This window comes from Lentibacillus songyuanensis, from assembly GCF_039548255.1.
Taxonomy (GTDB): domain Bacteria; phylum Bacillota; class Bacilli; order Bacillales; family Amphibacillaceae; genus Lentibacillus_C; species Lentibacillus_C songyuanensis.
This window is the reverse complement of sequence record NZ_JBCLVH010000002.1, coordinates 115,343-173,013: the sequence shown is the minus strand read 5'-3', so window position 1 is coordinate 173,013 and position 57,671 is coordinate 115,343. Positions and strand designations below refer to the sequence as shown.

At 40.6% G+C, this 57,671-nt stretch carries 56 protein-coding genes and 1 other annotated feature; of the genes, 51 read left to right on the top strand and 5 right to left on the bottom strand.

The window, feature by feature from the left end:
- Positions 1-153 precede the first annotated feature (153 nt).
- Entirely contained in the window at positions 154-1,062 is a 909-nt protein-coding gene (gene ctaG / locus WMZ97_RS02855; protein WP_343270791.1) for a cytochrome c oxidase assembly factor CtaG, read from the top strand.
- A 100-nt stretch (positions 1,063-1,162) separates the two neighbouring features.
- Entirely contained in the window at positions 1,163-1,618 is a 456-nt protein-coding gene (locus WMZ97_RS02850; protein WP_343270546.1) for a DUF420 domain-containing protein, read from the top strand.
- A 25-nt stretch (positions 1,619-1,643) separates the two neighbouring features.
- On the opposite strand, the gene ytvI is transcribed toward WMZ97_RS02850, so the two are convergent.
- Positions 1,644-2,702: a sporulation integral membrane protein YtvI gene (gene ytvI / locus WMZ97_RS02845; protein ID WP_343270545.1), complete on the bottom strand. Its 1,059-nt coding sequence runs from the start codon at positions 2,700-2,702 to the stop codon at positions 1,644-1,646.
- A gap of 180 nt (positions 2,703-2,882) precedes the next feature.
- The gene (locus WMZ97_RS02840) at positions 2,883-3,248 is read right to left on the bottom strand and encodes a YugN family protein (protein ID WP_343270544.1); all 366 of its coding nucleotides are present in this window, start codon (positions 3,246-3,248) and stop codon (positions 2,883-2,885) included.
- 308 nt (positions 3,249-3,556) lie between these two features.
- Here WMZ97_RS02840 and WMZ97_RS02835 point away from each other — a divergent pair, with 308 nt between their 5' ends.
- The 7 genes from WMZ97_RS02835 to coaD all read left to right on the top strand — a co-directional run bounded on the left by WMZ97_RS02835 (position 3,557) and on the right by coaD (position 7,784).
- Positions 3,557-4,624, top strand: a complete 1,068-nt coding sequence (locus tag WMZ97_RS02835; RefSeq protein WP_343270543.1) for a CAP domain-containing protein — start codon at positions 3,557-3,559, stop codon at positions 4,622-4,624.
- 99 nt (positions 4,625-4,723) lie between these two features.
- On the top strand, positions 4,724-5,137 hold the full coding sequence (gene ylbD / locus WMZ97_RS02830) for a YlbD family protein (protein ID WP_343270542.1): 414 nt from the start codon (positions 4,724-4,726) through the stop codon (positions 5,135-5,137).
- Between the two features lie 13 nt (positions 5,138-5,150).
- Positions 5,151-5,384 (top strand): YlbE-like family protein, encoded by a 234-nt coding sequence (locus WMZ97_RS02825; RefSeq protein WP_343270541.1) that lies wholly within the window; start codon positions 5,151-5,153, stop codon positions 5,382-5,384.
- Between the two features lie 54 nt (positions 5,385-5,438).
- A complete protein-coding gene (locus WMZ97_RS02820; protein WP_343270540.1) occupies positions 5,439-5,873 on the top strand; it encodes a YlbF family regulator in 435 nt (144 codons plus the stop codon).
- Positions 5,874-5,911: 38 nt separating this feature from the next.
- Positions 5,912-6,187: a YlbG family protein gene (locus WMZ97_RS02815; RefSeq protein ID WP_343270539.1), complete on the top strand. Its 276-nt coding sequence runs from the start codon at positions 5,912-5,914 to the stop codon at positions 6,185-6,187.
- A gap of 471 nt (positions 6,188-6,658) precedes the next feature.
- Entirely contained in the window at positions 6,659-7,237 is a 579-nt protein-coding gene (gene rsmD / locus WMZ97_RS02810) for a 16S rRNA (guanine(966)-N(2))-methyltransferase RsmD (RefSeq protein WP_343270538.1), read from the top strand.
- A 64-nt stretch (positions 7,238-7,301) separates the two neighbouring features.
- On the top strand, positions 7,302-7,784 hold the full coding sequence (gene coaD, locus WMZ97_RS02805) for a pantetheine-phosphate adenylyltransferase (protein WP_343270537.1): 483 nt from the start codon (positions 7,302-7,304) through the stop codon (positions 7,782-7,784).
- A 55-nt stretch (positions 7,785-7,839) separates the two neighbouring features.
- Here coaD and ylbJ read toward each other — a convergent pair whose 3' ends face one another.
- On the bottom strand, positions 7,840-9,042 hold the full coding sequence (gene ylbJ / locus WMZ97_RS02800; protein ID WP_343270536.1) for a sporulation integral membrane protein YlbJ: 1,203 nt from the start codon (positions 9,040-9,042) through the stop codon (positions 7,840-7,842).
- Between the two features lie 526 nt (positions 9,043-9,568).
- Between ylbJ and WMZ97_RS02795 the strand changes: the two genes are divergently transcribed.
- Positions 9,569-10,585 (top strand): SepM family pheromone-processing serine protease, encoded by a 1,017-nt coding sequence (locus WMZ97_RS02795; protein WP_343270535.1) that lies wholly within the window; start codon positions 9,569-9,571, stop codon positions 10,583-10,585.
- A gap of 106 nt (positions 10,586-10,691) precedes the next feature.
- Here WMZ97_RS02795 and WMZ97_RS02790 read toward each other — a convergent pair whose 3' ends face one another.
- On the bottom strand, positions 10,692-11,903 hold the full coding sequence (locus WMZ97_RS02790; RefSeq protein WP_343270534.1) for a nucleotidyltransferase: 1,212 nt from the start codon (positions 11,901-11,903) through the stop codon (positions 10,692-10,694).
- Between the two features lie 194 nt (positions 11,904-12,097).
- Here WMZ97_RS02790 and WMZ97_RS02785 point away from each other — a divergent pair, with 194 nt between their 5' ends.
- The 3 genes from WMZ97_RS02785 to WMZ97_RS02775 all read left to right on the top strand — a co-directional run bounded on the left by WMZ97_RS02785 (position 12,098) and on the right by WMZ97_RS02775 (position 13,598).
- Complete coding sequence (locus tag WMZ97_RS02785; protein ID WP_343270533.1) at positions 12,098-12,628, top strand: YceD family protein; 531 nt, start codon at positions 12,098-12,100, stop codon at positions 12,626-12,628.
- Positions 12,629-12,673: 45 nt separating this feature from the next.
- Positions 12,674-12,850: a 50S ribosomal protein L32 gene (gene rpmF / locus WMZ97_RS02780; protein WP_343270532.1), complete on the top strand. Its 177-nt coding sequence runs from the start codon at positions 12,674-12,676 to the stop codon at positions 12,848-12,850.
- 262 nt (positions 12,851-13,112) lie between these two features.
- The gene (locus WMZ97_RS02775) at positions 13,113-13,598 is read left to right on the top strand and encodes an RsfA family transcriptional regulator (protein WP_343270531.1); all 486 of its coding nucleotides are present in this window, start codon (positions 13,113-13,115) and stop codon (positions 13,596-13,598) included.
- 110 nt (positions 13,599-13,708) lie between these two features.
- Here the strand turns inward: WMZ97_RS02775 and WMZ97_RS02770 are convergent, their stop codons facing one another.
- A complete protein-coding gene (locus WMZ97_RS02770; RefSeq protein ID WP_343270530.1) occupies positions 13,709-14,182 on the bottom strand; it encodes an N-acetyltransferase in 474 nt (157 codons plus the stop codon).
- Positions 14,183-14,361: 179 nt separating this feature from the next.
- Here WMZ97_RS02770 and WMZ97_RS02765 point away from each other — a divergent pair, with 179 nt between their 5' ends.
- The 38 genes from WMZ97_RS02765 to pyrE all read left to right on the top strand — a co-directional run bounded on the left by WMZ97_RS02765 (position 14,362) and on the right by pyrE (position 57,658).
- Entirely contained in the window at positions 14,362-15,237 is an 876-nt protein-coding gene (locus WMZ97_RS02765) for a 2-dehydropantoate 2-reductase (RefSeq protein ID WP_343270529.1), read from the top strand.
- Positions 15,238-15,239: 2 nt separating this feature from the next.
- Entirely contained in the window at positions 15,240-15,620 is a 381-nt protein-coding gene (locus WMZ97_RS02760; protein WP_343270528.1) for a DUF3397 domain-containing protein, read from the top strand.
- A gap of 109 nt (positions 15,621-15,729) precedes the next feature.
- Complete coding sequence (gene bshC / locus WMZ97_RS02755) at positions 15,730-17,355, top strand: bacillithiol biosynthesis cysteine-adding enzyme BshC (RefSeq protein ID WP_343270527.1); 1,626 nt, start codon at positions 15,730-15,732, stop codon at positions 17,353-17,355.
- Between the two features lie 319 nt (positions 17,356-17,674).
- Positions 17,675-18,106, top strand: a complete 432-nt coding sequence (mraZ, locus tag WMZ97_RS02750) for a division/cell wall cluster transcriptional repressor MraZ (RefSeq protein ID WP_343270526.1) — start codon at positions 17,675-17,677, stop codon at positions 18,104-18,106.
- 82 nt (positions 18,107-18,188) lie between these two features.
- Positions 18,189-19,169 (top strand): 16S rRNA (cytosine(1402)-N(4))-methyltransferase RsmH, encoded by a 981-nt coding sequence (rsmH, locus tag WMZ97_RS02745; protein WP_343270525.1) that lies wholly within the window; start codon positions 18,189-18,191, stop codon positions 19,167-19,169.
- Positions 19,166-19,534, top strand: coding sequence for a cell division protein FtsL (gene ftsL, locus WMZ97_RS02740; protein ID WP_343270524.1), 369 nt, complete (start codon positions 19,166-19,168; stop codon positions 19,532-19,534). Before rsmH ends, ftsL begins: the two co-directional genes overlap by 4 nt.
- A 15-nt stretch (positions 19,535-19,549) precedes the next feature.
- Entirely contained in the window at positions 19,550-21,733 is a 2,184-nt protein-coding gene (locus tag WMZ97_RS02735; protein WP_343270523.1) for a penicillin-binding protein, read from the top strand.
- Positions 21,734-21,816: 83 nt separating this feature from the next.
- Positions 21,817-23,760 (top strand): stage V sporulation protein D, encoded by a 1,944-nt coding sequence (locus tag WMZ97_RS02730; RefSeq protein WP_343270522.1) that lies wholly within the window; start codon positions 21,817-21,819, stop codon positions 23,758-23,760.
- A gap of 451 nt (positions 23,761-24,211) precedes the next feature.
- Entirely contained in the window at positions 24,212-25,681 is a 1,470-nt protein-coding gene (locus WMZ97_RS02725) for a UDP-N-acetylmuramoyl-L-alanyl-D-glutamate--2,6-diaminopimelate ligase (protein WP_343270790.1), read from the top strand.
- A gap of 1 nt (position 25,682) precedes the next feature.
- Complete coding sequence (locus WMZ97_RS02720) at positions 25,683-27,041, top strand: UDP-N-acetylmuramoyl-tripeptide--D-alanyl-D-alanine ligase (protein WP_343270521.1); 1,359 nt, start codon at positions 25,683-25,685, stop codon at positions 27,039-27,041.
- 55 nt (positions 27,042-27,096) lie between these two features.
- The gene (gene mraY / locus WMZ97_RS02715; protein WP_343270520.1) at positions 27,097-28,080 is read left to right on the top strand and encodes a phospho-N-acetylmuramoyl-pentapeptide-transferase; all 984 of its coding nucleotides are present in this window, start codon (positions 27,097-27,099) and stop codon (positions 28,078-28,080) included.
- Complete coding sequence (gene murD, locus WMZ97_RS02710; RefSeq protein WP_343270519.1) at positions 28,077-29,423, top strand: UDP-N-acetylmuramoyl-L-alanine--D-glutamate ligase; 1,347 nt, start codon at positions 28,077-28,079, stop codon at positions 29,421-29,423. The genes mraY and murD overlap by 4 nt, the downstream gene beginning before the upstream one ends.
- 119 nt (positions 29,424-29,542) lie before the next feature.
- Positions 29,543-30,655 (top strand): stage V sporulation protein E, encoded by a 1,113-nt coding sequence (gene spoVE / locus WMZ97_RS02705; protein WP_343270518.1) that lies wholly within the window; start codon positions 29,543-29,545, stop codon positions 30,653-30,655.
- A 176-nt stretch (positions 30,656-30,831) separates the two neighbouring features.
- Positions 30,832-31,620: a cell division protein FtsQ/DivIB gene (locus WMZ97_RS02700; RefSeq protein ID WP_343270517.1), complete on the top strand. Its 789-nt coding sequence runs from the start codon at positions 30,832-30,834 to the stop codon at positions 31,618-31,620.
- Positions 31,621-32,140: 520 nt separating this feature from the next.
- Entirely contained in the window at positions 32,141-33,421 is a 1,281-nt protein-coding gene (ftsA, locus tag WMZ97_RS02695; RefSeq protein WP_343270516.1) for a cell division protein FtsA, read from the top strand.
- A 133-nt stretch (positions 33,422-33,554) separates the two neighbouring features.
- Positions 33,555-34,697, top strand: a complete 1,143-nt coding sequence (ftsZ, locus tag WMZ97_RS02690) for a cell division protein FtsZ (protein WP_343270515.1) — start codon at positions 33,555-33,557, stop codon at positions 34,695-34,697.
- A gap of 456 nt (positions 34,698-35,153) precedes the next feature.
- Complete coding sequence (spoIIGA, locus tag WMZ97_RS02685) at positions 35,154-36,074, top strand: sigma-E processing peptidase SpoIIGA (RefSeq protein ID WP_343270514.1); 921 nt, start codon at positions 35,154-35,156, stop codon at positions 36,072-36,074.
- A gap of 94 nt (positions 36,075-36,168) precedes the next feature.
- Complete coding sequence (sigE, locus tag WMZ97_RS02680) at positions 36,169-36,888, top strand: RNA polymerase sporulation sigma factor SigE (protein WP_343270513.1); 720 nt, start codon at positions 36,169-36,171, stop codon at positions 36,886-36,888.
- A 122-nt stretch (positions 36,889-37,010) separates the two neighbouring features.
- On the top strand, positions 37,011-37,790 hold the full coding sequence (gene sigG, locus WMZ97_RS02675; RefSeq protein ID WP_343270512.1) for an RNA polymerase sporulation sigma factor SigG: 780 nt from the start codon (positions 37,011-37,013) through the stop codon (positions 37,788-37,790).
- A 955-nt stretch (positions 37,791-38,745) separates the two neighbouring features.
- Entirely contained in the window at positions 38,746-39,024 is a 279-nt protein-coding gene (locus tag WMZ97_RS02670; protein ID WP_343270511.1) for a YlmC/YmxH family sporulation protein, read from the top strand.
- 43 nt (positions 39,025-39,067) lie between these two features.
- A complete protein-coding gene (gene pgeF, locus WMZ97_RS02665; RefSeq protein ID WP_343270510.1) occupies positions 39,068-39,877 on the top strand; it encodes a peptidoglycan editing factor PgeF in 810 nt (269 codons plus the stop codon).
- A 26-nt stretch (positions 39,878-39,903) separates the two neighbouring features.
- Positions 39,904-40,575: a YggS family pyridoxal phosphate-dependent enzyme gene (locus tag WMZ97_RS02660; RefSeq protein WP_343270509.1), complete on the top strand. Its 672-nt coding sequence runs from the start codon at positions 39,904-39,906 to the stop codon at positions 40,573-40,575.
- An 18-nt stretch (positions 40,576-40,593) separates the two neighbouring features.
- Positions 40,594-41,022, top strand: coding sequence for a cell division protein SepF (locus WMZ97_RS02655; RefSeq protein ID WP_343270508.1), 429 nt, complete (start codon positions 40,594-40,596; stop codon positions 41,020-41,022).
- Positions 41,023-41,028: 6 nt separating this feature from the next.
- Positions 41,029-41,295 (top strand): YggT family protein, encoded by a 267-nt coding sequence (locus WMZ97_RS02650; protein ID WP_343270507.1) that lies wholly within the window; start codon positions 41,029-41,031, stop codon positions 41,293-41,295.
- Between the two features lie 8 nt (positions 41,296-41,303).
- A complete protein-coding gene (locus WMZ97_RS02645; RefSeq protein ID WP_343270506.1) occupies positions 41,304-42,083 on the top strand; it encodes a YlmH family RNA-binding protein in 780 nt (259 codons plus the stop codon).
- A gap of 94 nt (positions 42,084-42,177) precedes the next feature.
- Positions 42,178-42,681, top strand: coding sequence for a DivIVA domain-containing protein (locus tag WMZ97_RS02640; protein WP_343270505.1), 504 nt, complete (start codon positions 42,178-42,180; stop codon positions 42,679-42,681).
- A gap of 48 nt (positions 42,682-42,729) precedes the next feature.
- Positions 42,730-42,957 (top strand) — a binding site (T-box leader).
- 77 nt (positions 42,958-43,034) lie between these two features.
- Complete coding sequence (ileS, locus tag WMZ97_RS02635; RefSeq protein WP_343270504.1) at positions 43,035-45,788, top strand: isoleucine--tRNA ligase; 2,754 nt, start codon at positions 43,035-43,037, stop codon at positions 45,786-45,788.
- A gap of 135 nt (positions 45,789-45,923) precedes the next feature.
- The gene (lspA, locus tag WMZ97_RS02630) at positions 45,924-46,394 is read left to right on the top strand and encodes a signal peptidase II (protein WP_343270503.1); all 471 of its coding nucleotides are present in this window, start codon (positions 45,924-45,926) and stop codon (positions 46,392-46,394) included.
- Positions 46,391-47,302: an RluA family pseudouridine synthase gene (locus tag WMZ97_RS02625; RefSeq protein ID WP_343270502.1), complete on the top strand. Its 912-nt coding sequence runs from the start codon at positions 46,391-46,393 to the stop codon at positions 47,300-47,302. Before lspA ends, WMZ97_RS02625 begins: the two co-directional genes overlap by 4 nt.
- Before the next feature lie 167 nt (positions 47,303-47,469).
- Positions 47,470-48,012 (top strand): bifunctional pyr operon transcriptional regulator/uracil phosphoribosyltransferase PyrR, encoded by a 543-nt coding sequence (pyrR, locus tag WMZ97_RS02620; RefSeq protein WP_343270501.1) that lies wholly within the window; start codon positions 47,470-47,472, stop codon positions 48,010-48,012.
- Positions 48,013-48,226: 214 nt separating this feature from the next.
- Complete coding sequence (locus WMZ97_RS02615) at positions 48,227-49,156, top strand: aspartate carbamoyltransferase catalytic subunit (RefSeq protein WP_343270500.1); 930 nt, start codon at positions 48,227-48,229, stop codon at positions 49,154-49,156.
- On the top strand, positions 49,116-50,420 hold the full coding sequence (locus WMZ97_RS02610; protein ID WP_343270499.1) for a dihydroorotase: 1,305 nt from the start codon (positions 49,116-49,118) through the stop codon (positions 50,418-50,420). The genes WMZ97_RS02615 and WMZ97_RS02610 overlap by 41 nt, the downstream gene beginning before the upstream one ends.
- Complete coding sequence (locus WMZ97_RS02605) at positions 50,392-51,492, top strand: carbamoyl phosphate synthase small subunit (RefSeq protein WP_343270498.1); 1,101 nt, start codon at positions 50,392-50,394, stop codon at positions 51,490-51,492. Before WMZ97_RS02610 ends, WMZ97_RS02605 begins: the two co-directional genes overlap by 29 nt.
- On the top strand, positions 51,485-54,685 hold the full coding sequence (carB, locus tag WMZ97_RS02600) for a carbamoyl-phosphate synthase large subunit (RefSeq protein WP_343270497.1): 3,201 nt from the start codon (positions 51,485-51,487) through the stop codon (positions 54,683-54,685). The genes WMZ97_RS02605 and carB overlap by 8 nt, the downstream gene beginning before the upstream one ends.
- On the top strand, positions 54,682-55,437 hold the full coding sequence (locus tag WMZ97_RS02595; protein ID WP_343270496.1) for a dihydroorotate dehydrogenase electron transfer subunit: 756 nt from the start codon (positions 54,682-54,684) through the stop codon (positions 55,435-55,437). The genes carB and WMZ97_RS02595 overlap by 4 nt, the downstream gene beginning before the upstream one ends.
- Positions 55,434-56,351 carry a dihydroorotate dehydrogenase gene (locus tag WMZ97_RS02590; RefSeq protein ID WP_343270495.1) on the top strand — a complete coding sequence of 306 codons (918 nt, stop codon included), beginning with the start codon at positions 55,434-55,436 and terminating at the stop codon, positions 56,349-56,351. Before WMZ97_RS02595 ends, WMZ97_RS02590 begins: the two co-directional genes overlap by 4 nt.
- Complete coding sequence (pyrF, locus tag WMZ97_RS02585) at positions 56,344-57,060, top strand: orotidine-5'-phosphate decarboxylase (protein WP_343270494.1); 717 nt, start codon at positions 56,344-56,346, stop codon at positions 57,058-57,060. The genes WMZ97_RS02590 and pyrF overlap by 8 nt, the downstream gene beginning before the upstream one ends.
- On the top strand, positions 57,044-57,658 hold the full coding sequence (gene pyrE, locus WMZ97_RS02580) for an orotate phosphoribosyltransferase (RefSeq protein WP_343270493.1): 615 nt from the start codon (positions 57,044-57,046) through the stop codon (positions 57,656-57,658). Before pyrF ends, pyrE begins: the two co-directional genes overlap by 17 nt.
- Positions 57,659-57,671: the final 13 nt, after the last annotated feature.

Below are 57,671 nucleotides of genomic sequence, written 5' to 3'. Positions count from 1 at the left end.
AGGGGAAATTTCCGATTGTGGTAAAACTGAAGTGTAATTCGTGTTACGGTTATTATTTTTGTTGTATTTTTGTCACAATAAACGTTCGTACAATGAAATGAAATGCGTTATAATATAGAAGTAAAGAAGCCATTTTTAATGGAGTGAGTTATGATGTGGTTGGAGTTACAAATTTTTGGTTTCCGGGCGCTGTGGAGTCCCTATTATATGATCTTTATTATTGGGCTTTGCCTTGCCTATTATTTAATAACTGTCCGCTTTCGGCATCGTTTTGGTGTAGGGGAGAAACCAACAGGGAAACAGCAAATTATGTTCTATCTTGGTATGGTCCTGCTTTATGCTGTAAAAGGGTCGCCAATAGATCTGCTGTCGCATATTATGTTGACAGCGCACATGATTCAATTAGCTGTTTACTTCCTGCTATTTCCAATATTAATGATTAAGGGGATACCGGTTTGGATTTGGGAATGGTTTGCACATTTGCCAGTAATTAAACCTGTGCTCCGTTTGCTAACAAAACCAATTATTTCGTTGTTACTATTTAATTCATTGTTTTCGATTTATCATATACCGGTAATATTTGATTATTCAAAAGAGTCACCTATCGCCCATACATTGTTTACGTCCATTATTTTAGTCGCAGCGTTCATTGTGTGGTTTCCGATTATAACCCCTTTAAAAGAATTTAACAAAATGACACCTTTATTAAAGATTGGATATATTTTTCTAAATGGGGTTTTAATTACGCCTGCATGTGTTCTTATTATATTTGCGGATGTTCCATTATACGCAGCCTATTCCCAAAATGGGGCCTGGATGCAAGCGTTAGCGCTATGTGTGCCTGGTGATGTGTTACAAGGTTTAAGTTATTCCATCTCTGGGCCGGAAATGTTTTCGCCAATGAGTACGATGGAAGATCAGCAATTGGGCGGTATCATTATGAAACTAATGCAAGAAATAACCTATTTAACGGTAATGGGAAGAGTGTTCTTTTCATGGTTCACAAAAGAGAGTTTAAGGGTTGATCCGTTGCCAGATCCTGAGCCGGATGGAGCCAGGTAACAATGATTAAGATACTTCTGAGGCTGTAACGTAATCGTTCGGTGAGAAAGGTTACAGCTTCAGTTTTATTTCAATGTAATGTAAGAAAGGAATTAAATTGATGCCATTTTTACCAACAATTAGTACATTTTTCATCGCTTTGAGTGCCATTTTAGTAGCAATTGGATGGGCTTTAATTATCAAAGGAAAAGCGAAGGCGCATAAACGAACCATGATCTCGGCTGCAATCAGTGCATTGCTGTTTTTTATTATCTACGTTTCCAGAACGGCATTTATTGGGAATACCAGTTTTGGTGGACCGGAAAATATTAAAATATATTATACTATTTTCTTGATTTTCCATATCTTCCTTGCAACAGTGGGTGCCATTTTTGGTATTGTTACCATAACCCTGGCACTTAAACGTAAAATTAGTATACATAGGAAGATCGGTCCAATAACAAGTATTATCTGGTTCTTCTCAGCGATTACAGGTGTGGTCGTTTATTTTCTTCTATATATCATCTATGATGGCGGTCAGACGACAAGTATGCTTAAAGCAATATTGGGATTATAAAAAGTGTGAAAGCAATATATTGCTTTCACACTTTTATGTTTAGCTTAATGATTCCAGCTTCACTAGCTGATTTAAACATAATTAGTATTAACGGTCCGATAATAAACCCGAATAATCCAAGAAGTTTTATCCCCAAAAACATCGCAATCAGTGTGGCCAGCGGTGAAAGGCCAATATGTTTTCCCATTACTTTTGGCTCAACGGTCCGTCGTATGCCAAGCAAGATGATCGCCAGGATAGCCAGTTTAATTCCTGTTGCGGTATCGCCGGTGATAAACATAAACAAGGCCCATGGTCCAAGGATAACGATGGAACCAATTATTGGTATGAAGTCAATTATCCAAATAATTAGCGACATAATAATTGCGACGTCAGGAGCGATGATAAATAATCCTATTAATGAAGCAATGAAGATGATCACACTTACTAAAAATTGCGCCTTGAAAAATCCTAGAATCACATCTGCCAATCGTCTGTTCATGAACGAAACCTTTTCCGCCGTCTCGTCCCTCATTAGTTTATATGTACTGGCTTTGACGGCCGGCAGTTCGATCATAAATAAAAATAGTGCGATTAAATAGACAAGGAAGCTAATCAGGTATTGTGGAATCTTCGCAAATATTTGTGTGATGTTATCGATTGTGATTTCATTTTTCGCTGTTGTACTTAAGGACGACAAGTAATCTTCCACGCTGCTTGACACTTCCTGTACAAATTCCGGTGGCAGGTTTTGTGAATAATCACGGAAATTCTGCTCCCAATCCACGTAGACGGCATTTAGTTCATTAAAGTATTCTGGTACATTCTCTACGAAGTTAACTAATTGGGTTGTGGCCTTTGTGACAATGAATGTACCCGCAATCCCGATCAAGATCATGAATAACAAGAAAACAATAATAACAGAAGTTCTTCTGCTTGTTTTTGTCCTTTGTTGAAAAAACCGCACTGCTGGGTTTAGCATTAAGGCAGTGACCAGGGCAAAGATTAAAGGAAGAGAAATTGGTAATACAAAAATTAGCAACAAAAGTAAAACAATGGCTAATAAAATAAATGTCCATTGACGCTTAGTAATCGATCGAAACAATGTAATAGAATTTCTCCTCTCACTGATAATTTTGGAAATGCATATGAAAAAAATATAGCATGTTTAAGCTGCTTTTAACAGTTAGAGTTGTTATTTCATCATATAAATTGCAAACCTGTAGTTATGTTTGTGCTTCAAGGAAAAAAACTGCTCTAATATTAGTTTAGAGCAGTTGCGCGTTTATTTTTTATATTGTTCTACCTCTTGTTCCACTTTTGCTACAAGCCCATTGGCACGCTCGATCAAATTGTTCGGGAAGTTTTCCTCTTCACCGTATTCGACACCATGCGGGTAGTAATGCTTACCAAGCAACGGGGTCATTAATTTGATAACTGCATTTCCGCGATCCACATCACCTTCAAGTGCATAGCCTTGAATGCGAATATAATATGTAATATTTTTTTCCTTGGAATCAATCCGATAATCGTATGTGACGCGTTCATAATCCCATTGACCTGCACGAATGAATGCATGCTTTCCCATCAAGTGATCCAAGGGTTTCAAATCAACAACCGCATCTTCAATTCCTTTACTTTCTAATCTCATGTTTTCCACCTCACTCAAATTTCACTCACTAAAATAATAATAGTACGAAATGGGCTAAGTTGCAAATCAGATGGTGTTTTTTTCATGGAATGAACAGCGGTTAGCCCGAAAAGATATATGTTAAAATCGTCATTCCAAATGAAGTTTCCTTTCTTTTGTTATAATAATAGGTGACTGAAAACAAAGGAAGTTCTGCCGACCAAGTAGTTTCTATTGAATTTTATCGGGAATAATAGATAAAGTAGAATGGAATGAAAGGCTTGGACATATAATTAAATAATACGAAAATATCTAAAGGAGCAACTTAAATGCGTCTTATTCGAACGATCATTATTCTTTTTTTAATTGCTTTGGGTGGGTTTTATCTACTAGAGAAATACAACCTGTCCCCGGGTGAAGCAATCCAAGATATTGGAAAGGTATTAGATCAGAAGGAAAGTAAGTTGAAATCAAAATCGGTTCCAGAAAATAAATTGCCGAAAATAAACTTGAAGGGTGATTTATTCCAATGGGTTGGCAAAACATCCGACCAATTAACAAAAGCCCTTGGGGATCCAGTACGAATTGATAAAGGTGCATATGGATATGATTGGTGGGTTTATACCGATCAGCAGGATCAATATGTTCAATTTGGAGTGGAAGACGATAGTATCCAAACCATATATGCTACAGGAAAGGACCTCTCAACCGACCCAATTCATGTTGGACAATCGTATAAAGATTTGAACGAGCAATTTTCCTTTTCGAACGACATCACCTATAAGGATGGCATTTCTTCTTATAAATTTCATTTGAGTGAAGATGATTTAAAAATGAGGCCAATTGTTAAAATAGCAGAAAATCTTTTTGTACAATGTTATTTTGATACCTTTACCGATAAGTTATCCTCGGTACGGATTCTTACGGCAGAGACCCTGCTTAAACAGCGACCGTACAAAATTGAATACCGCGGTGACCTGCCGGATGTACCCGATCTCTCTGATGAGGAATGGAAGAAGGTTGAATCAGGCATGGAGCAGCAAATATTTGATATTACGAATGTGATGCGAAACCAATTCGATAAAACCGGTGTAGAATGGGATAAAACAGTGAGTCAGGTTGCTTTTCTTCATAGTGAGGACATGTCAGAAAACAATTATTTCTCCCATTACAGTAAGAATGGGGACGGGCTCAAAGAACGTTTAGCACAGAAAAAGGTATATTATGTATCTGCCGGAGAGAATATCGCCGCACAATATCCAGATGCCCCTGCGGCTATGGAAGGCTGGTTAAATAGCGAAGGGCACCGTGAAGCGCTTCTTAATGCTGATTATACCCATTTGGGCGTTGGCGTGTACCACTTTTATTACACACAAAATTTTATTGAAACACCATAAATGAACATTGCGTTCACATTTTCTTTGGCTTCTTCTCACACGATCTGGGGCATTGTCATAAACTAAGGTAACAGATAGCCTTGGTGAGGTGAAAAAACAATGCAAGACAATTTACATCCATCAGTCAAAGAATTTAAAGCGTTCCTGGCAAAGCATCCCGCATTAGTAAAAGAAATTAGAAAAAACGGTAAATCGTGGCAGGAGCCTTATGAAAAATGGGCGTTGCTTGGTGAAGATGATCCATATTGGGAGTCATATAAGAAAGCGGGGGAGGAAAAGGAAGAATCAAACGAGACCCCAAAGGACGAGGGGAAGTCAAAGCAAGCGGAACTGTTTGGCCAGTTAATGAAAATGACCGAGAAAATGGATATGAATAAAGTACAAAAACAGGTCGAGCAACTAAGTACGACCATTGGTACAGTTCAGGAGATGATTAGTCAGTTTCAGGAAAGCAAAAATACGACACCACAGCCTAAAAATCAACCCCAGCCATTTAACTGGTTTCGGGATTAAGAGGTGAAATAGGATGCAATCACGATTGTTTAACTATCTCCAATCACGTCCTGATTTATTGCATTTTATCCGTTATAACCCGAGTTGGTACCGATATCTGACAAGAGAACCGGATCAACTATCAGAGCTGGAAAAAGCGGCCAAACAATTTTATGGTAAAACATTGCCGCAGCGGTTTGAAAAGTTAAGTAATCAGGTGCAAATGGCAGGCATGCTGCTGCAATTTACTGATTTGATGAAAGATTAACCCGGCTTTAATAATCAACCTATCCGTGTTATGATATTGGTGGAGGTGAATCATATGATAGCAACGATGGAATATGTGGATATCCTTGATCGTTCTGAATTTCTTGGCCAGATGGTTATGCAATCAGATGTCATGGAAGCCTATCATTATTCCCGTGAGCAGCTAAATAATGATGATAAAGCACAGCAGTTAATTAAGGCTTTTATAGATATAAAATCCCACTATGAGGATGTTCAGCGGTTTGGCAGATACCATCCTGACTTTAACCAGATTATGAAACAGGTACGCGCAACGAAGCGGGAAATGGACATGAATGAGAAAGTAGCGGCCTTCAAGGTTGCCGAACGTAATCTGCAGCAGCTTTTAGATGAAATAAGTCAATTGGTTGCTCAAAGTGTTAGTGATGACATTAAGGCGCCAAAAGAGGGTGCAGCATTAAGTGACGGTGGTTGTGGCAGCGGTGGCAAATGTGGATGCAAAGCATCGTAACAAGTTGTTTCAATTGGTTAAAAGGGAGGCTTTGAAATTTGCGAACAAAACGTCAAGGAATCATTGTTTGGTTTCAGCACATGAAAAACTTGCGGCAAATTAAACGGTACGGACACATTGTGTATGCGTCCAAAAAACTGAAATATGCAGTTTTATATGTGGACCAAGAGGAAGTCGGAGATGTGGAAAAAAAGATTCTGAAGCTTTCCTTTGTATCAAAAATCGAACGGTCTCACAAGCCATTTATTCGGACAAACTATGAAAACGCCAAACCAGATAAGGCCAAGCAATATGATTATAAAATGGGGATTTAATATGTGATGATGATATTTACATAGAAAACCGGCACAGGATGTCACAATCTCGGGTCAATCCTCGGTGTTCTGGCGCATTAGCAATAGAGCGTTAACTTTTATCCCGCCTTGATGGGCAGTAAGACCCTCACTGAATGAAGTTTCACTTTATACTTTTAAAAAAAGAAAACCTGCAGAATAATTCTGCAGGTCTTTTTGTTTTCTGTTTGAAAACAAAAAGGCAAAGGGAGAGGAGAAACCGGAGGAAGAACTTATGGGGAAATGTAAGTCTTCTCCGTGTTTTGAAACAACCAAGCTAAGTATTAGCTGTCTCATTATTGTATTATGGACGAGGTGCGAAATTATATACATGGAAGTACAACATTTTTTATCCTATGGGCGTAGAGATCTTAACTAAGGTACAAAAAGAACGGTCGCTTGAATATGGCTTTTGTGGTAAAATGTCGATTAGTAGCAACTAGAGGTGATAATATGCGGGTGATAGCAGGTGATAAAAAAGGGCACCAACTGAAAGCGGTTCCTGGGACAACGTCCAGACCGACCACTGATAAGGTGAAAGAAGCTGTATTTCAAAGTATGGGTCCATTTTTCTCAGGAGGTTTATGCTTGGATTTGTTTGCTGGAAGCGGCTCATTGGGAATGGAAGCATTGAGCAGAGGAATGGAAAAGGCCGTATTCGTTGACAAAAGTCCAAAGGCGATACACACCATTCATGAAAATTTACGAACGCTTCAGTTGGAACCCAGGGCGGAGGTGTTTCGTACCGATGCATACCGGGCCCTTCAGGCTGCAGGGAAAAGAGGCCTGCAATTTGATTTAATTTTGTTTGATCCGCCATACAAAAAGGTTGATTATCGTAAATTTTTACATAAAATAGTGATGCAGCAACTAATTAATCCTAACGGTGTCATTTATTGTGAGCATGACGCAACCGAACGAATGCCGGATGTTCTTGAGCATTTATCCATTATAAAACAGGAAAACTATGGGGGTACTATTGGCATTACTGTTTATCATGCATTAACGGACTATAACCCCCTCACTGAATGAAGTTTGCTTTTATTATTATTTTGCAGCTAATTAATGAAAGAATGGGCAGAAGAGGAGTATACAAATGAGTAATTTAGCAATTTGTCCGGGAAGCTTTGACCCGGTTACACATGGACATTTAGACATCATCCAGCGCGGGGCAAAAATTTTTGATCAGGTAATTGTAGTGGTATTTAATAACCAGTCAAAGGATCCGTTATTCTCGGTTGAAGAACGGATGGATCTATTACGAGAAACGACAAAAGGCTTGCCAAATGTTAGTGTTGATTCAAGTGCGGGGTTGCTTATCGACTACGCTAGAAAGAAGCAAGCGAATGCTATTTTACGGGGGTTACGTGCCGTAAGTGATTTTGAATATGAATTACAAATCACATCCATGAATCGAAAATTGGATAATCATATTGAAACGTTTTTCATGATGACGAATAATCAATATTCATTTTTAAGCTCAAGTATTGTTAAAGAGGTAGCGAAATACAAAGCGGATGTATCCGATATTGTGCCTAAGATAGTAGAGAAAGCACTGATAGACAAATTTAAATCATAAGTTCGGGAAGCTGTGGTTTGTTCCAAACTACAGCTTCTTCCTAGTGATCGATGCTTCAATACGTTCTTCGCTTGTATAACAACAGTACGGCAATTGCCAGAAAGATAATCGTAATCACTGGTCCGATATGTTTGACTGTGTCTAATGTCTGTACCCAGAAACTCTGGGTAAGATCCGCGGATACTGGCGTGCTTTCGAGTTCAAACGCTTGGCGATTCACATATAAAGGTTTATACAAAACAATTGTTAACAAACCAGCGAAAATGGCATGTAAAAACCGTGCAAAAAAGTATGGGGCAAAACGAATGTCTGTTTTTGCGATAATACTGGATACCTGCGCTTGAACCGAAAGCCCATGAAATCCGAGAATAAAACTGACAATAATCATTTGTGCAAGCAGGTTATCAATTGATATTTGCGAGATCATTTGTGAACCTAGCGTAATTTCAAATAGCCCGGACAAAAATGGAAGCGCTAATTCAATCGGAAGCATTAACATCTTGAACAAAATATGAAATCCACTTGCAATAATAGGTGATATACCAAGAATAAATAAGAGCTTTGTAAAAACAGAGAATAAGATAATAAATCCACCAATCATGACTAGTGTTTTAACTGAATTCAGCACGGCATCACCCATAACTTGTCCAAACGGGCGCGGATCATTGAGACGGGTGCGATGCATTTCTTTAAGTGCACGTTTAACCGATACCTTTTTTCTTCCTGCTTTTTTGTCTTTTTCTTTAGATGTTCCATAAAATCGCATACAAATACCGACCAATGTATTGGCGATATAGTGGCAGGCGAGTAACAGGACGCCAAGTTTTAAATCATGAAACAACCCGCCTGCAATGACGCCAATGATGAATAGCGGACTAGAGGCGTTGGAGAATGAAACAAGCCGCTCTGCCTCAATTTGGGAAATTTGCTGTTCCTCCCTTAAATGTGCCGAAATTTTTGCACCCGTTGGGTACCCACTGACCATTCCCATCGTCCAAGCAAAGCTGCCAACTCCAGGTACATTAAAAATTGGTCGCATAATCGGTTCGAAGAGGACGCCGATAAAATTGACAACCCCAAAGCTCATAAGTAATTCAGCAATGATGAAGAATGGTAATAATGTTGGAAAGACGCTTTCCCACCATATATTTAATCCCCGTATACTTGCTTCCGAGGCTTGATCAGGAACCGTTAATATGGCGAATGCAATAAAACCTGTGATTCCGGCTAATATGAGCGTTTTTATTATTTGTTTCAATGGAAAGCCTCCTAGTGAAGTCCTAGCTCTGTACTTCTCTTTTTAATAGTAGTAGAATAATTTCTAGTCCTTTTGCATAATAGAATGCCGATGAACCTGTCAGGATTTAAGTATTGGAAGAAAAAAGTACTGCTTGTTTTTTGTACGAGTCTATATCAATATACGCGTATACCCCTGGCATTTATGCCATACACTTTTTACATAAAGTGAAACTTCATTAAGTGGGGTGTTCGACGCACTCAGACGCGCTAGTGCAGGCGAAGGCATAAGGATGTAGCGATTTTAGCTTGTCCTTTCTCCCCTACGGAGAAAGGAGAACAATGGCTAAGAACTCGGGCGTCTGAGTAGCAACGCCTTTGTGACCTGCATTGTGCAGACTGAAAACAGAATCGGACCTTAACGGGCACAGTTGACCCCCCACTATTTTTTCGTTCACCTCAAAAACTTCAAGTTGAGGTCTTACCGCCCGTTAAAGTGGGATAAAGAAAACCATATACATAAGCGTCAACATGGAAGGAGTTATATTGTGAAGTTTACCAAGCGCCATATAGTATATTTAATTATTGTGATTGCCATTGCCTTTTTTATCTCAGCCTATAAGCTGCCGTTTTATATTTATAAGCCTGGCGGTGCAGATGCCCTAGACCCAATTGTTTCCGTTGATGGTGGTTATAAGAGTGCTGGTGATATGCATTTAGTGACGGTACGTGGAGGGCAGGCAACGCCAATTCAATATGTATTTGCAAAGTTGTTGCCACATAATGAGATTATACCGTTAAAAGATGTACGGCCTGAGGGCATTTCCGAGGATGAATATTATCACGCACAGCTGCAAATGATGGAGAATTCCCAGGAAGCCTCTACTGTAGTGGCATATAAAGCGGCTAAAAAGGAAATTCATATTAACTATAAGGGTGTTTATGTAGCAGCAGTGATGAAGAACATGCCAGCTGATGGTAAACTGAAAATGGGCGATCGAATTACCGGTATCGATGGGAAAGATATTAAAAAGGCAGAGGATTTAACCTCCTACGTGGAAAATAAGCATGGAGGCGATACCATTTCGTTACAGGTGAACCGGGATGATAAGACTATGACCAAACAGATTACCCTTAAAGAACTGGATGAATTGGATGGTAAGCCGGGTATTGGCATCCAACTAGTCACAGATCGCAGTGTAACGGTAAATCCAAAGGTCAAGTTTTCCAGTGGCAGTATCGGCGGTCCAAGTGCCGGATTAATGTTTTCGTTGAAGATGTATGATGAATTAACGAAAGAAGATTTAACACATGGTTACCAAATCGCTGGCACGGGTGAAATTGATTACGATGGAAATGTTGGGCGAATCGGCGGCATCGATAAAAAAGTAATTGCTGCAGATAAGGAAGGCTGTAAAGTATTCTTTGCACCGAATGAAGACGGGGCGAAAGATTCAAACTATCAAGTAGCAAAAAAAACAGCAGAAGAAATTGGCACAAGCATGAAGGTAGTTCCGGTAGATACATTTGACGATGCGGTGGATTACCTGGAGAAATTGCAATAATGCACGGGGTGAATGAAGTTCATTTCTGTTGTAGTGCTAGGGATGGACAATTAAAAGATGGGCTGAATTGGTGGAATCCACTATTTAGCCCATCTTTTAAGATATCTTAGCCCATAATCGGCGGCTGTAATTCCTGGTTACGAATTAATTTCTGAATGGCAACAGGAAGAATACTGTAGTAAGCGGCACTTGCTTTTTCCTCCATATGAAGCAGTGGATGCATGTTACGGCGGATATTTGTATACACTGGAATGTCAATTTGCTTACGAATGGCATGCAAATGTTTTTTTCCCGTTGCAGTAAGTCCGAGCAGACGAATATAGGGTATGGAAGTAATGGATGACAACTTGTCTAAGTCTCGTTTTTTGGTATTTGTCAAAAGGTGCACGAACATACGCTGTAGCCTTGTCCAAGTGTACCGTTTTGTTTTGATGGCTTCCATCCAGGATTCAAAAGAGGTAGCAGTTTTTGCAGTTTTTTTAAGTCGGTGTTCGAGCCCCTCATCAACTCCCTGGATAGCAGCCAGCTCCTTCTCTGTCATGGTTAGCACGCGATAATGCAAATATGGAAAATAAGTTTCCCAACGGTGCCAGGTAGTTGTTTGCTTCTGGTAACGGTTCAGTTGTTCAATGGTCGCTTCTGGAATTGTTGCGGCAACATCTTTGGTAATGGTGCCGTTTGTGATCAGCTGGCTGCGAATACTTGTCGCACTAGCGATGGAACTGGTAATGGTTTGATCATGATATCCGCTTTTACTTCGTTTAATGGTGACTGCTTGGATCGGCAGGTTATTTTCCATTATTTGTTTTACATAACTAAACCCCAGAATGTTGTTTGGTTTGGTCAAATCAAACCCCGCTTGCTGCAATCCAATTTCCTGATAAGCGACCCGACTCGCTTCCGGATAAGAAAGTCCTTGTGCTAGTTGTTGTTTAACGGTCATATGGAAATGCTCTGATTGGCTGGTAAATGTTTGAAACCCATTGATAAAGTCAGAAACATTACCTGATTCACTTCCAAAGCAAATTGCATCAACCCCTAGCGCATTTAAGGTAAGTACCGATCCCTTGGCGAATAGATCACTGCTTTGCACCGCAAAAGCATAAGGAAGTTCGGCAACGATATCGATGCCACTGGCAATGGCTGCTTTTGTGCGATGAAATTTATCAATGATTGCCGGCTCCCCACGCTGCAGAAATGACCCGCTCATCACGGCAATCATACAATCGGCATTCGTGACTCGCTGCGCCTCTCGGAGATGGTGTACATGTCCATTGTGAAACGGATTATATTCAACGATTAATCCACATGCTTTCATCTATTCCACTCCTATGTAAAATATGCTACTATTAAGTTTAGCAGAAAATAACGAAAGGCGCACCTTGACAGGATGGATATGAAAGGAAAAGGGAAGACTATAAAGAGCTTTTAGTTGATCTGTAAAGAAAATATGTTGACAAAAGACCAATTTAATTTTAAAATTACTTTTGTTGCACTTTCGAGGTGATGACGATGAAATTCCCGGTTAGTCGAATAAAGCAAGGTACTTATAATGAGCCATTTGTGTTTGATGATGTTGTTGATGTTTCGGAATTGGAAACGATGAACAATGACATTCGCGAAATTGGCGAGGTACATGTTTTTGGCGAATGTATATTACAGGGGGAACAGCTTGTTTTTTCATTTACCATAGAAGGTACAATGATTCTTCCTTGTGCGCGGACATTGGTTGATGTTCCTTATCCATTTAATATTAAAACGGATGAAGTGTTTACCCTTTCCAGGTTTTATGGGGAGGAAGAAGCAGAAAACGAAATTCATCCAGTTGATGGAGAAATACTTGACTTAACACCATATATAAAGGAAAATATCTTATTAGAGGTTCCGTTTCGTGTGTTTTCTGATGATGCAAATGCTATAGAACATGCACCGGTTAAAGGTGAAGGATGGGATTTTATTTCGGAAGAGAACAAGGAGAACCCGGTTGATCCGCGTTTCAAAAAATTGGAGTCGTTATTAAATGATAATGAGAAAGAAAAATAAGAATGACTCGTTCATTTTTACGTTCATTTGAAGGAGGTGTAAGTCATGGCAGTACCTAAAAGAAGAACTTCTAAAAAAGTAAAGAATCAGCGTCGTACTCATAAAAAATTACACGTACCTGGCTTGATCGAATGCTCGAATTGTGGTGAATTAACTAAACCACATCATGTTTGCAAAGCATGTGGGCATTACGATGGAAAAGAAGTAGTAAGCAGCCTTTAAGAGATTAAGCAGATCACTAGGATTAGTGGTCTGCTTTTTTTCAATAAGACCCGGGAGACCTGTTCTAAATCACCGATAAATGTTGTGAAGCCGTCGATAATGGAAATCACGTCAAATTAGACGGTAATCCACTATACAATCACGCATGCAGGGTGTGCTTTAATAGTAGATCTGACTTGTTGTCCTTTTGTCCAAGTAAAAATAGTTATTCTATCACTCCTATTTATTGCATACATTTTATAGCAGTAGAAGGAGGGATGTTATGGAGGCAACTCGGCAAGATGCATGGACGAAAGATGAAGATATTATTTTAGCTGAAACCGTCATTCGCTATATTAGAGAAGGACAGACACAATTGGAAGCATTTAAAGATGTGGCTAAGCAATTGTCACGGACATCTGCGGCCTGTGGCTTTCGCTGGAATGCAACCATTCGTAAGTCATATCAGGATGCGATTCAACATGCCAAGGAGGAACGTAAAAGGGCAGGGAGAAAACAGGTTTTTAATGATGCGGAACCATCAGAAAATGCGAAACGAGATACCATAGACACGGCAATCTCCCTATTGGAAAAAATGAAAAGGGACTATGTGATGGAAAATCAACTAACCCACCAGGAACAAGAAAAAATGATTGCTCATTTAAAACAGGAAAACGAAGCGTTGAAAACACAGAATCAACGGTATGAAGCTGCATGGAAAGAAATGGGGGAATTGTGGAACTGGGTAACGAATGAACAGTCAACGTGAGCGGCTGTTCGTTCACCTCAGATACGATTGCTTCAGAAAAGTACCAGAGTATAAAGCAAAAGACATGAATGATGATGCATCCATTCATGTCTTTTGCGTATTGTACTGGCTTACTCTTTTTCCTGAACGCCTTCAGGTGTCCAAATTAATGGATTCTCACCAAAATCGCGTTCCATTTCATATTTGGCCTTTTGAAAGTTCATTTTCTCCCAAAAGCCCTGGGAATTAATTAATGGATTGGTTTTAATTGGCTTATTGTCCTTTTTTGCAAAATCCACGAGCGCTTTTCCAATGCCTTTTCCGCGATAGTCTGGCAGAACTTCCAGCTTCCATAAAACCAGGTAGTCCTGTGGGGGTTCAAAATAGTTATCATACTTTTTACTGACCGTGTATAAACTCATCCGTGCAGCTAATGAGTTACCATAATAGACCCCATAGAATGGCGATTCACTATTATTTTCTACAATATTGTTTCGCAAGTCATCCAGCATGGACAACTCTTGATTGCCATAGGCAGTAAATCGTTCAAACTCCTCCAATGTTTTATAATTAATCAACAGTCTTTCAACTTTTACATTACTCATAGTACTTCCCCCTCGTTGTCAGAAATCCAATTTAGCGTGTATATATATAGTATAATATAAAATGTAGTAGGAATGAAATAAAACACTATCCAGATTTAAAAAATTTCATAATCTTATACACACAAACACATCTGTATTTGCTACAATTTAGAAAGAAATATAGAAGGGAAGAGCAAGGGATGAAGATTGGTATTATTGGCGGGGGTGCGATTGGCCTGCTTTTGGGCGCATATCTTTGCCGTGACCACAATGTTACGATCTACGTACGCAGAAACAGGCAAAAACAACTCATCAATGAACATGGCATCTTTATCGAGCGTAATAGCCGCTCATTTCCACTTCGCGCATTATTATCGAGTGAACTGCAAGCAGAAGACTGTTACGTGGTTTGTGTAAAGCAGCAACAGCTTGGTAATGTGCTTCATTTGCTGACCAGACAAGTTCGACAAAGCCCGGTCTTATTTTTGCAAAATGGGATGGGACATGTAGATCTGTTACATCGAATAGGTGGATCCGTTTATGTGGGTGTGGTGGAACATGGGGCGTTGAAGGTAGCTGACAATGTTGTGGCCCACACCGGAGCGGGTCGTATAACAGTTGCGGTCTACCATGGTAAAACAGCCGGCTTGCTAGCAATCGTTGATAATTGGCATCGGGATGATTTTCCGGTTGAACGTACCGGTGACTGGAAATTGTTGCTTGGAAAAAAACTGATTGTGAATGCGGTAATCAATCCTTTAACAGCATTGTTTGATGTTGTAAACGGTGGCATTATTGATAATCCAGATATCCGATCCCTGGGACAACAACTATGTTTTGAAGGATGCGAGGTACTTGGCCTGGATGCTTCTCAACAATGGGAGCATGTACAAACGGTCGCGATGAATACCAGGGAGAATGTTTCTTCGATGTTGAAGGATATCCGAGAACAGCGCCAGACAGAAAATGAAGCGATATCCGGTTATTTGTTAAAGCATACTAAAAAAAGAATTCCATATACGTCATTTGTATACACCAGTATTAAAGCGATGGAGAAGAAGGGACTTATTGAATAAATATGAGAGATTTTATTATTAATCTGGTCGCATTAATCATTACGGTCCCCATTATGGTGACATTTATGATTTATTATATTTCAAGAAAAATGTCCCGGCAAAAATGGAGGGCTGTTCACAACGCGGTTAATTGGACGACGATCTTATATATTCTTGCCGTTCATACACTGCTATTCGTCATATTTAATCGGGTTTTATATGGCTGGTTCATTGTATTCCTTCTCTCTGTTTTTTCTATCATTCTATTCACCCAGTGGAAAAGCAGAACCGAAGTGGAATTTGCTCGGGCGTTTAAAATTTTTTGGCGGCTATCATTTTTGTTGTTTTTCGGTATGTACATAGCGTTGATATCCATTGGACTGATCCAGCAGTTATGTTACTAACTAAATCAGGTACTTTTGCTTTTCTAAACAGAATGCATGAAATTATCATTTGTTTTCTGTACAATACGTAGTGGATATTACTCAACATTTTTAAAGGAGTACGAAATCAATGCGAATCAACCCTATTTCGTTACAAAAACAATCGAAACTAATAAATGATTATCGAAATAATGAACAAATGATTATGGATTTTTTTGATTATCATCCATTTGAACAATCCAGCTACCAAAAAAGGGTGCAAGATTTACATGAGCGGTTTTTCAACAGAGAACAATTAACAAAAAACTTGGCAACGATTAACAGTCAATGGGATGCTCCTGATTCTACCCATGCGAATATAAATAAATTACGTGATCCAAACAGTGTAGTTGTTATTGGAGGTCAACAAGCAGGGTTATTAACTGGCCCCATGTATACAATTAATAAAGTGATTTCGATTATCCAACTGGCTCGCCAGCAGGAAGAGGAGCTATCTATTCCTGTTGTACCTGTGTTTTGGATTGCTGGGGAGGATCACGATTTTGACGAAATGAATCATATTTTTCTGCCGAAAATTCCGCAGATGAAAAAGTACAAATTGCCGCAGCAAATGGATCAAAAAATGCCGGTATCAGCAATAAAAAAAGATGATGTATACGCAAAACAATGGATTGACACGCTGTTTTCCCAGTTGCAGGAAACAGCACATACTAAATCCTTATATCATACAATTGTCGACTGCTTGGATAAGTCTGCTTCCTATGTTGACTTTTTTGCACGGGTGATTTTTGAACTGTTCCCCAATGAGGGCGTTGTACTAGTTGATTCCGCGCATCCATTATTGCGACAGCAAGAGAGTGGTCATTTTTTAGCGATGATCGATAACCAGCAGCAGATCAGCGATGGTGTTTATCGAAGTGAACAGCGTTTGAACCAATTAGGGTATGCTACATCACTTGGTGTCCAGCCGGACGACGCTCATTTGTTTTATACCCGGGGGGACGAGCGAATTTTATTGACCAGGAAGGATTCCGGGGAATGGGTTGGTAAACAGAATGACGTGCAGGTAACAACAACGCAGTTACAAGAAATTGCCGAGGCACAACCGGAATTACTTAGTAATAATGTTGTAACACGACCATTGATGCAGGAAATGCTCTTTCCGACGTTGGCGTTTATTGGCGGTCCCGGTGAAATAAGCTATTGGTCTGCATTACAGCCAGCCTTTCATGCGCTTGATATGACAATGCCGCCGGTTGTCCCGCGGCTGTCATTTACCATCATAGAACGGCATGTGGAAAAGCTATTACATAAGTATGGTGTAACACCTAGTGATGCTGTAAACAATGGTGTAATGCCAGAACGTGGGAATTGGCTGGCCGCACAAAATAATCCGCCAATCAGCTGCATGGCGGATCAGTTGAAGCGGGTGGTTGAGGAAGCGCATAAACCAATGCAGGAAGTTGCCGGTAAAATTCGGGCTGATTTAGGGGATCTTGCAGGCAAAAACTTGGATTATATATTCCGGGATATAGACTATTTAACGAAGCGGCTAAATAAGGAACTTGAAAATAAATACGCAAAAGAACTTTATGAATTTGATGTGATCCACGCCTCATTACATCCGAATAATGGGCTGCAAGAACGCGTTTGGAATCCATTGCCGTGGTTAAATTGGCATGGAAATGATTTTATTGGAGAATTAACCAACAAACCGTGTTCATTTACGGATGAGCATTACCTTGTTTATCTTTAATGCGATGGAAAGAGAGAAGTTACAAAATAAAATAGGTGGAGTATTCTCTACCACTTTCTACCACAAAATTTTAAAAAGCTGTCCTTTATAGCTTAACGAGCTGTACTCGTTTGCAAAACGAACCGCATTACAACCTATGTTTGCGGTCGTTATGGCAAATGATCCATGTACCGTTTATGCTAATGAGGACGGCTTTTTTTAATGTTATTTTGCTATGACAATAGACCCAATTTTGGCTGTTGGATATTTTTTTGAAAAATAGAGTGGTGAATTGTGGGGGATTGTGGTAATATGAATACATGAAAGTGGGGAGAATCCTATGTTCATGGGTGAATTTCAACATAATATTGATACAAAGGGTAGAATTATTGTTCCTGCCAAGTTCCGTGATGAGCTTGGTGACAGCTTTGTTATTACCCGTGGATTGGATAAATGTTTATTCGCTTACCCAATGAATGAATGGAAAATTCTTGAAGAAAAACTAAAAAAACTCCCACTTACCAAAAAAGACGCTAGAGCATTCACCCGTTTTTTCTTTTCTGGAGCGGTCGAATGCGAAGTTGATAAACAGGGCAGAATAAATATTCCACAGCCATTAAGAAACTACGCCGTATTAGATAAGGAATGTGTCGTTATCGGTGTATCCAATCGAATCGAATTTTGGGCTAGCGAGAATTGGGAAGACTACTTTAACGATTCAGAGGAGTCATTTGCAGAAATCGCTGAGAATCTAATGGACTTTGATATTTAATGTGGGGAAATCGCTAGTGACGATCCATAGAACTTGCGCAGTCCCAATGAACCCCATCCCTGTTGAAATAGGTGGAAAAAATATGTTTGAACATTACAGTGTATTAAAAGAAGAAGCAGTGAAGGGCTTGGCAATCAAACCAAATGGTACATATGTCGATTGTACAGTTGGCGGTGCAGGACATGCTGAACAGATTGCATCACGTCTAGCCAAGGATGGGTTACTCGTAGCTTTTGACCAGGATATAGATGCGTTACAAGCAGCTGCTAAGCGCTTGGAACCCTATCTCGATCGCGTGCAATTTGTCCACGCCAACTTTCGGAAGCTGGAGCAGAAATTGGCGGATCACAGCATCGATCATGTAGACGGGATTCTATTTGATCTTGGTGTCTCTTCCCCACAGCTTGATCGTGGGGACCGGGGGTTTAGCTATCAACACGATGCAACACTTGATATGCGGATGGACCAGGAACAGGAATTAACGGCATTTACCATTGTCAATTCCTGGGACTATGCACAATTAGTGAAAATATTTTTTACGTACGGAGAAGAGAAATTTGCCAAGCAGATCGCCAGGAAAATAGAGACATACCGTAAGACAATGCCCATTGACACCACCCACCAATTAGTGGAAGTTATTAAGGATGCGATTCCGGCGGCTGCTCGCAGAAAAGGCGGTCACCCGGCTAAACGGATTTTTCAGGCATTACGTATTGCCGTAAATGATGAATTGCAAGCATTTCTTGATGGGTTACATCAGGCTGCCAAAGTAGTTTCTGTGCATGGCAGAATCTCCGTTATTACGTTCCACTCCCTGGAAGACAGATTATGCAAACAAGCATTTAAAAAATGGAGCACACCAAAAGAAGTACCACGAAATTTACCAGTGATACCAGAGGGGCATGAAGCTCCATTTCAATTAATTACGAGAAAGCCGATCAATCCAAGTGATCAAGAACTGGAAGTGAATCGACGTTCACGGTCAGCTAAATTACGTATTGCCGAAAAAATAAACTACTGGAATGAAGAATTCACTTATAAAGAAGGGTGGAAGAAATCATGAGTGCAAGTCACGCTCGCAAATGGGAACAATCCTATCAAACTCAAGCGCCACAAAAAAAACAAGTAAAAGTTGTACGGAAGACAAGCTGGATTACGAAAGGAGAAAAAGTATTATATTCTGTAGCCAGTGCATGCTTGATTGCTGCGGGAATGTATATGGTTTCATTTTCCTCTTCAACCGATAGTCTTAATCGGGATCTTCAATCGCTTGAATCGACCGTCCAGGGCAAACAGGTAAAAAACGAAGGATTGCTTTATGAAATGAAGGAATTGTCCAGACCAGAACGGATCACTTCGATAGCTAAAAAACACGGATTAAAAATTCAAGATGCAGAGGTTAAGCATGCTAGCGCACTAAACAACTAACAAGGTGGATTAGGTATGAAAAAAAACAAGACAACACACTTCATGTCTGGAATCCTGATTCTTGTATTTGTTGCGATTTTTCTAACGGTAACTGGCAGATTTTTGTACATCCAAGCAACAGGTGAGATTAATGGTGTCTCATTAGACGAATGGGCAGCTCAGAAACGGACCACGTCATATAATCTTCCTGCAAACAGGGGAAAAATAATGGATAGTAACGGAATGACGCTTGCCTATGATCGGCCGACATTCCGTGTTTATGCTATTGTAGACGAAACGTATACTAACAACACTGAGAAGCCAATGCATGTTGTTGACCCAGAAAAAACTGCTGAAAAATTGGCTCCAATACTTGATATGGATAAAGCATCCATTCTTAAACGATTAGAAGATGGAATCAAAAATGATAAGTTCCAAGTGGAATTCGGTTCAAATGGGAAAGAACTAACCCAGCAGACAAGGGATAAAATTAATAAGCTCCATTTACCAGGTATTAAATTTGATAAAGAAGCACTTCGCTATTACCCAAATGGTATGTTTGCCTCGCAAATTATTGGATTCGCCCGCAAGAATGATGATGGTATATCCGGGGTTACGGGTATGGAGAATCAAATGAATAAAATATTAGCTGGGAAACAAGGGCATATTTCATACAAACGGGATAAATATAGCACAAAGTTATTAAAGCCAGAAGAGGTTATCCAAGAACCGGAAGATGGCAATAATGTTTACTTAACCATTGATCAAAAGGTGCAAACCATTTTGGAAGATGTCATGTCCCAGGTGGAGAAGAAATATAAACCAAAACGCATGACGGCTATTGTCATGAATCCAAAGAATGGTGAAATTGTGGCTATGAGTAATCGTCCAAGCTATAATCCTAATAAACTTTCAGATGTCGAGAACTGGTACAATGATGCTATTTCTACACCATTCGAACCAGGATCAACGATGAAGATGTTTACATGGGCCGCCGCGATTGAAGAAGGGGTTTATAATGGAGATGACACCTATAAATCTGGTCAATATAAAGTTAGTGAACGGGATAAGGCAATTCGTGACTGGAAACAATCATGGGGAACCATTACCTATGACCAAGGGTTTCAACGTTCTTCCAATGTTGCAGCAGCAAAGCTGGCATGGGAAAAGATAGGTTCTGATAAGTATCTGGATTATTTAAAAGCCTTTGATTTTGATGAAAAAACCGGGATTGATTTACCTGGAGAAGTACCAGGGAAAATATTGTATGATTGGCCAATTGAAAAGGTAACATCAGCTTTTGGTCAGGGGACTACGTTAACACCGATCCAGCAAATGAAGGCAGCATCTGCAATTGCCAATGATGGGAAAATGGTCAAACCTTATGTAATTTCGAAAATAACTGATTCCAAAACGGGCGAAATCATGAAAGAGACCAAACCAGAAGTTGTCGGTAAGCCGATTTCAAAAGGAACAGCGGATCATGTGAGAGATTTGCTCGAAACGGTTGTTACTGAGAAACATGGCACAGGGAAAATCTTTCATTTGGAAAATTACTCTGTAGCCGGTAAAACGGGGACTGCACAGCTGCCGGATTATGAAAATGGTGGATACCTTTTGGGGGAGGAAAATTATGTTTTTTCCTTTTTAGGGATGGCCCCTAAAGATGACCCGCAATTAATGATGTATGTTTCCGTTAAACAACCAAAACTGGATATGGAAAACTATGAATCCGGATCTGTCCCTGTATCGTTTATTTTTAATAATGTGATGAAGAATAGTTTGCGCTATTTAAACATCGAACCCGACAAAGATTCGGATCAGTCGGTTAATAGTATTGAAATACCGGAAATTACTGGTGAACCGACTAAACCATTGAAAAAACAACTTACGGATGCCGGATTGGATGTTACCACTATTGGAAATGGAAAAAAAGTAGTTGATGCAAGTGTCAGCAAAGGGGATAAATTATTACCGAATGATCACGTTTTATTAGTAACAGATAAACCGGCAATGCCAGACATTACTGGATGGTCATTACGTGAGGTTCTACGGTTTACTGACTTACTCCAACTTAAAGCGGAAACGATAGGAAATGGCTATGTTGTCAGCCAAAGCATTGAAAAAGGAAAAACGCTTCATAAAAACGATTATCTAGCTGTAGATTTACAGGGGCCAGATAAAGAAAAAAACAAGAAGAAAAAAGCTGGTGAAGAATAAGCGCTCCAGATGAAACAGTGTTCTATTCGGATTCTTTCATTCATATAGTGGATACAAGCCTGCCTATGAAAAGGGGATGTAAGATGAAACGTGTATCTGCTGTAACCGTAAGAAAACGAATAGTCACTGTTTTTCTTTGTGGATTATTAGTACTAGCTGTCATTGTCGTTCGGCTGGGCTATGTGCAATTTATGATTGGTGATAAGTTGATGGCAAAGGCCAATGATTCATGGACAAGGGATATTAAATTTCAGCCTGAGCGAGGAGAAATTTTGGATGAGAGTGGAGAAGTTTTAGCTGAAAATGTTTCCGCGCCGTCCGTGGTTGTTGTCCCTAGGCAAATTAAGAATCCGCAAAAAACGGCGGAACAATTGGCGTCGGTACTAGATATGTCTGTTGATAAAGCATATGAAGATGTCACCCAAGCAAAATCACAGGTAAGTATTCATCCAGAAGGACGTAAAATTTCCAAAGAACAGGAAAAAAACCTTCGCTCCCTTCAACTTGATGGTGTATACCTTGCCAAGGATTCAAAACGCAATTATCCGAATGGGAATGCACTATCGCATGTGCTTGGTTTTACGGGAATTGACAATCAAGGTTTAATGGGACTGGAGCTTTATTATGATGATAATCTTAGTGGGGAAGAAGGCAGTTTATCCTTTTATTCAGATGCCAAAGGAAAAAAACTCACCGATCTGGCAGATGTTTACCGTTCGCCAGTAGATGGATTGAATTTGAAAACGACCATTAATTCCAAGGTCCAAACCATTATGGAGCGTGAGTTGGACTTGGCCGTAGAGAAATATAATCCGGACGGGGCGTTGGCAATAGCGGTCAACCCTAAAGACGGCGGGATACTTGGAATGAGTTCGCGACCGAATTTTAATCCGGAAAATTACCAGGATGTAGATGCTGAAATATTTGACCGCAATTTACCAATTTGGAAAACCTATGAGCCAGGTTCCACATTTAAAATCATTACGCTGGCTTCTGCCCTGGAAGAAGGAAAAGTAGATTTGGACAACGATACGTTTAATGACGATGGATCCATTGATGTTGATGGAACTGAATTACACTGCTGGAAAAGTGGTGGTCACGGTCATCAAACTTATTTGGAGGTCGTTCAAAATTCCTGTAACCCCGGGTTTGTTAGTCTTGGTATGAAATTAGGGAAGGAAAAGTTATTCTCTTATATTGACCATTTTGGTTTTGGTAAGAAAACCGGGATTGATTTACAGGGAGAAGGAAACGGTATTTTGTTTAATCCAGAAAAAATTGGTTCGGTAGAAGTAGCAACAACCGCTTTTGGACAAGGGGTTTCGGTTACACCAATCCAACAGGTAATGGCTGTTTCTGCGGCCATAAATGGCGGGTATCTATACAAGCCGCACATTGCTGACGAATGGGTTGATCCGAAAACCAAAAAAGTGGTCGATAAAGTCAAAACAGTTACGAAAGATCGGGTGATTTCTAATGATACATCAAAAGAAGTCAGACGTGCATTGGAAAGTGTTGTTGCCAAGGGATCGGGCCGGCCAGCTTATATTGACGGCTACCGGGTTGGTGGAAAAACAGGGACTGCGCAGAAAGTAGGTCCAAATGGCGGTTATATGGAAAATAATTATATCGTCTCCTTTATTGGGTTTGCTCCTGCCGATGACCCGGAAATGGTCGTTTATGTAGCCGTTGATAATCCAAAGGGAACCGTACAATTTGGTGGTGTTGTTGCAGCCCCAATTGTTGGATCAATCATTGGGGACAGTTTACGGGCAATGGGGGTTGAGCCTAGAGAAGGCGGCCTGGATAAGGAATATGTCTGGCCGGAACAGCCAAAAATCGAAGTACCAGATTTAATTGGCCTCGACAAACGAAAACTGACAGAATATATGACGGATTTATCTGTTGAAACGAGTGGTTCAGGAGATTATATTGTCAACCAAGCACCACAGCCAGGAACAAAAGTAGAACAAGGCTCAAAAATCAGATTATATTTATCCAACAAAAAAGATCGTGCATCAGATTAAATTTTGCTATAATGATAATATCAAAAGCGAAGGCGCCCGATTAGGAGCGTATAGACTGCGCCCTGCCAAGCAGGGTGGTTCGGTGTTGCTGCGCAAAGCAGCGGTCTTAACCGAACATTCTTACCGCCAGAGATAAAGGAAACACGGTGAGCTGAGGGCTACAGGATGTAGGTCAGTTCGGTGTTGCGACAGGACGTCGCGGTTTTAACCGAACTTCCCCTGAACCGATGTTGACTTATCGTACGGAGGTGGTGAAGGAAGTCTATTAGCTCCTGGGCGCCGGAGCTAGACGATCAAAAGCGAAGGCGCCCGGTTAATTTGGTGCTATTGCTGGAGGAATAAAAGGAAACGTGCGCAGGTTGATTTAAGAGGGTGTGGGTCACCCTCTTAAAATTGCGCGTCTTTCAGAATACATATGTAGGTACAATTCAATTTAGTAAGGATGTTTATGATGAAATTAAATGAACTGCTTTTAGTATTACCTTTTTTCTCTACTGTTGAAGCAATTGACGCAATTGAAATTAATGATATTGAAATGGATTCTCGTGAAGTAAAACCGGGTAATCTCTTTGTTTGTATTAAGGGCTATACCGTTGATGGACACGATTATGTTGATCAGGCGATTGCAAATGGTGCTATAGCTATCATAGCAGAGAAAAAACTGGATACATCCGTACCAGTGATCACGGTATCCGATACCGCCAAAGCCCTGGCAATGCTTTCGGTTAAATTTTATGACTACCCCACAAGTAAATTTCCGCTTCTTGGTGTTACCGGTACAAATGGCAAAACAACCGTAACATATTTGCTTGAAGCCATATTTCATCAGCATAACAAGAAGACAGGTGTAATTGGTACCATTCAAATGAAGATTGGTGAAAAGGCCTATCCGGTGAAAAACACTACACCAGATACCCTGTTTTTACAAAAAATGTTTCATCAAATGGCAAAAGATCAGGTGCAAACAGCAATCATGGAGGTCTCCTCCCACGCGTTAGATCAGGGGCGTGTCCATGGGTGTGATTTTGATGTGGCGATATTTACAAATTTGTCACAGGACCATTTAGATTATCATCAATCAATGGATGACTATTTGCGGGCGAAGAGTCTGCTGTTTGCCCAATTAGGGAATAGTTATAATGAACAAACGAGCAAATTTGCTGTTATTAATGTGGATGATGCAGCAAGTGATTTATTAATACGCAGTACAGCCCAGCCGGTGATTACCTATGGTTGTGACAATCCGGCACAGGTTAGCGCGGAAAATATCCAATTAGATGCTGCAAAAACAACATTTACATTAACAACGCCAGTAGGGAATATTGCGATTTCCAGCAGACTGATTGGCATGTTTAATATCTACAATATGTTAGCAGCAAGTGCAGCAGCAATAACGATGCATGTACCGATAACGACCATTAAAGCGGCCTTGGAAACTATTTCAGGGGTTGATGGACGATTTGAACCGGTATTAGCTGGTCAATCATTTGCTACATTAGTGGATTATGCACATACGCCCGATTCCTTGGAAAATGTATTACAGACGATTAAGGGATTTGCCAAAGGGAACGTTTATGTTGTGGTTGGGTGTGGTGGCGATCGGGATAAGAAAAAACGTCCGTTGATGGCAGCTATTGCATTGAAATACGCAGACCTTGCCATTTTTACGTCCGATAATCCGAGAACAGAGGACCCAGAGGCGATCTTGAAAGATATGACAAAAGGGCTGTCAGCAAACAATTATGATGTGATTGTCAACCGAAAAGAAGCCATATCATATGCTATCGAGCAGGCAAAAGATGATGATATTGTCCTGATTGCCGGAAAAGGGCATGAAACGTATCAGCAGATTGGCACTGTAAAATATGATTTTGACGATCGCCAAGTAGCAAAAGAAGCGATTCAAGCTAAGGAGAATTGATATGATTTTTACCACCGAGTGGCTCTCCACACTATTTACGAATAGTAATGAAGAACTAATAACACCGATATCGATAAACAGTGTGATAACTGATAGTCGACAAGCGATGGATAATGCTTTATTTGTTCCATTGATTGGCGAAACGTTTGATGGCCACAATTATGTTAAACAGGCATTTGAAAATGGAGCCGTGGCGGCTATTTGGGATAAACAATATGAAGCACCATCTTTTTTGCCAACCGATTTCCCAATATTTGTTGTGGAGGACACATTAGCTGCCTTGCAAACACTGGCAGCGGCTTACCGGGAAAAGGTTAATCCGACTGTCATCGCTATTACCGGATCCAATGGTAAGACGACCACAAAAGACATTGTTGCGGCTGTTATGAAATCAACGTTTCGAACTCATTATACGAAAGGGAACTTTAATAACCATATTGGGGTGCCATTGACCATACTTTCCATGCCACCAGAAACTCAAATGCTGGTACTTGAAATGGGTATGAATCATTTTGGTGAAATAGAACTGCTTTCTAAACTTGCTAAGCCAGATTACGCAATTATCACAAATATTGGCGAATCACATATTGAATATCTTGGTTCACGTGCAGGGATAGCCAAGGCAAAACTGGAAATCACCCAAGGGCTAAACAAAGACGGTTATCTAATTATTGATGGGGATGAAGCATTATTGGAATCCTGGCATAACCAAAGACATGTAATGACATGTGGATTTAAGGACAGCAACATGATTGTGATTAATGATGTAAATGTGAAGCATCATGAAACTTCCTTTACTTTATCTGATGGAAGTGAGTATGCCATTTCTTTACTGGGTAAACATCATGCAAAAAATGCTGCCTATGCAATTGCATTAGGCAAACACTTGGGAATTGGTCTTTTTGCGATTCAACAATCGTTGCGGTCGCTGTCACTGACCTCCATGCGATTTGAAATGGTAACAGGAAAAGATGGGGTGTCAGTGATTAACGATGCCTATAATGCTTCACCAACATCGATGAAGGCAGCGATCGAAGTCATTAAACAAATGACCGGGTTTACCAACAAAGTGTTAGTACTTGGTGACATGTTTGAATTGGGCAGCTACAGCAAGGAATTGCACCAGTCGGTTGCAGAAGTGATTGATGATTCAATAACCGCGGTCTATACGTTCGGTGATTATGCAAAAGAAATAAGTCTGAAAGTAAGCAGGCAGCATGATTCGGTTACATGTAAACATTTTTCTGATCGCAATGCATTAACAGTTGCTTTACAGTCCTATTTGAAAAGAGATACACTTGTACTGTTTAAAGCTTCACGCGGGATGGAGTTTGAGTCATTTGTTCAGAAGATAAGCTAATAAATTATATCCATTGGTTCATGTGGCGGTTTTTGCACGAGGAGGAGAAGATGCAGTGAACATTTTTGTATTACTTATAACAATTGCAATAGCATTCCTAATAACCTTCCTATTATCTCCCATATTTATTCCTTTTTTACGGAGGTTGAAGTTTGGACAAAGCATACGTGAAGAGGGGCCAAAATCACACCTGAAAAAAACGGGTACACCAACCATGGGTGGAATCATGATTGTTATTAGTGCAGTCGTTACCTCGCTTATTATGGCAACTAAGTTAAGCAGCCCGATTAGCTATCAGCTTTGGTTGTTGATTTTTGTTGTTGTTGGGTATGGGCTGTTGGGGTTTTTAGATGATTTTATAAAAGTAGCTATGAAGCGAAATTTAGGTTTAACATCCAAACAAAAAATGCTTGGACAAATTATTATTGCCCTTGTTTTTTATTTTATTTTGCGCGCTCATGATTTTCCGACATACATTCAAATTCCGGGAACAGCCACACAATTCGACCTTGGGTGGGGTTATGCTATCTTAATTATTGTAATGCTTGTCGGATCATCCAATGCGGTTAACTTAACGGATGGACTTGATGGCTTATTATCCGGAACGGCAGCGATTGCTTTTGGCGCATTTGGAATCATTGCGTGGTATGACTTTTCCCAGTATGAAGTCATTATCTTTGCCCTGGCAGTTGTTGGTGCGCTGCTCGGGTTTCTCATGGTCAATGCGCATCCTGCTAAGGTATTCATGGGGGATACAGGGTCATTGGCGTTGGGTGGTGCAATTGCCGCTATTGCTATATTGACAAAACTGGAAATCCTCTTGGTGATTATTGGTGGTGTGTTCGTTATTGAAACATTATCTGTTATCATCCAGGTCATTTCTTTTAAAACAACAGGAAAAAGGGTATTCAAAATGAGTCCGCTGCACCATCATTATGAACTTCTAGGCTGGTCGGAATGGCGGGTTGTTACAACCTTTTGGTTAATCGGACTCGTTTTTGGTGCACTTGGCATATACATTAAGGTGGGCTTAGTTTGAATAAATTAACAGATTTTCCTTATTCGCATGTTCTTGTTTTAGGATTAGCCAAAAGCGGAACCGCTGCAGCAAAATTATTACTGGACAGTCACATAACTGTACGTGTAAACGATAAGAAGGCGTCCAATGATGATGAAAACGTGCAAGCACTGCGTCAGATGGGGGCAGAAGTAATTGTTGGTTCCCATCCTCTTGCTGTTTTAGACGGGATGGAACTGCTCGTTAAAAACCCTGGTATCCCATATGACAACCCGATTGTTCAAGCGGCGCAGGAGCGAAATATTCCAGTCATTACGGAAATTGAACTTGCTGGTAATATGGTGGAAGGATCGATTATCGGGATTACCGGTTCAAATGGAAAAACGACTACAACTATGCTAACGGCCCAAATGCTTTCAGCAAGCAAAGAACCTGTTCAACTTGCTGGTAATATTGGTACAGTGGCGAGTGATGTTGCGCGAACACTAAAGCCGGAAGAAAAAATGGTTCTTGAACTGTCCTCTTTTCAGTTAATGGGCATTCAGACGTTTAAACCGAAAATAGCAGTGTTGTTAAATATTTTTTCTGCACATTTAGATTATCATGGCAGCTTTGAAAACTATAAAGCGGCGAAATGTAATATTTTCGAGAATCAGACGGCAGACGATTACTTAATTTATAATGCTGATCAAGAAGTAGTGGCAAGTGCAGTGAAATCGGCTGATGCAACGTTCGTTCCTTTTTCAACAAAGCGGAAACAGGAAAATGGCGCATGGGCGGATGATACAAGTATCTATTTCAAAAACGAGAAAATCATAGATAAGCGGGAGATTGCTCTTGTCGGTGAGCACAGCTTGGAAAATATATTAGCAGCGGTCAGTGCTGCTAAGTTAAGCGGTGCTGTAAACGATGGAATTCGCGAAGTTTTAACGACCTTTACCGGTGTACGACATCGATTGCAGTATGTGGATACTATAAATAAGCGGATTTTTTATAATGATTCCAAGGCAACCAATATACTGGCAACCCAGAAGGCATTGTCTTCTTTTCAGGCACCCACCATTTTACTGGCAGGCGGATTAGACCGTGGTAATGGTTTTGATGAGTTACTTCCTTATCTTACCAATGTTAAAATGATGGTGCTGTTTGGAGAAACAAAGAAAAAATTGCAAAGCCTTGCTAAACGGGCGGGGATTCAAACTACCATGTGTGAGAATGTAGAAGATGCGGTTCATATCGCATACGAAAAATCTAATCCTGACGATGTGATATTGCTGTCACCAGCGTGTGCGAGCTGGGATCAATATCAAACATTTGAAGAAAGAGGTGACATGTTTGTGCAAGCCGTGCATACATTAGTATAGGGGCTTGTTTCAAACCAACTGCCACATGGAAAAAGGAAGGACAAGCTATCTATCTTGCCATTTTTCCATGTTAACTTGAGATAGCCCCAATTCCGGATGATGGATATGGGGTGTTTTATTTGTTACGGAAATTATTTAAACAGCAAAATGCACCAGATTACACACTGCTGGGAATTATTTTTGCTTTGTTAATTGTTGGAATTGTGATGGTTTATAGTTCATCATATATCTGGGCGGATTATAAATATGGGGACAGTATTTTCTATTTGAAACGGCAAATATTGTTTACAGGTGTCGGTGTGGTTGCGATGTTTTTTATCATGGCCATTCCTTATGGAACGTGGCAGCGATATGCGAAGGTCATTTTGTTTGGTTGCTTTGGATTACTTTTGCTCGTGTTAATTCCTGGAGTCGGAATGGTTCGAGGCGGTGCGCAGAGCTGGATAGGTGTCGGAGCGTTTAGTATCCAGCCATCTGAATTTATGAAACTTGGATTGATTATTTACCTGTCCGTTTACCTGGCCATTCATCAGAAGTATATTACATCATTTAAAAAGGGCTTTCTTCCGTCATTATTACTAGTGTTTACCGCGTTTGGACTGATTATGCTGCAGCCTGATCTTGGAACAGGAATTGTGCTTGTGTTGACATGTATGATCTTGATTTTTGCAGCAGGAGCTAGAATTTCGCATTTTGTCGGACTCGGGATCTTGGGGGTTATTGGATTTTTATTGTTAATTATTTCCGCACCATATCGGATTAGCCGGATAACCGCATTTTTAAATCCATGGGATGATCCGCTTGGCGACGGATTTCAAATAATCCAGTCATTATACGCGATTGGACCAGGTGGATTAATGGGGCTGGGACTTGGCAACAGTATCCAGAAATACTTTTATTTGCCTGAGCCACAGACAGACTTTATTTTTGCGATATTAGGTGAGGAGCTCGGTTTTATTGGCGGTGCACTGTTAATTGCTTTGTTTGGTTTATTATTTTGGCGGGGTATCAAAATTGCATTAGCGGCGCCGGATGCGTTTGGACGTTTTCTGGCATTAGGTATCGTATCGATGTTGGTAGTTCAAGTGATGATCAATATTAGTGTTGTTATTGGGCTGATTCCAGTTACAGGAATTACCCTGCCATTCTTAAGCTACGGGGGATCATCACTCACACTGACCCTTTGCTCTGTTGGTATCCTATTAAATGTAAGCCGTTATTCTTCCATTTAGATAGAAAATAGAATAATCTTCACTCATTTTACTGTGCTTCTTTAGGTGAAGCCTTTTTTCTACCTAAACAATAGGTAATAAGAACTACATGTTTACATGTGATTTATGATATAATTTTTGTACGACCATAAACGGCAGAGAGGATGCCGTTAATTTTTATACAAAGGAAGAAAAGAATGGGTGAAAAGAAAATTGTTTCGATTGAAGATCGAATCCCGAAATTGAAACAAGCTCGAAAAAAGAAAGCAAACAGACGGTTAATATTTTATCTATCTATTTTTTTCTTACTCATTTCCTTGATTGTCTATTTACAATCACCATTAAGTCATGTAAAGTCAATGTCGATTACAGGAAATTCCTTGGTTTCAGACAAAGAGATTCGTGAAAAAAGCAAGATAACTACGAAAACAAATATCTGGACCATTAATGCGAAAAAATTAAAACAAACATTGCGTAAAAACCCTGCAATTAAGTCGGTAGAAGTAACTAAAAAATTGCCACGGACAGTTCATATTGAGGTAACCGAATATGATCGGGTGGGTTATGTCAAACAAGATAATGTTTATCATCCAATTTTGGATAATGGGCAAGTGATCACATCATTCAAAATGAAGTCGATAAACGGGGATGCTCCATTGTTAATGGATTTTTCAGAGGAATCATTCTTGCATAAAATGACCAGTGAACTACATGCGCTTCCTAAAAGTATTTTGAACATGATATCAGAGGTTCATTGGAAGCCAACCGAGGATAATAAGTATAAAATTATGCTGTACATGAATGATGGTTTTCTGGTTGACGGATCGATCCGGGAATTTACAGAAAAGATGAAGGTGTATCCTTCGATTGTAAGTCAGCTTGACCCAGATAGTAAGGGAATAGTTCATATCGGGGTCGGTGCTTATTTCGAATCATTCGATAAAGATAAAAAGAAAAAGGAAAGTCAAGACGATGGGGAAGAATAGCAAGCTTCCTGATTTGTTTCTTCAAAGATTTTGGGCACGGTCCTGGAAGTCCGTATGTCACATGGAATTGTGGGAATCCAACAGTAAAGCTATCAGATAACTCAGACATACCTAGTAACGTCCCTCGATGAAGAATATAATAAAAAAGAAGATATTAACGATTGGAAAGCCATATACAACATGCTGGTAACGAAGTATGTAATATTGGTAAGGAAGCAGCATCTGTAATTCATCCATTTATTTCCATTAATAGAATTAATCACCCTACCTTTACGTGAACAGATTGTGGTAGGATTACTTATATACTTCATTTTTAGCGACTCTGGCTTTATTTAAGAAAAATGAAAAAAGTAATGGAAAATAAAAGGGATATGCACTTTTATTGTAGAATTACTTTATATATCTCTTATTTTGGTATATTCTTATCACTTTTTAATTTATAATGAAAGAAAGAATACATTACAGGTTTAACAATCTGGTTTTTAGTTGATCAGATGCTTGAATTGGGAGGTGCCTTTCATTGGACAACAGTGAAATACTAGTGAGCTTGGACGTAGGTACATCAAAAATTAAAGTAATTATTGGTGAAGTTTTAAACGATTCATTAAATATTATTGGTGTAGGTAGTGCAAAATCAAATGGCATGAAAAAAGGGGCCATTGTTGATATCGATCAAACCGTTCATTCGATCCGTAACGCTGTGGAGCAGGCCGAGCGAATGGTAGGTATGCAAATTGACCGGGTAGTGGTAGGTATCGATGGAAACCATGTTCAGCTGCAAGCCTGTCATGGTGTTGTTGCTGTACAAAGTGAAGACAGAGAAATTGGTGATGAAGATATTACCAGAGTGATCGACGGAGCACAAGTCGTCTCCATTCCGCCAGAACGGGAAATTATTGATGTCATTCCCAAACAATTTATTGTGGATGGATTGGATGAGATAACCGATCCACGAGGAATGATTGGTGTTCGTTTGGAAATGGAAGGAACGATTATTACTTGCTCTAAAACCGTTTTACATAATATTTTAAAATGTGTGGAACGCGCCGGATTGCAAGTGTCTGATATTTGTTTGCAGCCGCTTGCCGCGGGTTCGATCGCCTTATCGAGAGATGAGAAGAATCTTGGAGTTGCCCTGATTGATGTTGGGGGCGGGTGTACAACAATATCTGTTTTTGAAAATGATCATTTAGCAGCAACCAGTGTTATTCCACTTGGTGGTGATAACATCACGAAGGATCTATCTATTGGATTAAGGACATCAACGGAGGAAGCGGAAGATATTAAGTTGAACTATGGACATGCCTTCTTCGACGATGCCCAAGAGGAAGAAACATTTCACGTATCGACAATTGGCAGTAATACCTCACAAACGTTTAACCAGTTGCAAATTGCTGATATGATTGAAGCTAGATTGGAAGAAATTTATGCTTACGCCGAACGGGAAATTAGACGGATGGGGTATCATGGATTGCCAGGAGGATATGTTCTGACAGGTGGTACAATGAAAATGCCTGGCGTTCTAGAACTTGCACAAGATTTGTTCCAGGCGAATGTTCGAATGTCATTACCAGATTACATAGGCGTCAGAGAGCCACAGTTTACGGCTGGGGTAGGAATCTTGCAATTTGCTTATCGTAATGCGAAAATACAAGGAAAAGATTTATTTCCTTCCGTACTTGTAAATTCATATGAAGAAAAACCAAAACGAACAAAAAAGACGTCACAACCAGTAGAAAAAACGGAAAAAAAGAAAAAAGAATCTGGAATCGCAAATCTATTTAAATACTTTTTCGACTAATGTAAAAGTGCAGGCGCCAGTTAGCGGCGTATGTGCTGTGACCAAGCAACACGGGTGGTTCGGTATTACTTCCAAAGTAAAGAAATAGATTCCGGAGACTCTAGTAATTTTGTTTATTTTAGGAGGAACGTATATGTTGGAGTTTGACACAAATATGGATCAACTGGCGACAATAAAAGTAATCGGTGTTGGCGGTGGTGGAAACAACGCTGTGAACCGTATGATTGAGCATGGTGTGGAAGGCGTTGAATTTATTGCAGTCAATACCGATTCGCAAGCATTAAATTTATCAATGGCGGAAGTAAAGCTGCAAATCGGCGGAAAGCTGACACGCGGTCTAGGCGCAGGTGCTAATCCGGAAGTCGGCAAGAAAGCGGCTGAAGAAAGTAAAGAGCAAATTGAAGAAGTGTTGCAAGGTGCGGATATGATCTTTGTTACAGCTGGAATGGGCGGTGGAACTGGAACTGGTGCTGCACCAATCATCGCACAAATTGCTAAAGATTTAGGGGCGCTTACTGTAGGCGTGGTAACCCGCCCATTTACGTTTGAAGGAAGAAGAAGATCAACGCAAGCAATTTCGGGAATTGATACACTGAAAAGCTGTGTCGATACATTAATTGTAATCCCGAACGATCGCCTGCTTGAGATTGTCGATAAAAACACCCCAATGTTAGAAGCCTTTCGTGAAGCAGACAATGTACTTCGCCAAGGTGTACAAGGTATCTCCGATTTGATTGCCAAGCCTGGGCTTATTAATGTGGACTTTGCCGATGTAAAAACAATTATGTATGATAAAGGTTCTGCCCTAATGGGGATTGGTATTGCAACTGGGGAAAACCGGGCAACAGAAGCAGCCAAAAAAGCTATTTCTTCTCCATTACTGGAAACCTCAGTCGATGGTGCACACGGTATTTTGATGAACATTACAGGCGGTGGCAATTTAAGCTTGTATGAAGTGCAGGAAGCGGCTGATCTTGTTACAACGGCTGCTGATACTGAAGTGAATGTCATCTTTGGATCTGTTATTAATGAGAACTTGAAGGATGAGATTATTGTAACGGTTATTGCTACCGGATTTGATGAAAATCAAGTAGCTGACCAGCAGCAAAAGACCAGACCGATAACGAATAATAAACAGCATGCCGCAACGAAATTAAATGATGATTTACCACAGCGTGAATCAAGAAACACGGTGAAACAACAACAGCCTGTTAAACAAGAGGATGATACATTGGATATTCCAACATTCTTAAGGAATCGAAATAGAAGACGGTAAACAAAGCGTAAAGCAAACGGACTCCATTAATCCGTTTGCTTTTTTCTTTGCTGTTTTCCAAAGGTTTTTCCATTAAAATGTATGCTTTAATTGACCGAATACATGCCTTTTATTCGGTCATATATGCATGGTTTAAATGACACCAATCACATGAATACAGTATTTTGCTTGTAGAAAATCTTTTTTGTAATTTCTCCATGTTTTCTCGACATTTTTTATCTAATGAGTGGATGAAAAGGCTTGCAGCAGGAAGGTTTGTTATGAATCCTTTTCCATGGTTAAATTAACGGTGTTTTTTTACCGACAAACTCCCCGATAACCTCTTAAAATTAGCACCATTACGCATACAAGAAGTGACAGACTTTGCCGGGCAAGTCCGCTATACTTTTTTTAACGTATCATTTTCAGCATTGTTTCCAAAATAAAAGATTGAAACGCGCAGAAAGGAAGTGCAGTGTGACCATTTACCTTGATGCTGTCTGGTTATTAAATTTTCTATTAGACATGATGCTGCTGATGCTTACACAGATTTTAGCCAAGGACAGCTCAAGAAAAATCAGACTGATGTTTGGTGCATTTGTAGCATCGATTTTAGTGCCTATTTCATTATATTATCCGGATTCCATTTTTACGACTGTTATAGGCAAACTATTGTATTCTGTGGTGATTATTTTATGCTCCTTTCGTTTTCATTCGATCCATCGGCTACTTAAAATGCTGCTGTTATTTTACTTTAGTACGTTCTCGATCGGAGGTGGTTTGATAGCCATACATTTTTTGCTGCAAAATCCTGTTGGGCTATCGGTAAACGGGATTTTAACCTTTAATAAAGGGTATGGGGATCCAGTGAGCTGGTTATTTATTGTAGTGGGATTTCCGATTGTTTGGGTCTTTACGAAGAACCGTATGGACAAGCACGCGGCTGATAAGATCCGTTACGACCAGTTATATCCGGTAACCATTCAATTAGACAACCGGAGCAATTCGACGACGGGATATATTGACAGCGGCAACCAATTAGCCGATCCATTAACGAAAAAACCCGTTATTATCTGTGATAAACAATTTTTGATGCACTGGTTCACCGAAGACGAATGGAACAAGTTAAAAAGCGCCCAAGAGGAACTTGATTTTGACAGTATACCAGAACGATGGCAGAACCGAATCCAGCTTGTACCATTTCAAGGTGTCGATGGCAAGCGCTTATTCATGTTAACGATTAAACCGGATAATATCATCATTTATTATGACAACGAGAAAATTATAACAAGCAAAGCATTGATTGGCATTCAATTTGCCACATTAACGGATGATGGAAGCTATCATTGTTTATTACATCCACAAATTATTAAACTAGCGGCAGTGCATTCCGCATAGGCAAACACTGGTAACTAGAACATTGCCGTGTGAAGGACAAAGTGAAAAAGCATGTTCAGCAAATCAGGAGATAACAAAAAAGGGGAGATCGTTTTTGAGTAAATGGAAATTAAGGATACGTTTGTGGTGGTATAACACACTAATGAAATTGGGAGTTAAATCTGATGAAATCTATTATATTGGGGGGAGTGAGGCTTTACCACCACCATTATCCAAAACAGAAGAGCAAGAGTTGCTTGAGCGGTTACCAAAGGGAGATAAAGCAGCTCGGGCGATGTTAATTGAGCGAAATTTACGATTGGTTGTATACATAGCCCGTAAATTTGAGAATACCGGAATTAATATTGAAGATTTAATCAGCATTGGAACCATTGGACTCATCAAGGCAGTTAATACGTTTAATCCGGAAAAGAAAATAAAGCTGGCAACCTATGCGTCACGCTGTATTGAAAATGAAATTCTGATGTATTTGCGCAGAAATAATAAATTGAAATCAGAAATTTCGTTTGATGAACCATTAAACATCGACTGGGATGGAAATGAGTTATTATTATCCGATGTATTGGGAACGGATGTTGATATTATTACCAGGAATTTAGAATCGAATGTTGACAAACATCTTTTAAAAAATGCCTTATCCCAACTAAACGATCGAGAAAAACAAATCATGGAACTTCGCTTCGGATTAGTTGGTGAAGAAGAAAAAACACAAAAAGATGTTGCTGATATGCTTGGCATTTCCCAGTCGTATATTTCACGTCTGGAAAAGAAAATAATTCGCCGGTTAAAAAAAGAATTTAATAAGATGGTTTAGTCCTTATTCATAGCTGAATAGCGACTATTTTCTTTCGTTTTTAACACAAATTACGTTGCATAAAAAACTTCCCTTGGTGAGATACTGTCCATGAACAGCATCTCCAACGGGAGGGTAGAAGAATGATCAGACATAAAGTAGAGATATGCGGCGTTGATACATCAAAATTACCCGTGTTGAAAAACGAAGAAATGAAAAAACTATTTGTCAAAATGCAAGCAGGAGATATTTCAGCTAGAGAGGAACTGGTTAATGGAAATTTGCGATTGGTGTTAAGTGTGATCCAGCGATTCAATAATCGTGGCGAGTATGTGGATGATTTATTTCAAGTAGGGTGTATCGGATTAATGAAATCAATTGACAATTTTGATTTAGGACATAATGTAAAGTTTTCCACCTATGCGGTACCAATGATTATTGGTGAAATCAGACGATACTTACGGGATAATAATCCCATTCGCGTATCCAGGTCGTTACGCGATATTGCATATAAAGCATTACAAGTTAGAGAAAAATTGATAAATAAAACATCGAAAGAGCCGACACCAATGGAAATTGCCGAGGAAATGGGAGTTCCCCATGCTGATATTGTTTTTGCAATGGATGCCATTCAGGATCCAGTATCATTGTTCGAACCAATTTACAATGATGGTGGTGATCCGATTTTTGTAATGGATCAGCTAAGTGATGACAAGGAAAAAGATGATTCATGGGTGGATAAGTTAAGTTTAAAAGAAGGAATGATTCAACTAAATGCCAGGGAAAAAATGATCCTGAATAAACGTTTTTTTCAAGGGAAAACGCAAATGGAAGTTGCCGATGAAATTGGTATCTCTCAAGCACAGGTCTCCCGCTTGGAAAAAGCTGCAATCGATCAAATGAATAAAGAAATGTTTGAATGACCAAAAGTGAACGTACTATTTAAGCGAATAAGGTGCTGAAACAAAAGTGTTTTAGTCAAGGGAAATCCGCACGATGATTCAAATTTCTTCATTGGAAATTGAACTCGTACGGATTTTTTAATGTAAAAAGCGTTAACAATGAAGTATGTTAATGCAGGTGAATTTTTAAATACTAAGTTTTAAAAAACTTACTGCTAATTAGATGGAAACTGCGACGTAGTGACAATTTTATTACATGACACTCGTTCTATTGGAAGAGGGGTGCTAACGCCACCGTCCGGAATCGCTCCGGGCGGATGCTTTCCGTGGGCACGGCCTTAGCCTCCTTGCCCCTTCATAGGGGTATGCCGACGTTGGCCGCAAAGGCCGTTTTTAGTCGGCCCTCCTTAAGAACCACTCTGCGGGGTCTTCGGACACGTGCTGTTCCCACAGGAGTCACCACCCGGAGCGATTCCGGACTAGCAAAGCCTGTCTACTGGCTGAAAGATTATTAGCATTTCTTCCTCTAAAGAACTCTGTTGTCACAAGCTATACTGCATGCAGGATAATACACACTGTTCATAATAACCCGACAGTTGAATGCAGTGTCTTTTTACAGAATCGTATTGTGAGCCCTTTAGACATGTGTTGTTTTCAGCAGGCATCAACTACCCTTCGATCCAATGCTCTAATTATTAAATAATTAAGAGTTGAGCGCCTATAATTATAGGTGGCACCAACCCTAGCGTAGTGTTTTCCCGCAGCGGCAGTTCAACCACCAGCTCAATCTACGTCGCAGTTTATCAAAACTACCTGTTAAGATCCATCGGTAGGCATAGGAGCGCTCAAAACCTTTTTCCTCGTTATTCACTTGGGAAGTTTTTGTTATGTCCCAACCACTTATTTTCGTACGGTTAAATTTGTACATGAAATTACCATGCACTTGCATATAGTGTTAATAAGGCGGGTGAAAAACATGGTGACATTGTCAGAGTTACAAATAAAAGAAATTATCAACATTAAGGATGGTTCCAGGTTAGGACATTTTACCGATCTGGAAATTGATTCAGAAAGTGGTAAAATCACTGCACTCATTGTGCCAATCAAAGAAAAACAAAGCGGATTCTTTGGTAAGGCAGATGAATTAACCATTTATTGGAGTCAAATCGAAACAATTGGCTCAGATGTCATTTTGGTGAAAAATGTGGAAACACTTTCATTATATCCGGATCAGCAATACATGGAAAAGCGGTAAATTTATGATAGAATGGTAAAAGCAATAAACTGGAGGTATTGATATGTCCGAGCCCTTCTATCAGAAGTCAGATGCTTATTTAGCATTAAAGAGCTGGCAACAAATTAACCCAAATCTAGTTGCGGGATTTACGACAAGAAATGGCGGCATCAGCAATCCACCGTTTACATCGCTTAATCTTGGATTGCATGTACCGGATAATCAACAGGATGTCATAACAAACAGACAACGATTGGCAAAACAACTTACGTTCCCGCTTCAAGATTGGGTAGCAGCAGAACAGGTTCATTCGACACAAACTAGGGAAATTACATTGCAGGATAAAGGAAAAGGCTCCGTCTCCCACGATACCTCACTAGCTGGAGTTGACGGAATGATCACGAATAAAATCGGGGTATTATGTACCGCTTTTTTCGCAGATTGTGTCCCGCTATTTTTCTTTGATCCGATGACAGGTTATATTGGAATTGCCCACGCAGGATGGAAAGGCACCGTTCATCGAATGGCTGAAAAAATGGTGACCAAATTGCAAAGTGTCCATATAGACGTAAGCAATCTTCGTGTTGTTATCGGTCCATGTATTTCTAACGAACATTACGCAGTTGACGATCGCGTTATTGCCGAAATTCCGCAAGAACTAAGGGAACGTACGGTTCAAAAGCTGGCTGAGAATCACTATTTATTGGATTTAAAACAATTAAATGCGGAAATCCTTTTACAATGTGGGGTTTTACGTCATAATATAGATATAACAAATTATTGTACGTTTCGTGATGAATCGTTATTTTATTCGCATCGAAGGGATAAAGGAAAGACAGGCAGAATGCTAGGATTTATTGGCTATTCTATATAGTCATGGCAAGGGAGGAGAAGGTAGTCATGGACGTAGCAGAAAATTTACAAACCATTCGTACCACAATTGGACAAGCTTGCACCAAAAGCAATCGTAATCCAGATGAGATAACCATCATTGGTGTTACGAAATATGTTACAATAGAACGAACTGAAGAAACGTTGGCAGCAGGAATAGACAATCTTGGCGAAAATCGCTCCGAAGGCTTTCTTGAAAAATATGAGCATTTCCATAACCAGGCAAAATGGCATTTTATTGGTACATTACAATCAAGAAAAGTGAAGGATATTATTGATAAGGTCGATGTGATTCACTCTCTTGATCGGTTATCATTGGCAAAAGAAATTAATAAACGCACCAAGCGTCCTATTGACTGTTTTGTCCAGGTAAATGTAAGTGGGGAAGATTCCAAGCACGGGCTGGCGGATGATCAGGTTATTTCATTTATTGCGTCATTAAAGGAGCTTACGCATATTCGTATTGTTGGGTTGATGACAATGGCTCCTCACATTGATGATGAGCAGTTACTAAGAGGTACATTCAAGCGGCTGGCAGCATTACGGGATACGATCGAACAGCAAAATATTGCACATGCCCCTTGTCATTATTTATCGATGGGGATGAGCAATGATTATCAAATCGCAGTTGAAGAAGGTGCTACCCATGTACGGATTGGTTCCAAGTTGGTCGGTTCATAACATGAGTGAGGTGAAACGATGAGCATCAAAAATAAATTAAAAACATTTTTTACGATGGATGATGAATATGAATATGTTGAGGAACAGGAGGAAGGGGATGTGCCGGAAAGCTCAGTAAAAGAGCAGGGACGAAATGTGGTTAATTTAAAAACCATGCAAGGACCTTCATCCAAAGTCGTTCTATGTGAACCAAGGTCCTATAATGAAGCACAAGAAATTGCCGATAATGTTGTCAATCGTCGAGCAGTTGTCATCAATTTGCAGCGGGTTGATCACAATCAGGCAAAACGCATCGTTGACTTTCTAAGTGGCACAGTCTATGCCATCAATGGGGATATTCAAAAACTTGGTGCTGAGACTTTTCTTTGCACACCGGATAATGTGGATGTTACCGGGACCATTTCCGAAGCGATTGCCAATGAAGACGAATTTGAAAAGGGATGGTAGTAAAATATGATTCAGTTACTTAATATAATAGGTTACGCTTTTGAAATATATTCCTATGCACTAATCATTTATATTTTTATGTCCTGGTTTCCAGGTGCACGGGAATCATCGTTTGGCGTATTTTTAGCAAAAATTTGTGAACCGTATTTGGAAATGTTCCGTAAAATCATTCCACCACTTGGAATGATTGATTTCTCGCCGATCGTTGCAATCTTCGTGTTATATTTGGCAAGAAGTGGATTATTTGAGCTGTTTCGGTTGCTCTTGTATTAGGTGACAAAATGGCAGATATTTATCAGCACTTTCGTCAGGATGAACAAGCATTTATTGATCAGGTATTAACCTGGAAAGAACGTGTTGAAACTACATATATCCCTAAATTAACAGACTTTTTGGATCCAAGAGAGCAGCAAATCATTGAAATGCTGATTGGGAAGCATCATGATATTCTTACCTTACATAAGCATGGCGGCGGTCCGTTTACCGAACGAAAGCGAATAATGATTGCGCCAATGTATGAGATGGTAGATGAAGCAGATTTTGGACTGGCATTAGTACAGACAAATTATCCGAAAAAATTTATTACCCTCGAACACCGTGATGTGATGGGGGCGCTTCTTTCGTTGGGTATCAAACGAAAAAAGCTTGGTGATATTCATGTAGCAGACGGGATTGCGCAAATCCTTTTAGCCGAGGAAATTGCCCCTTATGTCCTGGCAAATTTGACAACGATTAAACAGGCTAATGTAACATTTACAGAGGAAGCCCTGGCCACTTTTTTAGGGGAGGAAACACACTGGGAAGAGACAGAACAAACCGTTTCTTCCTTACGATTAGATGCCGTACTTAAAGAAATATATAAGCTGTCCCGTAAAGACGCAGCACATTATGTTGGCAAAAATTTGGTGAAAGTAAACCACAAAACGGTGGAAAATCCGGCCTATCAGCTGCAAGGCGGGGATCTGTTGTCACTTCGGGGCAAAGGAAGAAGCAAATTATGCGCCATCAACGGTCAAACGAAAAAAGAAAAATGGCGAATTACAACGGCAATTTTAAAATAATTTCCGATTTATGCAGGAAATCTTTCGTTTATGTCGAAATAAGCATACCAAGAACTTATCATTTATCGATATTTATCGTTAGGAGGTGGCCTTTGTGCCATTATCACCATTAGATATTCACAATAAAGAGTTTGCCAGAAGCTGGCGCGGCTATGATGAAGATGAAGTTAATAAATTTCTGGATCAAGTCATTAAAGACTATGAAATGACGATCCGCGAAAAAAAGAGCTTGGAGGAAAAAGTGGAACAGCTGACTGCAAAGCTTGGACACTTCACCGATATAGAAACAACGTTGAATAAATCCATTCTTGTTGCACAAGAAACAGCTGAGGAAGTAAAAGGCAGTGCATCGAAGGAAGCGAAATTAATTATTAAAGAAGCCGAGAAAAATGCAGATCGGATTATTAATGAAGCATTGGAAAAGTCACGGCGTATTTCCATGGATGTAGAGGAATTAAAGAAACAGGCTAAAGTTTTCCGGACCCGGTTGAAAATGCTGGTGGAAGCACAACTTGACATGATTGACACGAATGATTGGGATGATTTATTTGATACCGAGATGGGAGAAGAACTGGAATTGGCAAATAACAATTCATAACCCTTGACGTATCAGTGGATAATGCATATAATATTGTAAATATATACGATAAATACAGTGACAGAGACAGTATAAAAGAATGGTAATTGTCGAAGCGAGCCAGGGTATGGTGAAAGCCTGGTACAGTTTTCTTTTAGAACATCCCTCTGGAGTATCCATACGAACGATTTTCTAGTAGATATGGACGGTTCGTTCACGTTACGAATACTTAAGTGAGTTTAATTGGAAGGAAATTAAATTTATAAGGGTGGTACCGCGAGTCTTCTCGTCCCTTTGTAGGGGATGTGAAGGCTTTTTTGTTTGAAACGCGGTGGTGTAGATGTAAAAAAGCATAATTTATAGGAGGAAAGGTTATGGATTACAAAGAAACATTACGGATGCCAAAAACAAAATTCCCGATGCGTGGGAACTTGCCGAATAAAGAACCAGTACGCAGACAAGAATGGGATGAAAATAATCTGTATGAAAAAAGTATGGAGCGTACCCAAGGGCGACCATTGTTTGTGCTCCATGATGGACCACCATATGCGAATGGCGACCTGCATATCGGTCATGCGCTGAATAAAATTTTAAAAGATTTTATTACACGGTATAAGTCAATGGGCGGGTTCCATGCACCGTATGTACCTGGCTGGGATACACACGGTCTGCCAATCGAAACGGCGCTAGCCAAGAAAAAAGTAGACCGCAAAAAGATGAGTATTGCCGAATTCAGGCAAAAATGTGCGGAATATGCGATGAAGCAAATTGATAATCAACGGTCCCAATTTAAAGAATTAGGGGTACGGGGAGATTGGGAAAATCCATATATCACGTTAACCAAAGATTATGAGGCTGCCCAAATTCGCGTGTTCGGAGAAATGGCGAAAAAAGGCTATATTTATAAAGGATTGAAGCCTGTATACTGGTCTCCTTCCTCAGAATCCGCGTTAGCAGAGGCAGAAATTGAGTATTATGATAAACGTTCGCCATCCATTTATGTTGCTTTCGAAGTAACTGATGGTAAAGAACTGTTAGAAGGCGGCGAAAAATTTGTTATCTGGACAACAACACCATGGACAATTCCTGCTAACCTGGGAATTAGTCTTCATCCAGATGTCACGTATGTGGTGGCACAAGTCAATGACGATAAATTTGTCGTTGCCGAAGAATTGCTTTCGGCTGTTGCACAAGAAGTAGGCTGGGAGGATGCAGAAGTTGTGCAAACGTTCAAAGGCAATGAGGCGGAAAAGATCGTTTGCAGACATCCGTTTTATGATCGTGATTCACTGGTCATGTTAGGCGAACATGTTACGGTTGATGCTGGTACCGGTTGTGTACACACAGCTCCTGGACATGGGGAAGATGACTTCTACGTGTCCAAACGATATGGTATTAATGCATTATGTCCTGTTGATGAAAAAGGGGTGTTTACCGATGAAGCACCCGGATATGAAGGAATGTTTTATGATACAGCTAACAAACCGATCACCGAAAAGCTGGATGAAGTTGACGCACTGCTGAAGTTAAAATTTATTACTCATTCGTATCCGCATGACTGGCGGACAAAAAAACCAACCATCTTTAGAGCAACGTCACAGTGGTTCGCTTCGATTAAAGATTTTCGACAGGATATTTTAGATGAAATCAAACGGGTTAATTGGTATCCAAACTGGGGGGAAACCCGTTTATATAATATGGTACGGGATCGGGAAGACTGGTGTATTTCCCGGCAGCGTACGTGGGGTGTGCCAATTCCTGTATTTTATGGGGAAGACAAGGAACCAATCATTACCGATGAAACCATCGAACATGTATCACAGTTGTTTGCCGAACACGGATCCAATGTTTGGTTTGAACGGGATGCTAAGGACTTGCTGCCTGAAGGGTTCACTTCAGAACATAGCCCGAATGGTACGTTTACGAAAGAGATGGATATTATGGATGTCTGGTTTGACTCAGGGTCATCCCATGAAGGAGTCTTACTTGGCAGAAAGAATCATCGGCGCCCTGCAGATGTATATTTGGAAGGTAGCGACCAGTATCGAGGCTGGTTCAACTCATCCCTATCGACTGCGGTAGCGGTAACTGGAAAAGCACCATACGAAAATATTATTAGTCATGGTTTTGCCCTTGATGGTGAAGGAAGGAAAATGAGTAAATCCGTTGGCAATGTCATTGTTCCTTCCAAGGTCTTAAAACAGCTTGGTGCAGATATTTTACGTTGGTGGGTTGCTTCCGTTGATTACCAGGCAGATGTTAGGATTTCGGATGATATTTTAAAACAAGTATCAGAAACATACCGGAAAATCCGCAATACATTCCGTTTCATGCTGGCAAATATTGCTGACTTTGACCCAACAAAGGACCGTGTAACGGAGGATAATTTACAAGAAGTAGATCGCTATATGCTGCATCGTCTGCAGAGTTTGATAAAACGTGTACGGGAAAGTTATGATGAATTTGAGTTCTCACCAATCTATCATGACATTCACAATTTCTGTGCGGTGGATCTAAGTTCATTCTATTTGGATTTTGCTAAAGATATTCTTTATATTGAGGCTCAAGATCATCCACGCCGCCGCAGCATTCAAACCGTGTATTATGATATCTTGACGAGTCTTGTAAAAATGTTGACACCAATTATTCCACATACAACGGAAGAAGTATGGGAATATATCCCTGGGACCCAAGCGGATTATGTTCAGCTCACGGATATTCCAGAAGCAAAAACGGTGTTTACGAACGCAGAAGGGCTATTCAAATGGGATCATTTCATGAAAGTGCGTGACGATGTGTTAAAAGCGTTGGAAGAAGCGCGGAATGAAAAGATTATCGGTAAATCGTTGGAGGCAAAATTAACGATCGTTGCCAAGGATGAGAAAACAAAAGAAGTCTTAGCACACATCCCCTATCTTCACCAGTTGTTGATTGTTTCAGGGGCTGATGTAGTGGATAGCGCAGATAACACGAAGGCATATGGCTACGTAGATGTGAAAGTAGAGAAACACCCTGGTGAAACGTGTGCGCGCTGCTGGGTTGTTTCAGAAACTGTTGGAGAAGATCATGACCATCCAGATTTATGTTCACGCTGTGCGGACGTTGTGAAAACCCATTATGAAGGATAGACCTTATGATATAAGAGGAATGCTGGTTATGAATCAGCATTCTTTCTTTTTTCATAACTTGATAAGCAGATTCACATCATTTATGGTAAAATGCAAAGGAAGCGTTTGTAAGAATCGAATCGGAGGATAACAATTATGTATTGGTATTATCTTATTGCACTTGTTGTCATTGGGCTGGATCAGCTGACCAAATGGCTAATTGTAAAAAATATGGAATTGTACGAGCAAGTTCCGGTAATCGAGAATTTTTTCTACATAACCTCACATCGGAACACAGGAGCAGCTTGGGGGATTTTACAGGACCAAATGACATTTTTTTACATTATCACAGCTGTTGTCGTTGTCGGCTTGGTCTTTTATATGCAAAAGTACGGTAAAAACAGCCCACTGCTTGCGGTATCGCTAAGTTTAATTTTGGGTGGAGCCATCGGAAATTTTATTGATCGGATTTTTCGGCAAGAGGTTGTAGATTTTCTTGACTTTATTATTATCCGTTATGATTTTCCTATATTTAATGTGGCAGATTCCTGCCTGTGTATTGGCGTAATTCTTGTGTTAATCGCGACATTTATGGATGAGAAAAAGAAGGGAAAGACAGCTAAATGACTTCACAGCAGCATGAAGTACAAAATGAAGAAAATAAGATGCGCATTGATAAATTATTAGCAGAATTAAACCCGGAGCAATCGCGCTCACAGGTACAACTCTGGATTAACCAGGGGGTTGTAACGGTTAATAATAAAATAATCAAGGCGAATTATAAATGTCAAACGGGTGATCATGTCGCATGGTCGATCCCTGAAACAAAGGCCTTGGACGTTACCCCGGAGGATATCCCTTTGGACATCGTTTATGAAGACCAAGATGTGGTGGTTGTCAATAAATCAAAAGGCATGGTTGTTCATCCAGCTGCCGGACATGCTGGGGGGACCCTTGTTAATGCGTTATTGTATCATTGCGACGATTTGTCAGGAATTAATGGAATCGAGCGGCCAGGAATCGTGCATCGTATTGACAAAGATACCAGTGGTTTATTAGTGGTTGCGAAAAATGATCAGGCCCATGCTTCACTTGTTGAACAGTTGCAGGCAAAAGAGGTAGAACGAAAATATGAAGCGGTTGTGCATGGAATCATTGAGCATGATAAAGGGGTAATTGATGCACCGATTGGCAGAGATCCAAAGGATAGGCAAAAAATGGGGATTGTCGAACAGGGAAAGCCTGCTGTAACCCATTTTAACGTACTGAAACGTTATGCGCGTTTTACACATGTTGAATGCCAACTGGAAACAGGGCGGACCCATCAAATTCGGGTCCACATGCGCTATATTGGCTTCCCGCTTGTTGGCGATCCAAAATATGGACCACGTAAGACACTTGATATTGGCGGTCAAGCACTTCATGCCAAGGTGCTCGGTTTTACCCATCCGCGTTCAAAAGAATGGCTGCGGTTTGAAATAGAAGCACCGGCAGAATTTCAAGAACTATTGCAGCAAATTAAAAAAATGTATTGACAGACAGGTACGGGTTTGAAATAATGAGTACAATCAAATAGGAACCTTTAAGAAGTAGTCCAGTGAGGCTAAAAAGGAAACGTTATTGGTGGAATAAGCCAAGTATGCTGTAAAATCCCTTTTTTCTTCATGGAAAAAGGGATTTGTTATGTTTAGGGGGTACTGAGATGAAGAAGAAAACCGAATTGCTCGATCAGCCAGCGATCAATCGGGCATTGACCCGGATTGCCCATGAAATTGTGGAGAAGAATAAAGGTGGGGACAATCTGGTGCTTGTCGGTATTAAAACGAGAGGGGCTCCACTTGCCAGCCGGCTACAGGAAAAGATTAAACAAATCGAAGCGATCACGGTTCCGATTGGCGAACTGGATATCACGCTATACCGGGATGATTTGAAAAAAGCCGTGGAAAATGATGAACCAGAATTAAAGGATACCAATATCGAGGTTGATCTTACCGGTAAAAACGTAATCTTGATTGATGATGTGCTGTATACAGGAAGGACAGTGCGCGCCGCGATGGAAGCAGTCATCGATTTAGGCAGACCAGCGAACATTCAGCTAGCCGTACTAATTGATCGCGGACACAGAGAACTGCCGATTCGCGCTGATTACGTTGGCAAAAACATTCCGACATCGGATAAGGAAATTATTGTTGTTGAGCTGAAGGAAACGGATGAAATGGAGCAAGTATCGATTTTTGAAAAGTAAATAGTAAGACCTTTAAGTAAATCCAGAGAGATTTATAAGGTCGCCTAAGAAAACGTGTATGGGAAGCAGGTTTGTGAAGAAAGTTGATTGTCAATCGACTGATTTCTGACCGCTAACCTTTTGTGTAAACCACACCTCTTTGCGATCTTAGCAAAGGGGTGTTTTTTTGAAATTAAATATATCTAAGCGTTCAAAAACAAAAGGAGGAGATCACATGAAAAACTTTGTATCGGTAAACCAGGTGTCTACAGAAGAGATATTTTCCGTGATAGAAATGGCTGAAGCGTTTCGCAAGGGCGCGATTCAAAATGTAAATCACCAATTGTTTGCAGCAAATTTATTCTATGAACCAAGCACGAGAACGAAGATGAGCTTTATCGTTGCCCAGAAAAAGCTGGGAATGGAAGTGTTGGATTTTCATAGTGAAACATCAAGCGTTCGTAAAGGTGAAACATTGTATGACACAGCAAAGACGTACGAAGCAATTGGTGCGAATATGCTGGTTGTCCGCCACCAGGAAGACACTTGGTATGATGAACTCCTGTCAGGAATAGAGATTCCAATCGTCAATGCTGGTGCAGGGAAAGGAGAGCACCCAACCCAGTGTATGCTGGACTTAATGACCATTTATCAGGAATATGGCACGTTTACCGGCCTTAACATAGTGATTGCCGGTGATATTAAACATAGCAGGGTCGCCCACTCGAATGCCTATGCACTGAAACGTCTTGGTGCGAACGTTTATTTTTCCGGGGCACTTGAATTTGCCGATACATCCCTGGACTTTCCATATATCTCGATGGATGAAGCAGTAGAAACATGTGATGTACTGATGTTATTGCGGATTCAGCATGAGCGTCATCAGTCAACCTATACAGAAGAAAAGGGTGCCTATCTTGACAAGCACGGATTAACGACCGAACGAGAACGGCATATGAAAAAGGAAGCAATTGTGATGCATCCTGCACCAATCAATCGCGGTGTGGAGATTGATACAAGTTTAGTAGAATGCCGGCGATCCCGTATTTTTAAGCAAATGAAAAATGGAATGTATATCCGCATGGCAATTATCGCCAACATTTTAGCAGAATGGGGGTTTATCCATGATTTTACTAAAGCACGCAAAACGGCTGTTGCCAACTAATGAACTAGTCGATTGTGACGTACGGATTGATAACGGACGGATTATGGAAATCAAACCGGAAATTATTCGCGAAACAGAACAAATCATTGATTGCGAGGGACACTTGCTTCTTCCAGGGTTTATCGATGTCCATGTTCATTTGCGCGAACCAGGCGGAGAACATAAGGAAACGATCCAAACAGGTGCGATGGCAGCAGCCAGAGGAGGTTTTACAACGATCTGTGCGATGCCAAATACCAAGCCGGTACCCGACAGCCCGCAAAATTTACAGGCACTTCAAGCGAAAATAAAACAAGATGCGGCAATTCGTGTGTTACCATATGCCTCCATTACAAATGGGTTAAACGGAGAAAGTTTAACACGGATTCATGAGCTTGCCCATTTAGGCGCATTTGCCTTTACGGATGACGGTGTTGGCATTCAAACAGCAGATCAGATGCTTAAAGCGATGCATAAGGCTGCTGCTTGTAACAAGCCAATTGTTGCCCATTGTGAGGATAATTCCCTCGTTTATCAAGGGGTTGTCCACGATGGTGAGGTTAGTAAACGTCTTGGTTTACCAGGCATTACGTCATTAAGTGAATCCGTACAGATTGCTCGTGATGTATTACTGGCAGAAGCTGCAGGTTGTCATTATCATGTCTGCCATGTCAGTACGAAAGAATCGGTTCGGGTAATTCGGGATGCCAAAAAAGCGGGAATCCATGTGACAGCAGAAGTGACACCGCATCATTTGCTGTTAAATGAAACAGATATACCAGACGATCATGCGAATTTTAAAATGAATCCGCCATTGCGAGCGAAAGCAGATCAGCAAGCATTAATCAATGGACTGCTTGATGGAACGATTGATTTGATCGCAACCGATCACGCACCACACACAGAAGATGAAAAAACACAGGGATTTCTTCAGGCACCTTTTGGAATTGTCGGCTTGGAAACTGCTTTTTCATTATTATATACAAACTTTGTTAAGACAAACGTGTGTACCTTAGTCCAATTAATAGACTGGTTAACGATTAAGCCTGCACAAGCTTTTGGGCTGCCATATGGTCGGTTAGAAGAAGGAGCAATAGCTGATCTGACTCTAGTTGATCTGGAAAAGGGATCTCAAATTAATAAGGATCAATTTGCATCTAAAGGAAAAAATACCCCATTTCATGGCTGGAAGGTGACTGGCGAACCAATCATGACCATTGCTGAAGGGAAGCTCGTTTACAAGGAGGAGATCGAGAATGAAGCGTCAACTCGTGCTGGAAGATAGTTCAGTGTTTATTGGGGAAGCATTTGGCAGTGAGACAACATGTATGGGGGAGGTTGTTTTTCATACAGCAATGACCGGCTATCAGGAGATTATTACCGATCCATCCTCCTGTGGGCAATTAGTTATGATGACGAATCCATCGGTTGGCAGTTATGGGCTGAATCAGGATGATATGGAAGCAGTCATACCATTTATCCATGGGTTGATTGTAAAGGATTGGGAGGAATACCCATCCAATTTCCGCAGTGCAGAAACGTTAAGCAGTTTTTTACAAGCAAATAACATTCCGGGGATTTCAGGGATCGATACGAGAAAGCTTACCAAAGTTATTTGTGAAAAAGGTTCAATGAAAGGATGTATTACCTCTGTTATCGAACCAGTTGAAGCGGTTGTCGACCGATTACGGCAAACTCCTGAGCCAGCTAATGTGGTTAACCGAACATCTGTGGAACGTGCCTATATTGTCCCTGGCAGGGGAAAGCGCATTGTGTTAGTAGATTTTGGCATGAAGCATGGAATTTTACGTGAACTTACCAAACGGGATTGCCATGTTACAGTTGTTCCGTATAACTATAAATCGGAGGATATTTTACGGTTGAATCCGGATGGTATTCTATTAACAAACGGTCCAGGGGATCCAAAGAAACTTCCGGAAGCAATAGAACTGGTTAAAAACATGTTGGGAATTTCCCCCTTATTTGGGATAGGACTTGGTCATCAACTACTTGCTTTAGCATGTGGCGCCAATACAGAAAAAATGAAGTACGGACATCATGGTACTAACCAGCCTGTAAAGGATTTGGTAACAGGGAAAACGCTTATTACCTCGCAAAATCATAGCTTTGATGTCACACATGAATCATTAGGTAAAACAAATCTGACCTTAACACAAATAGCTTTAAATGATAATAGTGTGGAAGGAATTAGACATACGGTGTACCCGGCGTTTGCAGTGCAGTATCAACCAGAAGGATCTCCAGGTCCGGAAGATGCTAATTACTTGTTTGATGAATTCCTGCAAATGATCAGCGACACGAAAGCAACAAGGAAAGAGGAGGAAACCCATGCCTAAAAACACATCGATTAAAAAAATACTCGTCATTGGATCCGGTCCGATTGTCATTGGGCAGGCTGCTGAATTTGATTATTCCGGGACACAGGGTTGCCAAGCGTTAAAGGAAGAAGGGTATACGGTCATTTTAGCCAATTCAAATCCGGCCACTATTATGACCGATCATACTATAGCAGATAAAGTGTACATGGAACCACTAACAATCGAATTTTTATGTAAAATTATCCGCAAAGAACAACCGGATGCGATACTGCCAACGCTGGGAGGACAAACAGGATTAAATCTGGCTGTTGAACTGGAAGCTACCGGGATTCTTCATGAATATAATGTGCAATTACTTGGAACATCTTTATCCGCTATTCAACAGGCGGAAGACCGGGAGAAATTCCGCACATTGATGCGGGAACTAAAGGAACCCGTCCCAGATAGCCAAATTGTTCATTCCGTTAAGGAGGCATGGCAATTTGCCGAGCAGATTGGTTTTCCGTTGATTGTTCGACCGGCATATACATTAGGGGGAACCGGCGGCGGAATGTGCTATGACTTAAGCGAGCTAAAGGAAATTACGCGAAACGGACTGGCACTTTCACCAGTAAAACAATGTTTAATCGAAAAGAATATTGCCGGATTTAAAGAAATCGAGTATGAAGTGATCCGAGACGCCAAGGATCAGGCAATTGTTGTGTGTAACATGGAAAACGTGGATCCGGTGGGAATTCATACAGGGGATTCCATTGTTGTAGCGCCATCGCAAACGTTAAGTGACCGGGAATGTCAGTTACTGAGGAATGCATCCTTAAAAATTATTCGCGCGCTGGAGATTGAGGGCGGCTGTAATGTCCAGCTTGCTTTAGATCCGGATAGTTTTCAATACTATATTATCGAAGTCAATCCACGCGTCAGCCGTTCATCAGCGCTTGCATCGAAGGCAACTGGTTATCCAATTGCGAAAATGGCTGCAAAAATTGCTGTTGGTTTAACACTTGATGAGATGGTAAATCCGATCACCGGTAATACGTATGCATGTTTCGAACCTGCACTCGACTATGTGGTGACGAAAATTCCCCGTTTTCCATTCGATAAATTTGTTGCCGGTGACCGCAGACTGGGAACACAGATGAAGGCAACGGGAGAAGTGATGGCACTCGGGCGTAATTTTGGAGAGTCATTGTTAAAGGGAGTTCGATCACTGGATATTGGCACCGAAACACTTGGCTTAACAAGTCTAATCACCTTATCGCTGGATGAACTGAAGAGAAGACTTCTAAAAGCAGATGATGAACGATTATTCGTGCTAGCTGAAGTCTTCCGTCGTGGAATGTCAATTGATGAGGTTTTTCAATTAACGAAAATCGACTTCTACTTTTTAAGGAAACTAGCCGAATTAATAGAACTGGAACATATGTTAAAAGAAAATAAATACGCTCAAGAAGTATTAGCTAAAGCGAAAATGGTAGGCTTATCTGATGCACATGTGGCTGAGCTTTGGGATGTGACGATGGATGATGTCTATCAGTTCCGTATGGAAAATACAATCAAACCCGTTTACAAAATGGTTGATACATGTGCAGCTGAATTTGAATCGGCAACTCCGTATTTTTACAGCACGTATGAAGAAGAGAATGAATCGATTCCATCTGACCGCAAGAAAGTTCTTGTTCTTGGATCCGGTCCAATCCGAATTGGACAGGGAATAGAGTTCGATTATGCAACGGTTCATTCGGTGCTGGCCATCCAAGAAATGGGTTATGAAGCAATCATTATCAATAATAACCCGGAAACTGTTTCAACCGATTTTAGTATTTCTGACAAACTCTATTTCGAACCACTGACATTAGAAGATGTCATGCATGTGATCGATCTGGAACAGCCTGAAGGGGTAGTCGTTCAATTTGGCGGGCAAACAGCAATTAATCTGGCAGCAGGATTAAAACATCGTGGAGTGAAAATTTTAGGAACCAGCCTTGAAGCGATTGATAAAGCGGAGGACCGGGATAAATTCGAACAGCTATTAAACGATTTGAATATATGCAGACCAAAGGGACGATCGGTACGGAAATTAAATGAGGTTAAAGAAGTTGCGAATGAAATTGGTTATCCAGTACTTATCCGCCCATCTTATGTTATTGGTGGCAGCAGAATGGAGATTGTCTATGATGATGATGAATTAAATGCCTACTTGGCAAAATCACATGATACAGAAAACCAGCATCCGATTTTAATTGATCAATATATCACCGGAATAGAAATAGAAGTGGACGCCTTTAGTGATGGAAAAACAGTTGTTGTTCCGGGCATCATGGAGCATATTGAACGCGCTGGTGTCCATTCCGGTGACTCGATTGCGGTATATCCGCCACAGCGGATCAGTGAACAGGTGAAGCAGGAATGTATGGAACAAACATTAAAAATTGCCCGCAAATTAAAGGTAAACGGACTCATTAATATCCAATTTATCATTCAGAATGATGATGTCTTTATTTTAGAAGTAAACCCTAGGGCAAGCCGGACGATTCCATTTTTAAGCAAAATGACCGGAGTTACGATGGCAAACATTGCAACACGCTGCATTTTAGGAGAAACACTTGCCAGTATGGGCTATGAATCTGGCATTCTTCAAGAACAGGATACGGTTTCCGTAAAAGTTCCCGTCTTCTCATTTGCAAAATTACGCAGTGTGGATACGATTCTTGGACCGGAAATGAAATCAACCGGTGAAGCTATCGGACATGACAAGACACTGGAAAAGGCATTGTATAAAGGGTTAATCGCATCGGGACTTACCGTGCCACAAGAGGGGGCGGCTCTATTAACAGTAGCCGATAAAGATAAGACTGAGACGCTGGCAATCGCCAAATGGTTTCATCAGCTAGGATTTCAGTTATATGCGACAAAAGGTACAGGGGAGTGTGTTAAACAGGAAGGAATTCCGGTTACCATTGTTGGCAAAATCGGCTCAGACGAACCAAACGTTTTATCGATTATTGAAAATGGCAGTGTGCAATTTGTCGTTAATACATTGACTTCCGGCAAAAAGCCAAGATCCGATGGTTTCATGATCCGCCGCAAATCAGTTGAACATGGAATTACCTGTCTGACTAGCCTTGATACGGCAAGTGCCATTTTACATGTGATTGACTCCACGTCCTTCAGTGCTCAACCAATCACAAGCAAAAAGGCTGTGTTAGCATGATGAAGCAAGTGAATCTAATCATCGAGTCGATTACCACGATTGCACTTGATACAATAGAAATAACGTTTAAAAATGCATATGTAGCACAGACTGCGAAACCTGGCCAATTCCTGCATCTACAGATTGACGGATATACATTGCGTAGACCAATCTCGATTGCCGAAATTGATCGTGAACATGACCTTATTACCGTGTTGTGTAAAAAATTCGGCGAGGGGACGAAAAAACTGGGAACTTATCAGACGGGGATGATGATGAATGCAATTGGACCGAATGGAAATGGATTTTCCTTCGAAGACCTATCCTTAAAAACGGCACTATTAGTCGGTGGGGGAATTGGTGTCCCTCCACTTTATCACCTGGCAAAAGAACTGAAAAAGAATGGAATACATGTTATTACCGTTCTTGGCTTTCAGACCAAGGAACATATTTTTTATGAGAAAAAATTTGCTGCGCTTGGCGAGACGTATGTCGTAACCGATGATGGCAGCTATGGCAAGAAAGGGTTTGTCACAACTGTACTTGATCAAGTTGGCGAATTCGATCACTACTTTTCCTGTGGGCCGATTCCAATGTTGCAAGCAATCAGGGAAAAACTTACACATAAACCAGGCTCTATTTCCTTGGAAGAACGTATGGGCTGCGGGATTGGAGCGTGCTTTGCCTGTGTCATTCCAACCGACGATGCTGGTGGATATAAAAAGATTTGCCAGGATGGACCAGTGTTTGCAGCAGGTGAGGTGATACTATGACCAACTTAGCGGTTGCCTTACCGGGACTAGTCTTAAAGAATCCAATTATGCCTGCGTCCGGCTGTTTCGGATTTGGCCGAGAATACAGTCAGTTCTATGATTTGGGCAAACTTGGTGCTGTCATCATGAAAGCAGCAACACCACACCCACGATTAGGTAACAGTACACCGCGTGTTGCTGAAACAGCATCAGGCATGTTGAATGCAATCGGCCTCCAAAATCCTGGTGTGGAAAAAATAATCGAAAACGAGATCCCATTTCTAGCTAAGTACCATATTCCAGTTATTGCTAATATTGCTGGCAGTACGTTGGATGACTATGTTACCGTTGCGAAGGCGTTTAATGGAACGAATGTCAGTGCACTGGAGCTAAATATTTCCTGTCCGAATGTAAAAGAAGGCGGGATGCAATTTGGTATGGATCCCAAAATGGCTTCCTATGTCACGGAGGCAGTAAAAACTGCTTGCAATCTACCAGTCTATGTGAAGCTATCTCCAAACGTAGCGGATATCGTTTCGATGGCGCGAGCGGTGGAAATGGCCGGTGCAGATGGGCTGTCGATGATTAACACGTTAACAGGTATGCAAATTAATTTAAAAAGTAAACGGCCATTATTGGCAAATAAAACGGGCGGACTTTCTGGTCAAGCCATCAAACCGATTGCGATTCGTATGATTTATGAGGTGAAACAACACGTCTCGATTCCTATCATTGGCATGGGCGGCATTGCAACAGCTAAGGATGTAATTGAATGCTTACTGGCAGGGGCAAGCGCTGTTGCGATTGGAACAGCAAACTTCCAGAACCCATTTGTCTGTTCGGAAATAATTGATGCATTACCGGGTGTGTTGCGACAATACGGATTTGATTCAGCCGAGGAAGCTATTGGAAAGGGGCATGAGGAACATGAATAAAGGCGTATATATGGCGCTTGATTTTCCAACTTGGGATGAAGCGAAAAGTTTTATTGACGGTCACGAATTAAACGGTGTTCCCGTTAAATTGGGGATGGAATTATTTTACCGGGAAGGTCCGCGTGTCATCGAACAGTTAAAGCAGGATAACCATGAAATTTTTCTAGACTTAAAACTGCACGACATTCCAACAACCGTGATGAAGACCATGAAAAATTTGGCACAGTTGGAAGTAGACATGGTGAACGTGCATGCACTTGGCGGTAGTGAGATGATTAAACAGGCCAAAGAGGGACTGCAAGCTGGATCGTCTGCAAATCATGAAACAGCATTAATTGCGGTCACGATTTTAACGTCGATGGATCAAGCCGTTTTAAATCACGAATTGCACATGCCGGGAAATGTGCAAGAGAATGCGGTTCATTTTGCCGAATTTGCCTATCAGAATGGTGCTGATGGTGTGGTTTGTTCCGTCCATGAAGCAAGACAGGTTAAAGATGCATGCGGTCCCTCCTTTGTAACGGTAACGCCAGGGATCCGCCTGCAGGAGTCCAATGTAAACGATCAAAAACGTGTTGCATCACCAGCATTCGCCAAGGAAAATGGTGCAGATATATTAGTAGTTGGCCGAACAGTGTCCCAAGCAGAAAATCCAAAAGCAGCATACAGAAAAGTTTTGGAGGAATTTGGATATGGAACTAACGAGTAACATTGCCAGAGATTTATTGGATATTGAAGCAGTGCAAATTAGACCCAACGATTATTTCACTTGGACTTCCGGAATTAAATCACCCATATACTGTGATAATCGGTTGACTATGTCGTATCCAGAAGTACGCAATAAGATTACTGAAGCGTTTGTCCATCTCATTGAACAGATGGATGAAAAGCCCGATGTAATTGCCGGTTGTGCGACTGCTGGTATTCCACAAGCTGGTTGGGTTGCGGATAAATTGAATTTGCCGATGGTCTATGTGCGTTCAAAGCCAAAAGGGCATGGGAAAGGCAATCAAATCGAAGGGCAAATAAAGGCTGGACAGAAAATAGTTGTCATTGAGGACCTTATTTCAACGGGTGGATCATCCATTGAAGCGGCAAAAGCACTGGAAAATGAAGGGGCAAATGTGTTACGTGTTCTGGCGATATTTACGTATGGTTTAAGAAAGTCCGCTGAACGGTTTGCCGAAGCTGGATTAACTCATCAGACAATAACGAACTATGATGAATTGCTGCAATTACTTGTGGAAGATAGCACATTGACTAATGCGGAGAAACAACAATTGGAAGATTGGCGTAATGCACTTTAGATGAAAATGACCA

Coding starts and splice junctions, on each gene's coding strand:
- WMZ97_RS02645 (WP_343270506.1), top strand. CDS start 41,304: ATGGCAGATATTTATCAGCACTTTCGTCAGGATGAACAAGCATTTATT.
- rsmD (WP_343270538.1), top strand. CDS start 6,659: ATGCGGGTGATAGCAGGTGATAAAAAAGGGCACCAACTGAAAGCGGTT.
- WMZ97_RS02760 (WP_343270528.1), top strand. CDS start 15,240: ATGAGAGATTTTATTATTAATCTGGTCGCATTAATCATTACGGTCCCC.
- WMZ97_RS02725 (WP_343270790.1), top strand. CDS start 24,212: ATGAAATTAAATGAACTGCTTTTAGTATTACCTTTTTTCTCTACTGTT.
- ctaG (WP_343270791.1), top strand. CDS start 154: ATGTGGTTGGAGTTACAAATTTTTGGTTTCCGGGCGCTGTGGAGTCCC.
- pgeF (WP_343270510.1), top strand. CDS start 39,068: ATGTCCGAGCCCTTCTATCAGAAGTCAGATGCTTATTTAGCATTAAAG.
- WMZ97_RS02610 (WP_343270499.1), top strand. CDS start 49,116: ATGATTTTACTAAAGCACGCAAAACGGCTGTTGCCAACTAATGAACTA.
- WMZ97_RS02735 (WP_343270523.1), top strand. CDS start 19,550: ATGAAAAAAAACAAGACAACACACTTCATGTCTGGAATCCTGATTCTT.
- WMZ97_RS02785 (WP_343270533.1), top strand. CDS start 12,098: ATGAAATTCCCGGTTAGTCGAATAAAGCAAGGTACTTATAATGAGCCA.
- ftsZ (WP_343270515.1), top strand. CDS start 33,555: ATGTTGGAGTTTGACACAAATATGGATCAACTGGCGACAATAAAAGTA.
- ftsL (WP_343270524.1), top strand. CDS start 19,166: ATGAGTGCAAGTCACGCTCGCAAATGGGAACAATCCTATCAAACTCAA.
- WMZ97_RS02850 (WP_343270546.1), top strand. CDS start 1,163: ATGCCATTTTTACCAACAATTAGTACATTTTTCATCGCTTTGAGTGCC.
- WMZ97_RS02720 (WP_343270521.1), top strand. CDS start 25,683: ATGATTTTTACCACCGAGTGGCTCTCCACACTATTTACGAATAGTAAT.
- rsmH (WP_343270525.1), top strand. CDS start 18,189: ATGTTTGAACATTACAGTGTATTAAAAGAAGAAGCAGTGAAGGGCTTG.
- bshC (WP_343270527.1), top strand. CDS start 15,730: ATGCGAATCAACCCTATTTCGTTACAAAAACAATCGAAACTAATAAAT.
- WMZ97_RS02625 (WP_343270502.1), top strand. CDS start 46,391: ATGACTTCACAGCAGCATGAAGTACAAAATGAAGAAAATAAGATGCGC.
- WMZ97_RS02590 (WP_343270495.1), top strand. CDS start 55,434: ATGACCAACTTAGCGGTTGCCTTACCGGGACTAGTCTTAAAGAATCCA.
- pyrF (WP_343270494.1), top strand. CDS start 56,344: ATGAATAAAGGCGTATATATGGCGCTTGATTTTCCAACTTGGGATGAA.
- pyrR (WP_343270501.1), top strand. CDS start 47,470: ATGAAGAAGAAAACCGAATTGCTCGATCAGCCAGCGATCAATCGGGCA.
- pyrE (WP_343270493.1), top strand. CDS start 57,044: ATGGAACTAACGAGTAACATTGCCAGAGATTTATTGGATATTGAAGCA.
- WMZ97_RS02595 (WP_343270496.1), top strand. CDS start 54,682: ATGATGAAGCAAGTGAATCTAATCATCGAGTCGATTACCACGATTGCA.
- WMZ97_RS02605 (WP_343270498.1), top strand. CDS start 50,392: ATGAAGCGTCAACTCGTGCTGGAAGATAGTTCAGTGTTTATTGGGGAA.
- WMZ97_RS02730 (WP_343270522.1), top strand. CDS start 21,817: ATGAAACGTGTATCTGCTGTAACCGTAAGAAAACGAATAGTCACTGTT.
- WMZ97_RS02655 (WP_343270508.1), top strand. CDS start 40,594: ATGAGCATCAAAAATAAATTAAAAACATTTTTTACGATGGATGATGAA.
- WMZ97_RS02670 (WP_343270511.1), top strand. CDS start 38,746: ATGGTGACATTGTCAGAGTTACAAATAAAAGAAATTATCAACATTAAG.
- lspA (WP_343270503.1), top strand. CDS start 45,924: ATGTATTGGTATTATCTTATTGCACTTGTTGTCATTGGGCTGGATCAG.
- WMZ97_RS02790 (WP_343270534.1), bottom strand. CDS start 11,903: ATGAAAGCATGTGGATTAATCGTTGAATATAATCCGTTTCACAATGGA.
- WMZ97_RS02820 (WP_343270540.1), top strand. CDS start 5,439: ATGATAGCAACGATGGAATATGTGGATATCCTTGATCGTTCTGAATTT.
- WMZ97_RS02840 (WP_343270544.1), bottom strand. CDS start 3,248: ATGAGATTAGAAAGTAAAGGAATTGAAGATGCGGTTGTTGATTTGAAA.
- WMZ97_RS02775 (WP_343270531.1), top strand. CDS start 13,113: ATGGAGGCAACTCGGCAAGATGCATGGACGAAAGATGAAGATATTATT.
- WMZ97_RS02770 (WP_343270530.1), bottom strand. CDS start 14,182: ATGAGTAATGTAAAAGTTGAAAGACTGTTGATTAATTATAAAACATTG.
- WMZ97_RS02835 (WP_343270543.1), top strand. CDS start 3,557: ATGCGTCTTATTCGAACGATCATTATTCTTTTTTTAATTGCTTTGGGT.
- rpmF (WP_343270532.1), top strand. CDS start 12,674: ATGGCAGTACCTAAAAGAAGAACTTCTAAAAAAGTAAAGAATCAGCGT.
- mraZ (WP_343270526.1), top strand. CDS start 17,675: ATGTTCATGGGTGAATTTCAACATAATATTGATACAAAGGGTAGAATT.
- coaD (WP_343270537.1), top strand. CDS start 7,302: ATGAGTAATTTAGCAATTTGTCCGGGAAGCTTTGACCCGGTTACACAT.
- WMZ97_RS02765 (WP_343270529.1), top strand. CDS start 14,362: ATGAAGATTGGTATTATTGGCGGGGGTGCGATTGGCCTGCTTTTGGGC.
- carB (WP_343270497.1), top strand. CDS start 51,485: ATGCCTAAAAACACATCGATTAAAAAAATACTCGTCATTGGATCCGGT.
- WMZ97_RS02615 (WP_343270500.1), top strand. CDS start 48,227: ATGAAAAACTTTGTATCGGTAAACCAGGTGTCTACAGAAGAGATATTT.
- WMZ97_RS02700 (WP_343270517.1), top strand. CDS start 30,832: ATGGGTGAAAAGAAAATTGTTTCGATTGAAGATCGAATCCCGAAATTG.
- WMZ97_RS02660 (WP_343270509.1), top strand. CDS start 39,904: ATGGACGTAGCAGAAAATTTACAAACCATTCGTACCACAATTGGACAA.
- ylbD (WP_343270542.1), top strand. CDS start 4,724: ATGCAAGACAATTTACATCCATCAGTCAAAGAATTTAAAGCGTTCCTG.
- WMZ97_RS02650 (WP_343270507.1), top strand. CDS start 41,029: ATGATTCAGTTACTTAATATAATAGGTTACGCTTTTGAAATATATTCC.
- WMZ97_RS02825 (WP_343270541.1), top strand. CDS start 5,151: ATGCAATCACGATTGTTTAACTATCTCCAATCACGTCCTGATTTATTG.
- ileS (WP_343270504.1), top strand. CDS start 43,035: ATGGATTACAAAGAAACATTACGGATGCCAAAAACAAAATTCCCGATG.
- sigG (WP_343270512.1), top strand. CDS start 37,011: ATGATCAGACATAAAGTAGAGATATGCGGCGTTGATACATCAAAATTA.